50 protein-coding genes, 21 tRNA genes, 3 rRNA genes, 1 riboswitch and 1 other annotated feature (2 of these 76 running past the window's edge) are annotated in these 57542 nt (G+C 42.1%); of the genes, 57 read left to right on the top strand and 17 right to left on the bottom strand.

Annotated elements, in window-relative coordinates:
• The 29 genes from ACZ5AE_RS23645 to ACZ5AE_RS23505 all read left to right on the top strand — a co-directional run.
• Window positions 1-1085: ribosomal RNA gene (locus ACZ5AE_RS23645) — 16S ribosomal RNA — on the top strand; it begins 465 nt to the left of the window's first position.
• Between the two features lie 201 nt (window positions 1086-1286).
• Window positions 1287-4221 (top strand): 23S ribosomal RNA (locus ACZ5AE_RS23640).
• Between the two features lie 380 nt (window positions 4222-4601).
• Window positions 4602-4718: ribosomal RNA gene (gene rrf / locus ACZ5AE_RS23635) — 5S ribosomal RNA — on the top strand.
• The 16S, 23S and 5S rRNA genes sit together here with 21 tRNA genes alongside, the layout of an rRNA operon.
• A gap of 9 nt (window positions 4719-4727) precedes the next feature.
• A tRNA-Val gene (locus tag ACZ5AE_RS23630) sits at window positions 4728-4803 on the top strand.
• Between the two features lie 9 nt (window positions 4804-4812).
• Window positions 4813-4888: transfer RNA gene (locus ACZ5AE_RS23625), tRNA-Thr, on the top strand.
• Between the two features lie 101 nt (window positions 4889-4989).
• A tRNA-Lys gene (locus ACZ5AE_RS23620) sits at window positions 4990-5065 on the top strand.
• A gap of 9 nt (window positions 5066-5074) precedes the next feature.
• Window positions 5075-5159: transfer RNA gene (locus tag ACZ5AE_RS23615), tRNA-Leu, on the top strand.
• A 10-nt stretch (window positions 5160-5169) separates the two neighbouring features.
• Window positions 5170-5244 (top strand) — tRNA-Gly (locus tag ACZ5AE_RS23610).
• A 5-nt stretch (window positions 5245-5249) separates the two neighbouring features.
• Window positions 5250-5338, top strand: a tRNA-Leu gene (locus ACZ5AE_RS23605).
• A 14-nt stretch (window positions 5339-5352) separates the two neighbouring features.
• Window positions 5353-5429, top strand: a tRNA-Arg gene (locus ACZ5AE_RS23600).
• 15 nt (window positions 5430-5444) lie between these two features.
• Window positions 5445-5521 (top strand) — tRNA-Pro (locus ACZ5AE_RS23595).
• 17 nt (window positions 5522-5538) lie between these two features.
• Window positions 5539-5614: transfer RNA gene (locus tag ACZ5AE_RS23590), tRNA-Ala, on the top strand.
• 21 nt (window positions 5615-5635) lie between these two features.
• A tRNA-Met gene (locus ACZ5AE_RS23585) sits at window positions 5636-5712 on the top strand.
• Window positions 5713-5865: 153 nt separating this feature from the next.
• Window positions 5866-5942: transfer RNA gene (locus tag ACZ5AE_RS23580), tRNA-Ile, on the top strand.
• Window positions 5943-5959: 17 nt separating this feature from the next.
• Window positions 5960-6052 (top strand) — tRNA-Ser (locus tag ACZ5AE_RS23575).
• 23 nt (window positions 6053-6075) lie between these two features.
• Window positions 6076-6149: transfer RNA gene (locus ACZ5AE_RS23570), tRNA-Met, on the top strand.
• 3 nt (window positions 6150-6152) lie between these two features.
• Window positions 6153-6229, top strand: a tRNA-Asp gene (locus ACZ5AE_RS23565).
• Window positions 6230-6263: 34 nt separating this feature from the next.
• A tRNA-Phe gene (locus tag ACZ5AE_RS23560) sits at window positions 6264-6336 on the top strand.
• 22 nt (window positions 6337-6358) lie between these two features.
• Window positions 6359-6434: transfer RNA gene (locus tag ACZ5AE_RS23555), tRNA-His, on the top strand.
• A gap of 7 nt (window positions 6435-6441) precedes the next feature.
• A tRNA-Gly gene (locus tag ACZ5AE_RS23550) sits at window positions 6442-6515 on the top strand.
• A gap of 4 nt (window positions 6516-6519) precedes the next feature.
• Window positions 6520-6596 (top strand) — tRNA-Ile (locus tag ACZ5AE_RS23545).
• A gap of 9 nt (window positions 6597-6605) precedes the next feature.
• Window positions 6606-6680 (top strand) — tRNA-Asn (locus ACZ5AE_RS23540).
• A 3-nt stretch (window positions 6681-6683) separates the two neighbouring features.
• Window positions 6684-6774: transfer RNA gene (locus ACZ5AE_RS23535), tRNA-Ser, on the top strand.
• Between the two features lie 3 nt (window positions 6775-6777).
• Window positions 6778-6849 (top strand) — tRNA-Glu (locus ACZ5AE_RS23530).
• A 404-nt stretch (window positions 6850-7253) separates the two neighbouring features.
• On the top strand, window positions 7254-9203 hold the full coding sequence (glgB, locus tag ACZ5AE_RS23525) for a 1,4-alpha-glucan branching protein GlgB (RefSeq protein WP_464566944.1): 1950 nt from the start codon (window positions 7254-7256) through the stop codon (window positions 9201-9203).
• Window positions 9145-10290 carry a glucose-1-phosphate adenylyltransferase gene (locus tag ACZ5AE_RS23520; protein WP_464566943.1) on the top strand — a complete coding sequence of 382 codons (1146 nt, stop codon included), beginning with the start codon at window positions 9145-9147 and terminating at the stop codon, window positions 10288-10290. The genes glgB and ACZ5AE_RS23520 overlap by 59 nt, the downstream gene beginning before the upstream one ends.
• Before the next feature lie 72 nt (window positions 10291-10362).
• Complete coding sequence (locus ACZ5AE_RS23515; RefSeq protein ID WP_464566942.1) at window positions 10363-11394, top strand: GlgC family sugar phosphate nucleotidyltransferase; 1032 nt, start codon at window positions 10363-10365, stop codon at window positions 11392-11394.
• Window positions 11391-12842: a glycogen synthase GlgA gene (gene glgA / locus ACZ5AE_RS23510; RefSeq protein WP_464566941.1), complete on the top strand. Its 1452-nt coding sequence runs from the start codon at window positions 11391-11393 to the stop codon at window positions 12840-12842. Before ACZ5AE_RS23515 ends, glgA begins: the two co-directional genes overlap by 4 nt.
• Complete coding sequence (locus ACZ5AE_RS23505) at window positions 12832-15228, top strand: glycogen/starch/alpha-glucan phosphorylase (RefSeq protein WP_464566940.1); 2397 nt, start codon at window positions 12832-12834, stop codon at window positions 15226-15228. Before glgA ends, ACZ5AE_RS23505 begins: the two co-directional genes overlap by 11 nt.
• A gap of 43 nt (window positions 15229-15271) precedes the next feature.
• Here ACZ5AE_RS23505 and ACZ5AE_RS23500 read toward each other — a convergent pair whose 3' ends face one another.
• Window positions 15272-16210: a 1,4-dihydroxy-2-naphthoate polyprenyltransferase gene (locus tag ACZ5AE_RS23500; RefSeq protein ID WP_464566939.1), complete on the bottom strand. Its 939-nt coding sequence runs from the start codon at window positions 16208-16210 to the stop codon at window positions 15272-15274.
• A gap of 348 nt (window positions 16211-16558) precedes the next feature.
• Here ACZ5AE_RS23500 and ACZ5AE_RS23495 point away from each other — a divergent pair, with 348 nt between their 5' ends.
• The 5 genes from ACZ5AE_RS23495 to ACZ5AE_RS23475 all read left to right on the top strand — a co-directional run bounded on the left by ACZ5AE_RS23495 (window position 16559) and on the right by ACZ5AE_RS23475 (window position 23131).
• Entirely contained in the window at window positions 16559-17959 is a 1401-nt protein-coding gene (locus tag ACZ5AE_RS23495) for an isochorismate synthase (RefSeq protein ID WP_464566938.1), read from the top strand.
• A gap of 1 nt (window position 17960) precedes the next feature.
• Window positions 17961-19712: a 2-succinyl-5-enolpyruvyl-6-hydroxy-3-cyclohexene-1-carboxylic-acid synthase gene (menD, locus tag ACZ5AE_RS23490; RefSeq protein ID WP_464566937.1), complete on the top strand. Its 1752-nt coding sequence runs from the start codon at window positions 17961-17963 to the stop codon at window positions 19710-19712.
• A complete protein-coding gene (menH, locus tag ACZ5AE_RS23485; RefSeq protein WP_464566936.1) occupies window positions 19709-20545 on the top strand; it encodes a 2-succinyl-6-hydroxy-2,4-cyclohexadiene-1-carboxylate synthase in 837 nt (278 codons plus the stop codon). Before menD ends, menH begins: the two co-directional genes overlap by 4 nt.
• Window positions 20535-21353, top strand: coding sequence for a 1,4-dihydroxy-2-naphthoyl-CoA synthase (gene menB / locus ACZ5AE_RS23480; RefSeq protein ID WP_464566935.1), 819 nt, complete (start codon window positions 20535-20537; stop codon window positions 21351-21353). The genes menH and menB overlap by 11 nt, the downstream gene beginning before the upstream one ends.
• A 290-nt stretch (window positions 21354-21643) precedes the next feature.
• Window positions 21644-23131: an o-succinylbenzoate--CoA ligase gene (locus tag ACZ5AE_RS23475; protein WP_464566934.1), complete on the top strand. Its 1488-nt coding sequence runs from the start codon at window positions 21644-21646 to the stop codon at window positions 23129-23131.
• 31 nt (window positions 23132-23162) lie between these two features.
• Here ACZ5AE_RS23475 and ACZ5AE_RS23470 read toward each other — a convergent pair whose 3' ends face one another.
• Window positions 23163-23321: a DUF1540 domain-containing protein gene (locus tag ACZ5AE_RS23470; RefSeq protein ID WP_464566933.1), complete on the bottom strand. Its 159-nt coding sequence runs from the start codon at window positions 23319-23321 to the stop codon at window positions 23163-23165.
• 122 nt (window positions 23322-23443) lie between these two features.
• Window positions 23444-24376 carry a metal ABC transporter solute-binding protein, Zn/Mn family gene (locus tag ACZ5AE_RS23465; RefSeq protein ID WP_464566932.1) on the bottom strand — a complete coding sequence of 311 codons (933 nt, stop codon included), beginning with the start codon at window positions 24374-24376 and terminating at the stop codon, window positions 23444-23446.
• A gap of 196 nt (window positions 24377-24572) precedes the next feature.
• On the opposite strand from ACZ5AE_RS23465, the gene ACZ5AE_RS23460 reads away from it, so the two are divergent.
• Complete coding sequence (locus tag ACZ5AE_RS23460) at window positions 24573-25145, top strand: beta-class carbonic anhydrase (RefSeq protein WP_464566931.1); 573 nt, start codon at window positions 24573-24575, stop codon at window positions 25143-25145.
• On the opposite strand, the gene yidD is transcribed toward ACZ5AE_RS23460, so the two are convergent.
• Entirely contained in the window at window positions 25142-25381 is a 240-nt protein-coding gene (gene yidD, locus ACZ5AE_RS23455) for a membrane protein insertion efficiency factor YidD (protein WP_464566930.1), read from the bottom strand. The two genes, ACZ5AE_RS23460 and yidD, sit on opposite strands and share 4 nt — an antisense overlap.
• A 140-nt stretch (window positions 25382-25521) precedes the next feature.
• Here yidD and ACZ5AE_RS23450 point away from each other — a divergent pair, with 140 nt between their 5' ends.
• Entirely contained in the window at window positions 25522-25995 is a 474-nt protein-coding gene (locus ACZ5AE_RS23450) for an S-ribosylhomocysteine lyase (RefSeq protein WP_464566929.1), read from the top strand.
• 38 nt (window positions 25996-26033) lie between these two features.
• Here the strand turns inward: ACZ5AE_RS23450 and ytzI are convergent, their stop codons facing one another.
• Both ytzI and ACZ5AE_RS23440 read right to left on the bottom strand, forming a co-directional pair.
• Window positions 26034-26201: a YtzI protein gene (ytzI, locus tag ACZ5AE_RS23445; RefSeq protein WP_464566928.1), complete on the bottom strand. Its 168-nt coding sequence runs from the start codon at window positions 26199-26201 to the stop codon at window positions 26034-26036.
• Window positions 26202-26309: 108 nt separating this feature from the next.
• Window positions 26310-26567: a DUF6154 family protein gene (locus ACZ5AE_RS23440; protein WP_464566927.1), complete on the bottom strand. Its 258-nt coding sequence runs from the start codon at window positions 26565-26567 to the stop codon at window positions 26310-26312.
• A 223-nt stretch (window positions 26568-26790) separates the two neighbouring features.
• On the opposite strand from ACZ5AE_RS23440, the gene ACZ5AE_RS23435 reads away from it, so the two are divergent.
• The gene (locus tag ACZ5AE_RS23435) at window positions 26791-27111 is read left to right on the top strand and encodes a hydrolase (protein WP_464566926.1); all 321 of its coding nucleotides are present in this window, start codon (window positions 26791-26793) and stop codon (window positions 27109-27111) included.
• Window positions 27112-27191: 80 nt separating this feature from the next.
• Window positions 27192-27671, top strand: coding sequence for an RNA deprotection pyrophosphohydrolase (gene ytkD, locus ACZ5AE_RS23430; protein WP_464566925.1), 480 nt, complete (start codon window positions 27192-27194; stop codon window positions 27669-27671).
• A 22-nt stretch (window positions 27672-27693) separates the two neighbouring features.
• Here the strand turns inward: ytkD and ACZ5AE_RS23425 are convergent, their stop codons facing one another.
• The 3 genes from ACZ5AE_RS23425 to ACZ5AE_RS23415 are packed head-to-tail and all read right to left on the bottom strand — an operon-like array spanning window position 27694 to window position 30296.
• Window positions 27694-28500: an ABC transporter permease gene (locus ACZ5AE_RS23425; RefSeq protein WP_464566924.1), complete on the bottom strand. Its 807-nt coding sequence runs from the start codon at window positions 28498-28500 to the stop codon at window positions 27694-27696.
• Window positions 28481-29257, bottom strand: coding sequence for an ABC transporter ATP-binding protein (locus ACZ5AE_RS23420; protein ID WP_464566923.1), 777 nt, complete (start codon window positions 29255-29257; stop codon window positions 28481-28483). The genes ACZ5AE_RS23425 and ACZ5AE_RS23420 overlap by 20 nt, the downstream gene beginning before the upstream one ends.
• Before the next feature lie 22 nt (window positions 29258-29279).
• Entirely contained in the window at window positions 29280-30296 is a 1017-nt protein-coding gene (locus ACZ5AE_RS23415; RefSeq protein WP_464566922.1) for an ABC transporter substrate-binding protein, read from the bottom strand.
• 1046 nt (window positions 30297-31342) lie between these two features.
• On the opposite strand from ACZ5AE_RS23415, the gene ACZ5AE_RS23410 reads away from it, so the two are divergent.
• The 4 genes from ACZ5AE_RS23410 to ACZ5AE_RS23395 all read left to right on the top strand — a co-directional run bounded on the left by ACZ5AE_RS23410 (window position 31343) and on the right by ACZ5AE_RS23395 (window position 33981).
• Window positions 31343-32137 (top strand): alpha/beta hydrolase family protein, encoded by a 795-nt coding sequence (locus ACZ5AE_RS23410; RefSeq protein WP_464566921.1) that lies wholly within the window; start codon window positions 31343-31345, stop codon window positions 32135-32137.
• A 35-nt stretch (window positions 32138-32172) separates the two neighbouring features.
• On the top strand, window positions 32173-32415 hold the full coding sequence (locus tag ACZ5AE_RS23405) for a DUF2584 domain-containing protein (RefSeq protein ID WP_464566920.1): 243 nt from the start codon (window positions 32173-32175) through the stop codon (window positions 32413-32415).
• Window positions 32416-32519: 104 nt separating this feature from the next.
• Window positions 32520-33044 carry an RNA polymerase sigma factor gene (locus ACZ5AE_RS23400; protein WP_464566919.1) on the top strand — a complete coding sequence of 175 codons (525 nt, stop codon included), beginning with the start codon at window positions 32520-32522 and terminating at the stop codon, window positions 33042-33044.
• Complete coding sequence (locus ACZ5AE_RS23395) at window positions 33025-33981, top strand: hypothetical protein (protein ID WP_464566918.1); 957 nt, start codon at window positions 33025-33027, stop codon at window positions 33979-33981. The genes ACZ5AE_RS23400 and ACZ5AE_RS23395 overlap by 20 nt, the downstream gene beginning before the upstream one ends.
• A gap of 47 nt (window positions 33982-34028) precedes the next feature.
• On the opposite strand, the gene pckA is transcribed toward ACZ5AE_RS23395, so the two are convergent.
• Window positions 34029-35615, bottom strand: a complete 1587-nt coding sequence (pckA, locus tag ACZ5AE_RS23390; RefSeq protein ID WP_464566917.1) for a phosphoenolpyruvate carboxykinase (ATP) — start codon at window positions 35613-35615, stop codon at window positions 34029-34031.
• Window positions 35616-35875: 260 nt separating this feature from the next.
• Window positions 35876-36009: riboswitch (SAM riboswitch) on the top strand.
• 265 nt (window positions 36010-36274) lie between these two features.
• On the opposite strand from pckA, the gene metK reads away from it, so the two are divergent.
• Window positions 36275-37477 (top strand): methionine adenosyltransferase, encoded by a 1203-nt coding sequence (gene metK, locus ACZ5AE_RS23385; RefSeq protein WP_464566916.1) that lies wholly within the window; start codon window positions 36275-36277, stop codon window positions 37475-37477.
• 234 nt (window positions 37478-37711) lie between these two features.
• On the top strand, window positions 37712-39610 hold the full coding sequence (asnB, locus tag ACZ5AE_RS23380) for an asparagine synthase (glutamine-hydrolyzing) (RefSeq protein WP_464566915.1): 1899 nt from the start codon (window positions 37712-37714) through the stop codon (window positions 39608-39610).
• A gap of 21 nt (window positions 39611-39631) precedes the next feature.
• Here asnB and ACZ5AE_RS23375 read toward each other — a convergent pair whose 3' ends face one another.
• Window positions 39632-40156 carry a gamma carbonic anhydrase gene (locus tag ACZ5AE_RS23375; protein WP_464573721.1) on the bottom strand — a complete coding sequence of 175 codons (525 nt, stop codon included), beginning with the start codon at window positions 40154-40156 and terminating at the stop codon, window positions 39632-39634.
• A gap of 152 nt (window positions 40157-40308) precedes the next feature.
• On the opposite strand from ACZ5AE_RS23375, the gene ACZ5AE_RS23370 reads away from it, so the two are divergent.
• The gene (locus tag ACZ5AE_RS23370; protein ID WP_464566914.1) at window positions 40309-41112 is read left to right on the top strand and encodes an alpha/beta hydrolase; all 804 of its coding nucleotides are present in this window, start codon (window positions 40309-40311) and stop codon (window positions 41110-41112) included.
• 17 nt (window positions 41113-41129) lie between these two features.
• Entirely contained in the window at window positions 41130-42215 is a 1086-nt protein-coding gene (locus ACZ5AE_RS23365; RefSeq protein WP_464566913.1) for a tetraprenyl-beta-curcumene synthase family protein, read from the top strand.
• A 28-nt stretch (window positions 42216-42243) separates the two neighbouring features.
• Here the strand turns inward: ACZ5AE_RS23365 and mnmM are convergent, their stop codons facing one another.
• Complete coding sequence (gene mnmM, locus ACZ5AE_RS23360; RefSeq protein WP_464566912.1) at window positions 42244-42816, bottom strand: tRNA 5-(aminomethyl)-2-thiouridylate-methyltransferase MnmM; 573 nt, start codon at window positions 42814-42816, stop codon at window positions 42244-42246.
• Window positions 42813-43775, bottom strand: a complete 963-nt coding sequence (gene mnmL / locus ACZ5AE_RS23355) for a tRNA modification radical SAM protein MnmL/YtqA (RefSeq protein WP_464566911.1) — start codon at window positions 43773-43775, stop codon at window positions 42813-42815. The genes mnmM and mnmL overlap by 4 nt, the downstream gene beginning before the upstream one ends.
• Before the next feature lie 202 nt (window positions 43776-43977).
• On the opposite strand from mnmL, the gene ACZ5AE_RS23350 reads away from it, so the two are divergent.
• The 5 genes from ACZ5AE_RS23350 (at window position 43978) to ACZ5AE_RS23330 (ending at window position 48978) form a co-directional block, all read left to right on the top strand.
• On the top strand, window positions 43978-44259 hold the full coding sequence (locus tag ACZ5AE_RS23350) for a YtzC family protein (protein WP_464566910.1): 282 nt from the start codon (window positions 43978-43980) through the stop codon (window positions 44257-44259).
• Window positions 44256-44426, top strand: a complete 171-nt coding sequence (locus ACZ5AE_RS23345) for a glycogen biosynthesis protein GlgD (protein WP_464566909.1) — start codon at window positions 44256-44258, stop codon at window positions 44424-44426. Before ACZ5AE_RS23350 ends, ACZ5AE_RS23345 begins: the two co-directional genes overlap by 4 nt.
• 191 nt (window positions 44427-44617) lie before the next feature.
• Window positions 44618-45805 (top strand): MDR family MFS transporter, encoded by a 1188-nt coding sequence (locus ACZ5AE_RS23340; protein ID WP_464566908.1) that lies wholly within the window; start codon window positions 44618-44620, stop codon window positions 45803-45805.
• Window positions 45806-45940: 135 nt separating this feature from the next.
• Window positions 45941-46162 (top strand) — a binding site (T-box leader).
• Between the two features lie 41 nt (window positions 46163-46203).
• The gene (gene leuS, locus ACZ5AE_RS23335) at window positions 46204-48621 is read left to right on the top strand and encodes a leucine--tRNA ligase (RefSeq protein ID WP_464566907.1); all 2418 of its coding nucleotides are present in this window, start codon (window positions 46204-46206) and stop codon (window positions 48619-48621) included.
• A 51-nt stretch (window positions 48622-48672) separates the two neighbouring features.
• Window positions 48673-48978 (top strand): rhodanese-like domain-containing protein, encoded by a 306-nt coding sequence (locus ACZ5AE_RS23330; protein WP_464573720.1) that lies wholly within the window; start codon window positions 48673-48675, stop codon window positions 48976-48978.
• 711 nt (window positions 48979-49689) lie between these two features.
• On the opposite strand, the gene ACZ5AE_RS23325 is transcribed toward ACZ5AE_RS23330, so the two are convergent.
• From ACZ5AE_RS23325 to ACZ5AE_RS23315, 3 genes are read right to left on the bottom strand one after another with little or no spacing between them, the layout of a single operon-like run.
• A complete protein-coding gene (locus ACZ5AE_RS23325; RefSeq protein WP_464566906.1) occupies window positions 49690-50214 on the bottom strand; it encodes a ferric reductase-like transmembrane domain-containing protein in 525 nt (174 codons plus the stop codon).
• A complete protein-coding gene (locus ACZ5AE_RS23320; RefSeq protein WP_464566905.1) occupies window positions 50207-51094 on the bottom strand; it encodes an FAD:protein FMN transferase in 888 nt (295 codons plus the stop codon). Before ACZ5AE_RS23320 ends, ACZ5AE_RS23325 begins: the two co-directional genes overlap by 8 nt.
• A complete protein-coding gene (locus ACZ5AE_RS23315; protein ID WP_464566904.1) occupies window positions 51094-51510 on the bottom strand; it encodes a hypothetical protein in 417 nt (138 codons plus the stop codon). Before ACZ5AE_RS23315 ends, ACZ5AE_RS23320 begins: the two co-directional genes overlap by 1 nt.
• Window positions 51511-51650: 140 nt before the next feature.
• On the opposite strand from ACZ5AE_RS23315, the gene ACZ5AE_RS23310 reads away from it, so the two are divergent.
• Window positions 51651-51836 (top strand): sporulation protein Cse60, encoded by a 186-nt coding sequence (locus ACZ5AE_RS23310; protein WP_213119848.1) that lies wholly within the window; start codon window positions 51651-51653, stop codon window positions 51834-51836.
• 9 nt (window positions 51837-51845) lie between these two features.
• Here the strand turns inward: ACZ5AE_RS23310 and ACZ5AE_RS23305 are convergent, their stop codons facing one another.
• On the bottom strand, window positions 51846-53120 hold the full coding sequence (locus ACZ5AE_RS23305; RefSeq protein WP_464566903.1) for a BaiN/RdsA family NAD(P)/FAD-dependent oxidoreductase: 1275 nt from the start codon (window positions 53118-53120) through the stop codon (window positions 51846-51848).
• 206 nt (window positions 53121-53326) lie between these two features.
• Between ACZ5AE_RS23305 and ACZ5AE_RS23300 the strand changes: the two genes are divergently transcribed.
• The 5 genes from ACZ5AE_RS23300 to ACZ5AE_RS23280 form a co-directional block, all read left to right on the top strand.
• Window positions 53327-54958, top strand: coding sequence for a putative polysaccharide biosynthesis protein (locus ACZ5AE_RS23300; RefSeq protein ID WP_464566902.1), 1632 nt, complete (start codon window positions 53327-53329; stop codon window positions 54956-54958).
• The gene (locus tag ACZ5AE_RS23295) at window positions 54948-55667 is read left to right on the top strand and encodes a pseudouridine synthase (RefSeq protein ID WP_464566900.1); all 720 of its coding nucleotides are present in this window, start codon (window positions 54948-54950) and stop codon (window positions 55665-55667) included. The genes ACZ5AE_RS23300 and ACZ5AE_RS23295 overlap by 11 nt, the downstream gene beginning before the upstream one ends.
• A 114-nt stretch (window positions 55668-55781) precedes the next feature.
• The gene (locus ACZ5AE_RS23290) at window positions 55782-56267 is read left to right on the top strand and encodes a sigma-70 family RNA polymerase sigma factor (RefSeq protein ID WP_464566899.1); all 486 of its coding nucleotides are present in this window, start codon (window positions 55782-55784) and stop codon (window positions 56265-56267) included.
• Window positions 56268-57290, top strand: coding sequence for an anti-sigma factor (locus ACZ5AE_RS23285; RefSeq protein WP_464566898.1), 1023 nt, complete (start codon window positions 56268-56270; stop codon window positions 57288-57290).
• Window positions 57275-57542 carry the 5' portion of a hypothetical protein gene (locus tag ACZ5AE_RS23280; RefSeq protein ID WP_464566897.1) on the top strand. Its footprint extends 41 nt past the window's final position, so 268 of the gene's 309 nt are visible here — the first part of the coding sequence; it begins with the start codon at window positions 57275-57277; its stop codon lies beyond the right edge, outside the window. Before ACZ5AE_RS23285 ends, ACZ5AE_RS23280 begins: the two co-directional genes overlap by 16 nt.

Below are 57542 nucleotides of genomic sequence, written 5' to 3'. Positions count from 1 at the left end.
CGGAGTAACTGCCGGTACCTTGACGGTACCTGACCAGAAAGCCACGGCTAACTACGTGCCAGCAGCCGCGGTAATACGTAGGTGGCAAGCGTTGTCCGGAATTATTGGGCGTAAAGCGCGCGCAGGCGGTCCTTTAAGTCTGATGTGAAAGCCCACGGCTCAACCGTGGAGGGTCATTGGAAACTGGGGGACTTGAGTGCAGAAGAGGAAAGCGGAATTCCACGTGTAGCGGTGAAATGCGTAGAGATGTGGAGGAACACCAGTGGCGAAGGCGGCTTTCTGGTCTGTAACTGACGCTGAGGCGCGAAAGCGTGGGGAGCAAACAGGATTAGATACCCTGGTAGTCCACGCCGTAAACGATGAGTGCTAAGTGTTAGAGGGTTTCCGCCCTTTAGTGCTGCAGCTAACGCATTAAGCACTCCGCCTGGGGAGTACGGCCGCAAGGCTGAAACTCAAAGGAATTGACGGGGGCCCGCACAAGCGGTGGAGCATGTGGTTTAATTCGAAGCAACGCGAAGAACCTTACCAGGTCTTGACATCCTCTGACACTCCTAGAGATAGGAATTTCCCCTTCGGGGGACAGAGTGACAGGTGGTGCATGGTTGTCGTCAGCTCGTGTCGTGAGATGTTGGGTTAAGTCCCGCAACGAGCGCAACCCTTGATCTTAGTTGCCAGCATTCAGTTGGGCACTCTAAGGTGACTGCCGGTGACAAACCGGAGGAAGGTGGGGATGACGTCAAATCATCATGCCCCTTATGACCTGGGCTACACACGTGCTACAATGGATGGTACAAAGGGCAGCGAAGCCGCGAGGTGAAGCCAATCCCATAAAACCATTCTCAGTTCGGATTGCAGGCTGCAACTCGCCTGCATGAAGCCGGAATCGCTAGTAATCGCGGATCAGCATGCCGCGGTGAATACGTTCCCGGGCCTTGTACACACCGCCCGTCACACCACGAGAGTTTGTAACACCCGAAGTCGGTGGGGTAACCGTAAGGAGCCAGCCGCCTAAGGTGGGACAGATGATTGGGGTGAAGTCGTAACAAGGTAGCCGTATCGGAAGGTGCGGCTGGATCACCTCCTTTCTAAGGATATAAGCTGGACCTATGAGCCAGACAATACATGTTTGTTTGATTGTTTCTTGTTTGTTTAGTTTTGAGGGAATTATCTCTCAGAACTTTCGTTCTTTGAAAACTAGATAATCGTATAGAAGAAGTAACCAAGTAAGAACCGAGTAATCGCCATTTTAGTTTTTCTCTCTTATATTTAAGAGTAAAAACCTTTTAGGTTAAGTTAGAAAGGGCGCACGGTGAATGCCTTGGCACTAGGAGCCGATGAAGGACGGGACTAACACCGATATGCTTCGGGGAGCTGTAAGTAAGCGCCGATCCGGAGATTTCCGAATGGGGAAACCCACTGTTCGTAATGGAGCAGTATCTTTACCTGAATACATAGGGTATTGATGGCAGACCCGGGGAACTGAAACATCTAAGTACCCGGAGGAAGAGAAAGCAAACGCGATTCCCTGAGTAGCGGCGAGCGAAACGGGAACAGCCCAAACCGAAAGGCTTGCCTTTCGGGGTTGTAGGACACTCAACATGGAGTTACAAAGGAACGGGGTAGATGAAGCGGTCTGGAAAGGCCGGCCATAGAAGGTAAAAGCCCTGTAGTCGAAACTTCGTTCCCTCCTGAGTGGATCCTGAGTACGGCCGGACACGTGAAATCCGGTCGGAAGCAGGGAGGACCATCTCCCAAGGCTAAATACTCCCTAGTGACCGATAGTGAACCAGTACCGTGAGGGAAAGGTGAAAAGCACCCCGGAAGGGGAGTGAAAGAGAACCTGAAACCGTGTGCCTACAAGTAGTCAGAGCCCGTTCATGGGTGATGGCGTGCCTTTTGTAGAATGAACCGGCGAGTTACGATTGCATGCGAGGTTAAGTCGAAGAGACGGAGCCGCAGCGAAAGCGAGTCTGAATAGGGCGAAATAGTATGTAGTCGTAGACCCGAAACCAGGTGATCTACCCATGTCCAGGGTGAAGTCCAGGTAACACTGGATGGAGGCCCGAACCCACGCACGTTGAAAAGTGCGGGGATGAGGTGTGGGTAGCGGAGAAATTCCAATCGAACTTGGAGATAGCTGGTTCTCTCCGAAATAGCTTTAGGGCTAGCCTCACGTAGTTAGAGTCTTGGAGGTAGAGCACTGTTTGGACTAGGGGCCCTCATCGGGTTACCGAATTCAGACAAACTCCGAATGCCAATGACTTATCCGTGGGAGTCAGACTGCGAGTGATAAGATCCGTAGTCGAAAGGGAAACAGCCCAGACCACCAGCTAAGGTCCCAAAGTATACGTTAAGTGGAAAAGGATGTGGAGTTGCTTAGACAACCAGGATGTTGGCTTAGAAGCAGCCACCATTTAAAGAGTGCGTAATAGCTCACTGGTCGAGTGACTCTGCGCCGAAAATGTACCGGGGCTAAACGTATCACCGAAGCTGTGGGTGGACACCTTGTGGTGTCCGCGGTAGGAGAGCGTTCTAAGGGCGTTGAAGCTGGACCGTAAGGACTGGTGGAGCGCTTAGAAGTGAGAATGCCGGTATGAGTAGCGAAAGATGAGTGAGAATCTCATCCACTGTATGCCTAAGGTTTCCTGAGGAAGGCTCGTCCGCTCAGGGTTAGTCGGGACCTAAGCCGAGGCCGAAAGGCGTAGGCGATGGACAACAGGTTGATATTCCTGTACCACCTCTTTATCGTTTGAGTGATGGGGGGACGCAGGAGGATAGGGTAAGCGCACTGCTGGATATGTGCGTGCAAGCAGTTAGGCTGAGAAGTAGGAAAATCCGCTTCTCATAAAGCTGAGCTGTGATGCCGAGGGAAATATAGTACCGAAGTTCCTGATTCCACACTGCCAAGAAAAGCCTCTAGCGAGATAAATGGTGCCCGTACCGCAAACCGACACAGGTAGGCGAGGAGAGAATCCTAAGGTGAGCGAGAGAACTCTCGTTAAGGAACTCGGCAAAATGACCCCGTAACTTCGGGAGAAGGGGTGCTTTTTGGGGTGAATAGCCTCGAAGAGCCGCAGTGAATAGGCCCAGGCGACTGTTTAGCAAAAACACAGGTCTCTGCAAAGCCGCAAGGCGAAGTATAGGGGCTGACGCCTGCCCGGTGCTGGAAGGTTAAGAGGAGGGGTTAGCTCACGCGAAGCTCTGAATCGAAGCCCCAGTAAACGGCGGCCGTAACTATAACGGTCCTAAGGTAGCGAAATTCCTTGTCGGGTAAGTTCCGACCCGCACGAAAGGCGTAACGATCTGGGCACTGTCTCAACGAGAGACTCGGTGAAATTATAGTACCTGTGAAGATGCAGGTTACCCGCGACAGGACGGAAAGACCCCATGGAGCTTTACTGTAGCCTGATATTGAATTTTGGTACAGCTTGTACAGGATAGGTAGGAGCCTGAGAAACCGGAGCGCCAGCTTCGGTGGAGGCGTCGGTGGGATACTACCCTGGCTGTATTGAAATTCTAACCCGCACCCCTGATCGGGGTGGGAGACAGTGTCAGGTGGGCAGTTTGACTGGGGCGGTCGCCTCCTAAAATGTAACGGAGGCGCCCAAAGGTTCCCTCAGAATGGTTGGAAATCATTCGCAGAGTGTAAAGGCACAAGGGAGCTTGACTGCGAGACCTACAAGTCGAGCAGGGACGAAAGTCGGGCTTAGTGATCCGGTGGTTCCGCATGGAAGGGCCATCGCTCAACGGATAAAAGCTACCCTGGGGATAACAGGCTTATCTCCCCCAAGAGTCCACATCGACGGGGAGGTTTGGCACCTCGATGTCGGCTCATCGCATCCTGGGGCTGTAGTCGGTCCCAAGGGTTGGGCTGTTCGCCCATTAAAGCGGTACGCGAGCTGGGTTCAGAACGTCGTGAGACAGTTCGGTCCCTATCCGTCGTGGGCGCAGGAAATTTGAGAGGAGCTGTCCTTAGTACGAGAGGACCGGGATGGACGCACCGCTGGTGTACCAGTTGTCTTGCCAAAGGCATCGCTGGGTAGCTATGTGCGGACGGGATAAGTGCTGAAAGCATCTAAGCATGAAGCCCCCCTCGAGATGAGATTTCCCATAGCGTCAAGCTAGTAAGATCCCTGAAAGATGATCAGGTTGATAGGTCAGAGGTGGAAGCGCGGTGACGTGTGGAGCTGACTGATACTAATCGATCGAGGACTTAACCAAATCGAAAAGCGGAAGCGGCCGGTTAGCAACGTATGGCCTGGAGGGCTTTGACTGAGATAAGTGTAAACTCGCCGATTGGCAAGCCGTTAGGCGCAGACAGAGGCGTAGTTGAACTTATGCGTTCAGAATTTAGTAATAAATTCTGATTAGCTAAAGGAAACACGATGAGCGCAAGCGAATCGATGTTGACTTATCGTAGGGAAAAGACCGAAGGACACTAGTTGCTGGACGCTGGAGCTAGACACTGAACAATGTAATTTGGTGAACTCGTTCTTATTTACTTCTTCTCCATTATCTAGTTTTGAGGGAATGAAAAAATTTAAATTTCCTCTTGCAAAATATGAAAAAGATACTATAATAAAATAGTGTCTGATAAATGGTCTGGCGGTAATGGCGAGAAGGTCACACCTGTTCCCATCCCGAACACAGAAGTTAAGCTTCTCAGCGCCGATGGTAGTTGGGGCGAAAGCCCCTGTGAGAGTAGGACGCTGCCAGGCTGTTAAAATGGAGGATTAGCTCAGCTGGGAGAGCATCTGCCTTACAAGCAGAGGGTCGGCGGTTCGATCCCGTCATCCTCCACCATATTATTATGCCGGCTTAGCTCAATTGGTAGAGCAACTGACTTGTAATCAGTAGGTTGAGGGTTCAAGTCCTTTAGCCGGCACCACGCTTCTTACTTCCTTAAGTTACATCAGCGGAAGCGTGCGCGAAATCCCGAAGGGATTTTAAGCAGAATAACTATATTCTTTTAGTGAAACTAATTATTTCGAGCCATTAGCTCAGTCGGTAGAGCATCTGACTTTTAATCAGAGGGTCGAAGGTTCGAGTCCTTCATGGCTCACCATTTAAATATGCGGGTGTGGCGGAATTGGCAGACGCACCAGACTTAGGATCTGGCGCCGCAAGGCGTGGGGGTTCGACTCCCTTCACCCGCACCATTTAAGTTTCGCGGAAGTAGTTCAGTGGTAGAACACCACCTTGCCAAGGTGGGGGTCGCGGGTTCGAATCCCGTCTTCCGCTCCATATTTGCCGGGGTGGCGGAACTGGCAGACGCACAGGACTTAAAATCCTGCGGTAGGTGACTACCGTACCGGTTCGATTCCGGTCCTCGGCACCATTTGAAATTAAGATGCGCCCGTAGCTCAATTGGATAGAGCGTCTGACTACGGATCAGAAGGTTATGGGTTCGACTCCTGTCGGGCGCGCCATCAAATTTATTAATACGGGAAATAGCTCAGCTTGGTAGAGCACTTGGTTTGGGACCAAGGGGTCGCAGGTTCGAATCCTGTTTTCCCGACCATTCATACTAAAATCAATGGGGCCTTAGCTCAGCTGGGAGAGCGCCTGCTTTGCACGCAGGAGGTCAGCGGTTCGATCCCGCTAGGCTCCACCATTAAATTTAAATATGTAAATTGGCGGTGTAGCTCAGCTGGCTAGAGCGTACGGTTCATACCCGTAAGGTCGGGGGTTCGATCCCCTCCGCCGCTACCAATTTTATTAGGACCTTTAGCTCAGCTGGTTAGAGCAACGAGCAAAGCTCCGCTGAATATGCTACGAGTTGTACCCATCGAGCTGCTGCTTTAGTAAGCTTTCTGAGATGGGGACAGACGGATTTTAACCATACAGGTTAGAGAACTTTAAATTGGACCTTTAGCTCAGCTGGTTAGAGCAGACGGCTCATAACCGTCCGGTCGTAGGTTCGAGTCCTACAAGGTCCACCATTACTTTTATATTTTATGGAGGAATACCCAAGTCTGGCTGAAGGGATCGGTCTTGAAAACCGACAGGCGGGTTAAACCGCGCGGGGGTTCGAATCCCTCTTCCTCCGCCATAAAAAATTATTAGTCTTATTATCGCGGGGTGGAGCAGTCCGGTAGCTCGTCGGGCTCATAACCCGAAGGTCGCAGGTTCAAATCCTGCCCCCGCAATCCGGTCTGGTAGTTCAGTTGGTTAGAATGCCTGCCTGTCACGCAGGAGGTCGCGGGTTCGAGTCCCGTCCAGACCGCCATTTATATTTGGCTCAATAGAAAGTGAATTAATATGGCTCAGTAGCTCAGTCGGTAGAGCAAAGGACTGAAAATCCTTGTGTCGGCGGTTCGATTCCGTCCTGAGCCACCTTATTTTTAGAAACATCACGGCGGTTGTGGCGAAGTGGTTAACGCATCGGATTGTGGTTCCGACATTCGTGGGTTCGATTCCCATCAGCCGCCCCATTATAATGCGGGTGTAGTTTAGTGGTAAAACCACAGCCTTCCAAGCTGTTGTTGTGGGTTCGATTCCCATCACCCGCTCCATTGTGGGCCTATAGCTCAGCTGGTTAGAGCGCACGCCTGATAAGCGTGAGGTCGATGGTTCAAGTCCATTTAGGCCCACCATAGTATTATTCCGCAGTAGCTCAGTGGTAGAGCTATCGGCTGTTAACCGATCGGTCGTAGGTTCGAATCCTACCTGCGGAGCCATATAGAGAAGTACCCAAGTGGCTCAAGGGGCTCCCCTGCTAAGGGAGTAGGTCGCGTAAGCGGCGCGAGGGTTCGAATCCCTTCTTCTCTGCCATTTGGCCCCTTGGTCAAGCGGTTAAGACACCGCCCTTTCACGGCGGTAACACGGGTTCGAATCCCGTAGGGGTCATACAAAAAAGCTGATGACATATAGTCATCAGCTTTTTTGTTGTTTTTGAACATGAAAATAATTATATTAATATAACCTCTTTTCTATTCCTGCAATGCAATAAAGTGTTGAAATCGCTTGCAATTCTCCTATTTTCCGTAAATAAAGTTATATATTTTTTCAAAAATTGAATAACTTTTCAAACTATTTTCACAAAAAAAACACAAAAAAACTTAATAGATTTCTGTCGAAACATGAGAGATTTTTTGTCATCTTCTGGTGACAGCTGTCGAAAAACATCAAAGAGTGGAGTCATTCCTCGTTTACTGTCAGAAAAGATAAAAAAGTTTTACAAGGAATATTTGTAATTTGCACTTATAATTGGTTTTTGAAATACATATTTTCAGGTGAGGATGAGGAGAGCCATGGCAGTGAACACATTTTTTCCGACTGATTACCAGCTTCACTTATTTCACGAGGGAAATCTTTTTCAAAGTCATCAGCTTTTTGGCGCTCATATCTTTAAGGATTCCGTAGAGACTTATACACGATTCTGCGTTTGGGCTCCAAATGCCCTCCAGGTAAGGCTTGTGGGGGATTTTAATAACTGGAATGGTGATGGATATGAATTACAAAAAGTGAATGGTGAGGGTGTATGGATTATTGTCATCAAGCAAAATTTAGATGGCTGCAATTATAAATATGAAATCACCACAAAATCAAGGAAACGACTATTAAAAGCAGATCCCTATGCTTTTTACTCAGAATTAAGGCCAAATACAGCCTCTGTCGTTTATTCGCCGGGCAGCTATAAATGGCAGGACACTCAATGGATGAATCGCAAACCTCAATCGAATTTCCTGGCAGAACCAGCCGTCATTTATGAGGTTCATGCGGGCTCATGGAAGACCAAGGAGAATGGAGATTTTTTAACATATCGAGAACTGGCGGAAGAACTTATCCCTTATGTAGTGGAGCATGGCTTTACTCATATTGAACTGCTTCCGCTGGTTGAACATCCACTTGATGCTTCTTGGGGGTACCAAGGAACTGGGTATTTTTCCGTAACATCGCGGTACGGGACTCCAGATGATTTCAGCTATTTCGTTGAGCAGTGCCATCTGCATGGCATAGGGGTCATCCTAGACTGGGTACCAGGGCATTTCTGCAAGGACGCTCATGGGTTATACAATTTTGACGGTACCCATATTTATTCTTATTCCCAGCTAAATGATAGGGAAAACCACATTTGGGGCACAGCTAATTTTGACCTTGGAAAAGGAGAGGTGCAAAGTTTCCTCATTTCCAACGCACTATTTTGGATGGAAAATTACCATATCGATGGCTTTAGAATGGATGCTGTTGCTAATATCATTTATTGGCCGAATACCTCAAATAGAAAAAGTGAAAACCCCTTCGGCATTGCTTTCTTAAAAAAACTTAATCAGGCTATTAACGACTACAATCCAGATTTTTTAATGATAGGAGAAGATTCCACCGATTTTTCAAAGGTAACGACCCCAGTCCGTTATGGCGGTCTTGGATTTGATTACAAATGGAATATGGGTTGGATGAATGACATGCTTGAATACATGGAAACGCCGCCGTTTGCAAGGTCACAGGCCCATTCAAAGGTCACTTTTTCACTTTTATATGCGTTTTCAGAAAACTTTATGCTTCCGTTTTCACATGATGAGGTTGTCCACGGGAAAAAATCATTACTGGATAAGATGCCCGGTGCTTATTGGGAAAAATTTGCCCAGCTAAGGCTTCTACTGGGCTATATGTTTGCCCATCCCGGGAAAAAGCTGTTATTTATGGGATTCGAACTGGGGCAGTTTGCGGAATGGAAAGATAAAGAACAGCTAGATTGGCATCTTTTGGACTACGAGCTGCACCGAAAACTGAATGACTATGTGAAAGTCTTAACGAAAGTCTACAAACGCACGAAAGCCCTCTATGAACTCGATCACCTGTGGGATGGATTTGAATGGATTGATGTTAATAATAACGAGCAGTCGATGTTTTCCTTTATTCGAAAGGGGAAGAAGAAAGAGGATGCGATCATCATCATTTGCAATTTTACGGGCATTAGCTATCAGGATTATCAGATAGGTGTGCCAAACTCTGGTGAATACCGGGAAATCCTTAATAATGACGACGTAGAATTTGGTGGTGCCGGTCACATTAATAAGCACACCATTCCGGCTTCAGATGAGCCGTTCCATGGAAGACCGTATTCAATTAAGCTCACAATTGCCCCGTATGGGTTTCAAATGATAAGACAAGTGAAAAAACGGAAGGAGAGAAAAGGCAATGGAAAAGAAAAGGTGCGTAGCCATGCTGCTGGCAGGAGGGAAAGGGAGCAGGCTTAATGCTCTTACAAAGGACCTCGCAAAACCGGCAGTGCCATTCGGAGGGAAGTACCGGATTATAGATTTTACCTTAAGCAATTGCGCAAATTCCGGAATTGATACTGTCGGCGTCTTAACGCAATATCAGCCGCTCTTGTTAAATTCATATATTGGAATAGGCAGTGCATGGGATCTTGACAGTAAAAATGGCGGGGTAACCGTTTTACCCCCTTACAGCGAATCTTCAGAAGTGAAGTGGTACACCGGTACGGCAAGCGCCATCTATCAAAATTTAAATTACTTAAAGCAGTACCAGCCGGACTACGTTTTAATCCTTTCTGGTGACCATATTTACAAAATGAATTACGAATCCATGCTTGAATACCATATTGAAAAACGAGCAGATGTAACGATCTCCCTGATCGAGGTACCTTGGGCGGAAGCCAGCAGGTTTGGGATTATGAATACAAACGATGAACTGAGAATCCTGGAATTTGAGGAAAAGCCAAATGAGCCAAAAAATAATCTTGCCTCGATGGGCATATATATTTTTAGTTGGAATATATTGAAAGAATATTTGGAAATGGATGCCCGCAATCCGGACTCTAGTCATGATTTTGGGAAAGATGTCATTCCAAGGCTTCTTGAAGAAAATAAAAAATTATTTGCCTATCCGTTCAAAGGCTATTGGAAAGACGTTGGCACTGTAAAGAGTCTTTGGGAGGCCAACATGGATTTATTGGAGGAAGATTGCGAATTAGATTTATTTGACCATGACTGGAGAATTTATTCTGTTAATCCTAATCGTCCTCCGCAATATATTTCTCCGGATGCAAGAGTAATGGAATCACTCATTAATGAAGGGTGCACAATTGAAGGGGAAATTGAAAAATCAGTTCTCTTCCAGGGCGTAACAGTAGGGAAGGATACCACTGTTAAGGAGTCTGTGATCATGCCGGATGCAACAATTGGCAGCAATTGTTTTATTGAAAAAGCGATTGTGCCGTGTGACGTGAAAATACCGGACGGAACTGTCATTCGTTCCTTCGATGATGAAATCATCCTAGTCACAGAGGAAATGTTAAAAACATTGTACTCTGCCTATTAAAAATAGAATGAGAGCCCAGTCGGACTGGGTGCTACAAGTATTAGGTGATAAGAAACTGGAGGGGACTTTGGCGTGAAAAGAAAGCTTTTAGGTATTATTGATGCAACGACCTATCATGAGGATTTGGATGATCTATTAACACATCGGTCTTTGGCGGCGCTGCCTTACGCAGGCCGTTATCGTATTATTGACTTTGTCCTTTCAAATATGGTGAATTCCGGCATTCGCAGTGTCGCTATATTTCCAAAAATGCAGTATCGTTCCTTGATGGACCACTTAGGGTCAGGGAAGAATTGGGACCTAAACCGGAAAAAGGATGGCCTTTTCTTTTTTCCTTCTTCAGTTGTAGGGAGCAATCCTAAAGGGATCGGTTCCTTTGATCTTTTCGCGGCAAATATGGATTATTTTTATCGCAGCACTCAGGAATATGCGATTATCTCAAATTGTTACACTATTTTAAATATGAATTTTAAACCTATGCTAGATTGGCATATGCATGCAAACTGCGATATTACCGAAATCCATCATCAGGATGGTCGATCATTAGAAATGTATTTAATCAAAACCTCTCTGTTGATGAAGCTGGTTGAAACTAGATTTGAGACTGGGTACAGCTGTATGAAAGATGTCGTCAGCGATATTCATAATAACTACACCGTTTGCCAATATGATTATGATGGATATGCCGTCAAGATAGATTCAATTGAAAATTATTATTCGACCAGCATGAATTTGCTAAAGCCTAACGTTTGGAAAAATCTTTTTAATACTGATCAGCCTATATTAACAAAGGTTAAGGATGAGCCGCCTGCTAAGTATTTAAAAGGATCATCCGTTAAAAATTCAATGATTGCAAACGGCTGTTTAATTAGCGGTACTGTTGAAAACAGTATTGTCTCGCGCGGAGTAAAAATCGGAAAAGGGGCCGTCATTAAGAACTGTGTCATTATGCAAAAATGCCAAATTGAGGACAATTGTTACCTGGATTCGGTTATTTTGGATAAGGATGTCCGGGTTGAATCAGGGACACATTTAACTGGCACAGCGGGGTCACCGTTTGTAATCAGAAAAGGTACAAAGCAAGGAGCGTTGATGAATTCGTGAAAGTATTATTTGCTGTGTCAGAGTGTGGACCATTTGCAAAGTCGGGGGGCCTTGCCGATGTAGCCGGATCTCTGCCAAAAGAGTTAAGAAGTCAAGGTACGGATGTTCGAGTCATCCTTCCCAAATACGGAACCATTTCAGACGAATATAAAAAAAGAATGAAGAAAATAAAGGAATTTTCCGTTTCTGTTGGCTGGAGAAAGCAGTATTGCGGGATTGAGGAATTAATCCATCATGGAGTAACATTTTATTTTGTGGATAACGAATATTATTTTAAACGTGAAGGATTTTACGGTTATTACGACGATGGCGAAAGATTTGCCTTTTTTAACCATGCTGTACTAGAAGTCATAGCAGAGTTGAACTTTTATCCCGACGTACTGCATTGCCATGATTGGCATACGGCTATGATTCCATACCTGCTTCGAAAAGAATATTACAAGAAGTCAGGTTATGGTCAGATAAAGACTGTATTTACCATTCATAATCTGCAGTTTCAAGGAATTTTTCCAAAAGAGGTCTTGAGAGACCTGTTCAATCTTGATGAACAATCCTTCCATTCTGGACATTTAGAGTTTTTCGGAAATGTCAATTTCATGAAGGGGGCACTTGTTGCAACAGACACTATTACAACAGTGAGTCCAACCTATCGAAATGAAATTCAAACAGTAAACTACGGAGAAAAGCTTGAAGGTTTGTTGAAGGCAAGAGACGAAGATCTTTTGGGAATTTTAAACGGTATTGATGATGACTTTTATAACCCTGAACATGACTCATTTCTCATACAAACCTATTCAAGCCAAGACATTAAGAAGAAATCCGTTAATAAAAGGGAAATTCAAAAGCAATTTGGCCTAAAGCAATCTGCTTCAGCTCCGTTAATGGTGATGATTTCAAGACTAACAAGACAAAAGGGTCTTGATCTCATTAAATGTGTCCTTCGGGAGATTTTACAGGAGGATATACAAGTTATTATCCTTGGAACCGGGGATTATGAATATGAAGAATATTTACGGCAAGCAGCCCGGATTTATCCGGAAAAATTGAAGGTTCATACCGGCTTTGATGAAGGACTTGCGCATCAATTATACGCAGCGGCAGACCTATTCTTGATGCCATCGCTGTTTGAACCGTGCGGCCTTTCCCAGTTGATAGCCATGAAATATGGAGCCATCCCAATTGTTCGGGAAACGGGCGGTTTAAATGATACGGTGAAGGCCTGGAATGAATTTACAAAGGTGGGAAATGGGTTTTCCTTCCGTAACTTCAATGCCCACGATATGCTTTATACGATTCAGCGGGCAATTAACTTCTATCATGATAAAAAAACATGGGGATCAATTGTAAAACAGGCAATGGAAATGGATTATAGCTGGGCTCAATCAGCTTTCCGCTATAATCAGCTGTATGCTGAACTCACTACAAGGAGTGAAACCCATGTTTTCTAATAAAGAACGGTTTAAGGAAGACTTCTTAAAAAGGCTTGAGATGCTCTGCGGGAAAAGCTTTTCAGAAAGTACGCCAAGAGATCATTATCAAACCCTTGGGAATATGATCCGTGAATATGTCAGCAATGATTGGATTTCTACTAATGAACGCTACATGGCAGTTAGAGAGAAACAGGTATATTATTTATCGATTGAATATTTGCTCGGCAAGCTTCTTCGGCAGAATCTGCTTAATCTGGGCGTGGAGGAAATCGTTGCGGAAGGCCTAAGTGACTTAGGAATTGAATTGGCCGACCTTGAAGAACTAGAACCGGATGCAGGCTTAGGAAACGGCGGCTTAGGGAGACTAGCCGCTTGTTTTTTGGACTCACTTGCCTCCACTGACCTGCCGGGACATGGCCATGGAATCCGCTATAAACATGGGTTATTCGAACAGAAGATAGTCGACGGCTATCAGGTCGAATTGCCGGAGCAATGGTTAAGAAGCGGCAATGTTTGGGAAATACGCAAGGCTGATTTGGCGGTTAGTATCCCGTTTTGGGGGAAAGTTGAAACCCGGCAAGAAAATGGCAGGCTTGTTTTTCAACATATAAACACGGAAGTAGTTACTGCTGTTCCGTACGATATGCCAGTTGTCGGCTTTCAAACAAAGACAATTAATACCTTAAGGCTTTGGAGCTCAGAGCCCGCCCAGTTTCCAGTTCATAAGGATATTTTACAATATAAGCGGAGGACAGAAGCCATTTCTGAATTTCTTTATCCGGACGATACCCATGATGAAGGCAAGACGCTAAGGCTGAAGCAGCAATACTTTTTAGTGTCGGCAAGCATCCAGTCAATTTTAAGGTCATATAAAAAACAGCATGGCAGCCTTGAAGCGCTGAATCATCATGTTTGTATTCATATTAATGATACCCATCCTGTTCTAGCCATTCCGGAACTGCTAAGGATTCTGATGGACGAGGAAGGCTTTTCTTGGGATCAAGCATGGGAGATTACAACTAATACGATCTCTTATACTAATCATACCACCTTATCAGAAGCCTTGGAGAAATGGCCGATTCATATCTTTCAGCCGCTCCTGCCAAGAATTTATATGATTGTTGAGGAAATAAATGAAAGATTTTGCAAGGAACGTTGGGAAGAGACCCCAGGCGATTGGGAGCGAATTGCGGGACTAGCAATAATAGCAGATGGCTATGTCAAAATGGCCCATTTAGCGATTGTTGGCAGCTTTAGTGTAAACGGTGTGGCAAGATTACATACCGAAATCTTAAAGGAACGTGAGATGCGGCCATTCTTTCAGCTATTCCCTGAGAAGTTCAACAATAAGACGAACGGAATTGCCCATCGCCGCTGGCTGTTAAAAGCAAACCCAAAATTGTCCTCGCTCCTATTCGAAACAATAGGGGATGGGTGGACTCACTCCGCACACGAGCTGATGCAGTTCCTTAATTATCAAGACGATCACTCGATTTTAGGGGAATTAGCGGCAATCAAGCAGGAGAATAAGCAAAATTTGGCTGAGGTGATTTATAAGCACAACGGTATTTCCGTTAATCCCGATGCCATTTTTGATGTCCAGGTGAAGAGGCTGCACGCTTATAAAAGACAGCTTCTAAATGTCCTGCATATCATGCACCTATATAATCGAATTTTGGAAGATTCCAGTTTTTCTATGGCGCCGAGGGTATTTATTTTTGGAGCAAAAGCATCTCCAGGATATTATTACGCGAAGAAGATTATTAAATTAATCAATACGGTAGCTGAGAAAGTTAATCATGATCCAAAAGTCGGTGATAAAATGAAGGTCGTGTTTTTGGAGAATTACCGCGTTTCATTGGCGGAGAAAATATTTCCTGCTGCAGATATAAGCGAGCAGATTTCAACCGCCAGCAAGGAAGCATCAGGTACGGGGAATATGAAGTTCATGATTAATGGGGCATTGACGTTAGGGACCTTGGACGGGGCAAATGTAGAAATTCATGAAAGGGTAGGGGACGATAATATTTTTATCTTCGGTCTAACAGCCGAGGAGGTCCTCCATTATTATCGGCACGGCGGATATGAATCCGTTGAATATTATCATCATGACAACCGGATTCAGCAGGCTGTCAATCAGCTGGTAAACAGATTTTTCCCGGGCGTTCAAAACGAATTTGAACCAATCTTTGACTCATTGCTTGAAGAAAACGATCAATATTTTGTCTTAAAGGATTTCGCTTCTTATGCAGATACCCAGCGGATGGTAGGAGAAGCCTATTCAGATTCATTAAAATGGCAGAAAAAGTGCCTGATTAACATCGCCCATGCAGGCTACTTCTCAAGCGACCGAACAATAAAGGAATACGCCAAAGATATATGGGGCATCCATCCAGTTAAATAAATGTAAAAAGCTTCTGCCCACGGCAGAAGCTTTTTACATTTATTTAAGAAAAGAAGTAACCGGCGAAAATGCCAATGGCCAATAAGAAACCAAAGATGGTATTCGTTTGAGCAGTTGCTTTCATAGCTGGTGCCATTTGAATTGGCACTGTACCCTTAATAAAGCCTTTAACTGATTTTATCGGCTTCGGAGTGCTTATCAATACGAGTGCCGTCCAAATTGGGGCGATATTAGCAATAATAAGCCCTAAAATCCAGACATACGAAAAGGCAAACATCCCTGCCAATAGGTAGATGGCCTTTTCTTTGCCAAGAAGAATGGCCAATGTTTTTCTGCCGAATTCTTTGTCGCCGTCAAGATCGCGGATATTATTTGACAAAAGAATTCCGCCGACTAAAATAAAACTTGGCACTGATACAAGAATACTTGTGCTGTCCACTGTCCCTGTTTGGATAAAGAATGAGATTAAAATAATCATCATCCCCATAAAGAAACCTGCAAACAATTCTCCGAATGGTGTGTAAGCGATTGGAAGCGGCCCGCCTGTATATAAATATCCAATCAACATACATACCAAGCCCACTAAGGCTAACCACCAACTGCTGTTTGCACATATATAAACTCCCAATAATAAAGCAATTCCATAGAGTCCTAATGCCAGCTGCATCACTGTCTTTGGCTTAATTCCGTCCCGGACAATGCTGCCGCCAATCCCGACAGAGTCCTCTGTATCGAGACCTCGTTTAAAATCATAATATTCATTAAACATATTTGTGGCTGCCTGGATTAATAGGCTTGCAATTAGCATGGCGAAGAAAAGACCGAAATGAATTTTCCCGTGCCGAAGTGCCAGTGCAGTGCCTAGCAATACAGGTACAAACGCTGCGGTTAAAGTATGGGGGCGGGTCATTTGCCACCAAACCTGGAAGCCGCGGTTTGAACCAACAACAGGTTTAGAACCTTCCCGTAAATTTGGCTGCATATTTTTTCTCCTCCCTTTTAAATGCATGATCTATCTGTACAAAACGTATTTATAAAGAATGGTTATTACCCAACCCTAAGTGTAGGAAATATCAAGTAGAGTGTCAATTAAATTTTACTTTCAAAACTAGAAGATAATCCCTTCTCGAGTAATATCAATATTTAGTGGGAAAATGAGTGTATCGAAGCCTTTTGCAACCGATTTTCGGAAATTTGACATATAATAAGGAAATGAATCAGCAGAAGTAGTGACAACCATTATTGACTTCTTTACAATGGGAGTAGTATCTTTAAAAAGGTTTAAAATGAATGGAGACAGCCCTAATTTGGCTGTTTTGGAGGGATTTGCTTGATTACCATTCAGGAAATCGAAACGAAGGAAAGAAGTCTTTTGGCGATGAAGCGCGCAAAAGAACTTGGCCGTCCCATTTTAATGAGTGAAGTTAAAAAAATGAATCATATCGACCCCTTTTTATTCTTTTCTATTGGGAATGAACACTATTCAGGCGAACGGATTTTTTGGAAGGATCCAAAAGACGAATTTATATTAGCAGGACTGGGAATTTCTAAGCAATTTCAATTTGATCAGTCAGATGACCGTTTTGGCCGTATAGAAGAAGAATGGAAGGAATTTTTAAAAGACAGCCTTATTTCTAATCCATTCTCCCAAATTGGAATAGGCCCGCTGATATTTGGAGGATTTTCTTTTGATCCATACAAAGAAAAGACAGTGCTTTGGTCGAAATTTGATGATTCATTATTTTATCTGCCAAAATATCTTTTGAGTGTTATTAAGGGACAAGTCTTTTTTACAACTAATATTATCTTTACACCGAACGATGATGAATTGTTATATAAGCATATAATCGATGAACGGAATAAACTTTTTCAGTCTCTTCAGAACCACCACCACACAGCTCTGCCTGCCCTTCTGGAAACAAAGGAAATTTCACCTGAGAAGTGGAAAAATACTGTTGATGCTATGGTAAAGGAATTAAACAGAGGCCCGCTAAAAAAAGTAGTTCTTGCCAGGGAACTTCGGTTGAATTTTAATGACATTGTTGCTTCAGAGGCAGTCTTGCAACATTTAAATGAACAACAGCATGAAAGCTTTATCTTTGCTCTTGAATCGAATGGTGATTGTTTCCTTGGAGCATCTCCAGAGAGACTGGTGAAAAAGAATGGCACCGAACTTTTCTCTACCTGTCTTGCTGGCTCCATCTCACGGGGACATAACCCGGAGGAGGATCGATTACTGGGAGAAAAATTGCTTGCTGACCAAAAAAACTTGCTTGAGCATCAATATGTTGTGGAAATGATAAAGGAAGCACTAGAGGAATCTTGTGAAGAAATCATCCTTCCTGATAAACCGCAGCTAATGAAAATCAGGGACATACAGCATTTGTATACACCGGTCATCGGAAAGTGCAGTGGTGACAGTTCTCTATTGCATCTGGTTGAAAGATTGCATCCAACTCCTGCTCTTGGCGGACTTCCGAAGAAAGAAGCGGTTGAAAAAATCCGTCAAGTTGAGGAACTTGACCGCGGCTTTTATGCAGCCCCCGTAGGTTGGCTGGATTATGTAGGAAATGGGGAATTTGCAGTAGCCATTCGCTCGGGCCTCTTACAAGGCAAGGAAGCATCTTTATTTGCCGGATGCGGGGTTGTCGCAGATTCTCATTCCGAAAGTGAATATTTAGAGACAAGCTTGAAGTTTAGGCCAATGCTTCGGGCGCTTGGGGGAAAATAATATGAATCATCAAGAATCATTAACTGCTTATATAGCGGCATTTGTCGGGGAGTTGGTTCTTTCCGGGATTACCGATGTGGTGGTCAGTCCCGGGTCAAGATCTACCCCGATGGCATTGGTAATGGCAGAACATCCGGATTTAAACGTACATATCCACGTGGATGAGCGCTCTGCCGCCTTTTTTGCATTGGGAATCGCAAAGGCGACAAATCGAACCGTTGCTATTCTTTGCACATCAGGTACAGCCGCTGCTAATTACTTTCCGGCTATTGTCGAAGCGCGTTATTCACGAGTCCCATTGCTGGTTTTGACAGCAGACCGTCCGCACGAGTTGCGAGAGGTTGGGGCACCGCAGGCGATTGACCAAATTCATCTGTACGGAAATCACGTCAAGTGGTTTGCAGAAATGGCACTGCCTGAGAAAAATGATGAGATGATCCGCTACGCGCGGACAGTCTGCTCCCGTGCTGCCTCATATGCAGCCAACGCTCCAGCTGGTCCGGTTCATTTGAACTTTCCTTTTAGAGAACCACTTATTCCTAAATTGGATGAGAAACTCTTTTCAGTAAGTGAGCGTCCAAAAGGATATGTGCAGGTACATAATGGTGAACTAAACATAAACGAAATGGAGTATCAAGAAATCGCCGAGCGGTTGGCTGGCAAAGCGAAGGGGATCATTGTATGCGGAAATATAGCCGATGGACGTATCGCAAAAGCTGTAACAATGCTCGCTAATCAATTAAAGTATCCAATCTTAGCAGACCCGCTATCACAGCTTAGAAGTGGGCAGCATGTAAATGATCAAATTATTGATACTTACGACACATTCTTAAGAAATGAAGATGCGCAATCTTTCCTTAAACCGGACGTGATTATCCGTATTGGTTCGATGCCGGTGTCTAAAGCGTTAACCATATTTATCAAAGGAAATCCGAATGCAGACCAATTTGTAATCGATGGCGGTGGCGGCTGGCGGGATCCTGCTATTTTGTCGACAGATATGATTTTCTGTAATGAAGCGATTTTTTGTGAAAAAATTTCAGCATATTCCAAACCTCGTGTGGAGACGGGATACTTAGACGCTTGGAAAAAAGTAAATGATCTTACAAAAGAAAATATGTCTTCAATACGGGATATTACAGAATTAAGTGAAGGAAAGCTATTTTATCAGCTTGCTGAGATGCTTCCAGACGGTGCGAACCTTTTTGTTGGGAACAGTATGCCAATTCGTGATTTGGACAGTTTTTTCTTAACAAATGGCAAGTCAATTAAGATTATGGCTAACAGGGGTGCAAACGGCATCGACGGGACTGTATCCACAGCCTTGGGTGCGGCGATGTACTCAAAGCCATTATATTTGGTTCTTGGAGACTTAACCTTTTTTCATGATTTAAATGGACTTTGGGCAGCAATGAAGCATCAAATTAATATAAACATTATTCTTATTAACAATAATGGAGGCGGGATTTTTTCCTTCCTTCCGCAAAATGAACATCCGAAGCATTTCGAACTTCTTTTCGGCACACCATTAAACATCGAATTTGAACATGCCGTGAAAATGTTTAACGGACAATTTACGAAAATTAAGGATTGGGATCATTTCCAAATTATAATGGAAAGGTCAAGAGATACTTCAGGCATAAATGTCTATGAAATTGTCACAAACAGAGACATAAATCGAGACGAGCACCGCGAATTTTGGCGTGGGGTTTCCCAGGAAATATCAAATTTTGTCAAAGGTGAGCAAAAATGAGGATAGTTGCTGGCGGAATACGCTATCATGTCGAGATTTGCGGGAATGGATTCCCCCTCGTTATGCTTCATGGATTTACGGGAGATTCATCAACATGGACTACTTTTTGCGAACGACTGGGAAAACACTCACGGTTGATTATTCCTGACATCATCGGTCATGGAAAAACGGAAGCTCCTGAGGATGCGGGCAGATACCGGATGGAGGAGGCCGCTCAAGATTTAATTTCCATTCTTGATAAACTTCAGATTGAGCAAATTGATTTATTAGGCTATTCAATGGGGGGCAGGCTTGCCCTGTCATTTGCCTGTCTATATCCCAAAAGGGTTCGAAAATTGATTTTGGAAAGCGCTTCTCCTGGTCTTGAATCAAAGGACGAAAGAAAACAGCGCTGTATGAAAGATGCCGAATTAGCTCATTTTATTAAGGATAAAGCTATAAAGGAGTTTGTTGAATACTGGGAGAATATCCCCTTATTTTCAACTATGAAGAGGCTTCCGGAAAAAGTACAAGGAAAAGTAAGGGAACAGCGTTTAAGCAATTCTCCTATTGGTCTTGCCAATAGCTTGCTAGGTATGGGAACAGGTTCTCAGCCATCTTGGTGGGGGCAATTAGATAAGCTGGCCTGTGAAGTTTTGCTCCTCACCGGTGAGGAAGATTTGAAGTTCTGCAGGATTGCTGAAAAAATGAACAAGGAGCTGAAAAATAGCTCTTTGGTAACGATTTCAAGATGCGGTCATGCAATTCATGTGGAAGAACCCGAAAAGTTTGGTACAATAGTAAGTGACTTTTTGTCAAATAAAAACAAAGGAGGAATTTATAGTGGCAGTTGAATGGATTCCAGGTCGTAAATACGATGAAATTATCTATGAAACATATAACGGAATAGCCAAAATCACGATTAACCGTCCCCATGTACATAATGCTTTTACACCAAAAACAGTGATGGAATTAATTGATGCTTTTGCCTATGCCCGAGATGATTCCGAAGTCGGCGTCATTGTATTAACAGGTGCAGGAGACAAGGCATTCTGTTCCGGCGGCGACCAAAGCGTCCGCGGACATGGTGGATATGTTGGTGAGGACCAAATTCCGCGCCTTAACGTACTTGATCTTCAGCGTCTGATTCGTGTTATTCCAAAACCGGTTGTGGCAATGGTTAAAGGCTATGCAATTGGCGGAGGTCATGTTCTGCATGTAGTCTGTGATTTAACGATTGCAGCTGACAATGCTGTTTTTGGACAAACAGGTCCTAAGGTCGGCAGCTTTGATGCCGGTTACGGTTCAGGTTATCTTGCCCGTATTATTGGTCATAAAAAGGCACGTGAAATCTGGTATTTATGCCGCCAATACAATGCCCAAGAGGCGCTTGATATGGGCTTAGTCAATACAGTTGTTCCGCTTGAACAGGTAGAAGAAGAAACAATCAAATGGTGCCAGGAAATGCTTGAAAAGAGCCCAACCGCACTTCGTTTCATCAAGGCGGCCATGAATGCTGATACCGATGGATTAGCCGGACTTCAGCAATTTGCCGGTGACGCAACGCTGTTATACTATACAACCGACGAAGCGAAAGAAGGACGCGATGCCTTCAAAGAAAAGCGCAAGCCGGACTTCGGTCAATTCCCGCGTTTCCCTTGATGAAAAGACGTTACAACAGCAACAGCTTGATGGTCCCCATCAGGCTGTTTTTATTAAATACATACCTTTAAGCAATCTTTAAAGGATTTAATGACAAAAAGAGAAAGAAAATCCATGGAAGTGTTCTCGTAAAGGGGCCGTGTGGGGACAAAACGAGAAGGAAATTTAGTGGAGGTGTTCTCATAAAGGACCCTGAGGACGAGAACTAGAAAAAAATCCAATTCTAATAAACACGAATTCGGATATTCGGATTAAGAGGAAATTACATTGAAGATAAAGGGTGGTGTAATGTGCATAACGAAACAATGCCAAATTTTTTGATAAAAAGAGCCTTTCTAACTCCGGATCGGACTGCTGTTTATTTTCATGATCAAGCTATAACGTTTCAGGAACTGTATGAACGGTCTTTAATAGCAGCAGGTCAAATTCAGCAGCTTGGAGTTCAAAAGAATGACTTTGTCGGCGTTTTATTAAAAAATCATCTTGATACCGTCGTAATTTTGTTTGCCCTTCAACTTCTTGGCGTCAGGATGGTCATTTTGAACAATCGCTTAACATCGTCTGAACTCATATGGCAGCTAGAGGACTCAAAATCCTCTTTATTGATTTTGGAAGATAGTTTTTCAGAACTCGAGAATGTTATCAAACAACAACTTCCAGCGCTTAACACTGTGACAAAAAGCTGCTTGTTTGCAAGAGAACAGGGAGCTGCTGTGGTACAAGAAGAAATCAGTTTATCAGATATCTGCACGATCATGTATACCTCAGGAACTACCGGTCATCCCAAGGGTGTCTTGCAAACCTATGGCAACCACTGGTGGAGCGCAACAGGATCGGCGTTAAATTTAGGTTTCGTAGAAAGTGACTGTTGGGTTTGTACAGTGCCGCTGTTCCATATCAGCGGATTCTCCATTTTAATGCGAAGCGTCATTTACGGAATGCCGATTGTCCTTCATGAAAAATTTGATGCGCAGAAAGTAATCGAAGATATTAGTGATAAAAAGGCCACAATTATGTCAGTTGTTGGGACGATGCTTGCAAGTATTGTTGAAGCTTTGACAGTTAACGGATTGCCGAACCATTTTCGCTGTTTTCTGTTAGGCGGCGGCCCAGCCCCTTTACCATTGCTAGAGGCTTGTGTAAAAAAGAATTTACCTGTGTTTCAAAGCTATGGAATGACGGAAACTTCGTCGCAAATTGTTACCCTCTCTCCGGAATATAGTCTAAACAAGCTTGGTTCGGCAGGAAAACCATTATTTCCATCCCAGCTTAAAATCGAACTGGATGAGCACAAGACGGCATCGCCACACGAGGCAGGGGAAATAGTCGTCAAGGGCCCGAATGTAACTGCTGGATATCTTAACAGACCTGATTCAACCAAAGAAAAAATCCGTGAAGGCTGGCTCCACACAGGTGATATCGGGTATTTAGATGAAGAAGGCTTTTTATATGTATTGGACCGGCGCTCCGATTTAATAATTTCAGGCGGTGAAAATATTTATCCCGCAGAAATTGAATCTGTGTTGCTATCGCACCCGGAGGTAGTGGAAGCAGGGGTTACTGGTACAGATGATGCCAAATGGGGACAAGTGCCGATTGCTTTTATAGTGAAAAGGGAAGGCGCCACATTGACGCTTGAGGAGATCCATCAATTTTGCCAAACACGGCTGGCAAAATATAAAGTCCCTAAACAATTCTATTTTGCAGAACAACTGCCAAGGAACGCAGCGAAGAAACTTTTAAGAAGAAATCTTCGTGAACTGATAAATGAAAAATAAAGAACCAGTCATCATTGACTGGTTCTTATTATTAAAGTCCGGCCGGTTCAAATGTTTTACAATCAGTTTCTTTGCTTGTATCAGCCTTTTTGCCAGTATGGCTGACAACGTAAATTTGGTCAGCGCTGCATTTGTTTCCTTTTGCCCAATATGAACAGTTATTGACTTCGCATAAAACATCCTGAGCCATGTGCATCACTCCTTAACGTATTTGGTAATACAGGTATAGCATTTGATGATTGTGTGATATGCATGTCAGTAAGTGATTGGGTGAAAACGTGAATCATTGGCCAGAAATCCAAATTGTTTCAATTAATTATTTAAAGCTGTTTCCAATGTTTTTAAGTTTTTATTCATTAATGTAAAGTAAGTTTCCTTATTTGTAATGTCGTTCTTTGTCAAAATCGCCAAATTATGAATTGGCAGCGCACGTGCACCAATTTCTTTTTGCACGACCTTGCCAAGCTTGGATTTAACATTTTGTTCAAACAGCATATAGTGCAGGCCTTCATGGTCAGCCATGGAAATGATTTTCTCTAATTCCTTTTGGCTTGGTTCGTTGGTTGTGGATAGGCCAGAAATGCTGATCTGTTCAATTCCATAGCGGGTTTCCCAATAGCTGAAGGCCGCATGGGTGACAATGATTTTTTTGTGCTTCGCCTGAGAAATCGTATTAGTGAAATTTGCATTTAATTCGTCCAACTCGTCAGCAAGCTTTTGGTAATTTTCATCAAAGTAAGCCTTTTGCTGTGGGAGCTTTTTCGCTAATTGGTGGTTGATTACCGCTGCCATTTCCTTCGAATAAACAGGGTCAAGCCAGACGTGAGGATTAACGCCGGCATGATCTTCCTGATCTTCCTCATCAGATGAATGGTCTTTTGGCAGTTCCAGCCCTTCCGCAGCAGGTACTATGGTAACATTCTCATCTTTTAAGGTGTCTTTGGCTTTTTCTACAAAACCCTCAAGCCCAAGACCGATATAGAAAAATAAGTCTGAATCAGCCAAATTCATCATATCCTTTTGCGAAGGCTCAAAGGTATGTTCATCAGCGCCTGGTGGGTAGATTGTAGCCACTTTTACATATTTTCCGCCAATCCGTTCCGTAAAATATTGCAGTGGAAAAACGGTCGTATATATCGTCAATTGATTTTTCTTTTTTGTAGTTTGTTCGGTATTATTTCCACATGCAGATAAAACCAAGCTTAACGGCAACAGAAAAGAAAGAAAAAAAATTAGTTTTTTCATAAAAGCTCCTTTTTAAATCGTATTTATTCCGATTTAACAACGAAAAAATTTTAAATATTATGAATCTAATACGTAACAATTCCGATTTACTTATGTATCTTACAAAAAATTTGCATTTTATGCAAGTGAAAAAATTGTATATTCGGATGAATTTTATGTATCCTTAAAAAAGAGAAGCATTAAGGAGAGTGAATAAATGGAAAATTCATCATTATTAAATGATATTCTTGCCTTCAATAAAAAATTTGTGGAAGAACGCGAGTATGAAAAGTATGAGACAACTAAATATCCGAATAAAAAAGCAGTAATCCTAACTTGTATGGATACCAGGCTTCTGGAACTATTGCCAAAGGCCTTGAATTTAGGGAATGGGGATGTAAAACTGATTAAAAATGCCGGGGCGATTGTGACCCATCCGTTTGGAAGTATAATGCGGAGCATTTTAATTGCCCTTTATCAACTCCAGGCAAAAGAGGTTTTTGTGATTGCGCATCATGATTGCGGGATGAGCGGATTGAAAGCAGAACCAGTCGTGGCAGAGATGAAGGAGCGGGGTGTCAGTCAGGAAACCCTTGATACACTAGCCTATTCTGGAGTTGATTTTAATCAATGGCTGCATGGCTTTGATAATGTAACCGAGAGTGTAAAATATAGCGTCGAGATGATCAAAAAGCATCCGCTTATGCCGAAGGGTGTACCTGTTCACGGACTCGTTATTGATCCAAGGACAGGAAAGCTCGACCTAGTGGTTGACGGTAATCAGGATTAATGATTTTTGCGATCCTGCCATTTTTCAGGAACCGGATCGACTCCACCCGGATGAAAGGGATGGCATTTCAAAATTCTTTTAATTGCCAGATATCCGCCTTTAATGGCCCCGAAACGCTGAACAGCCTCAAGCCCATAATGAGAGCAGGTGGGATAAAAGCGGCAGGAAGGCGGTTTTAAAGGTGAAATGGCTATTTGATAAAACCTGATAAGGGCGATTGATAATTTCTTTAACATATAATGCTGCTCCTTTAATATAATTTCCTTCAAGATAACACAAATCCAATAAAACGTCTAAATTGGTAATTAATACGTTGCAGAAAAAAAACGGAATTTATAGTATGATAGAGTATAGATTTCTAGAGGAGATGATTGGGATGCCTTCAGTTGAGAGCTTTGATTTAGATCATAATGCCGTGAAAGCTCCTTATGTCAGACACTGTGGTGTGCATAAGGTAGGTTCCGACGGTGTAGTTAATAAATATGATATCCGCTTTTGCCAGCCAAATAAACAGGCGATGAAGCCGGATGCTATTCATAGTCTTGAGCACATGCTTGCCTACACTATTCGCAAGCATGCAGAGAAGTATGACCATTTTGATATTATTGATATTTCGCCTATGGGCTGTCAAACGGGTTTTTATCTAGTCGTCAGCGGTGAGCCGACAGTGGAGGAAGTCATTGACCTTCTTGAGGATACCATGAAGGATGCTTTGGAACTTACCGATGTTCCTGCGGGAAATGAAAGGCAGTGCGGCCAGGCAAAGATGCATACTCTAGAAGGGGCAAAGCGTCTAATGCGCTACTGGCTTGAGCAGGACAAGGAAGAATTAAAGCAGATATTTGCATAAAAGGAAAAAATTCCTATTCGGCAAGAATAGGAATTTTTTTATACTTTTTTTGGCTCATCATCTTTTTCATTGACATTATTTAGATTTGGATTGTTTTCCAACGGGTCAACCGTATGCTTATAGGTATAAGCTTTTGATGTGGTAATGACTGCTAAGAAAAGAACGACAAAAACAATAATGATTGATACGATCATCACAATAGACAATGATTTCTCCCCCTTTTTCCCCTCTATTGTAACATGTTTTTTGGTTTTTTAGCTGTAAATAAAAAGGAAACTGATGAATTCAGCTTCCTTTTCGTCATTATGTAGATATCAGTGAATATTTCGAGGATAGTAAGTATGAGTCCGCTGTTGGCCATATTGCTCTTGAGCAAACTTCCCCTTTAGGCTTTCAATGAGGTAAAGCCCCATCAAATCATATAATTCCTGCTTATCCATGTCATGAATTAAAGCTATCAAGTCCTCGTGTGACATTTCTTCTAAGAAAGCAAAGGCAAGCATATCAATGTCCTCTTCATCGCCGGTCAGTTTGTTCCGGTACATTTCATACAATTCATCGACAAGTTTCATTTCCAGCACCTCCTATGTGCATTTAAAAATTTTCTTCTTACTTAATCCATTCCCATTCAAAACAAAAAAAATCCATATTTCCGATTGCTTGAATTAGCAGAAAACTCTGTCATTTTTATTACGAGTATTATACCGTATTCATTTACAAAAAATAAATCGAATTTTGTAATAGAATAAATTTTTTATTTTTGTGGATTACTAAAGATTAAAAGGGGATGAAATCATGAGTGAACAGAAGAAAACCTATTATATAGATATTGGAACAGGTCAGATTTCACAAAGTGCCACTTCGTCTACTTGGAACTTTCAAATTCAAGCGAATGATGAGGAAATCACTCAGCTGCGTGAGTTATTCGATCAAAATTATTCGACAGAGTGGAAAAACTTTTTTCGAGCACATACACCATATGTTCAATATCATTATGACCGTGAGAATGATGATTATGACAACACTATGCAGCAAATTTACGGAATGATTCATAAGCTCGGTGACGAGGAAGCAAAAAAGCATATTGAAAGCATGAATATCTTACCTAACTCATAAACAAAGAAAGGAAAATCCCTGCCTTTAGGATTTTCCTTTTTTCATTTATACTTAAATTAAAAATAAAGCGGGGAAAAGGTATGATTCGATTTTTAGATGATCATGGAAATACCGTGGAAATGGCTTTTAACAAAGATGCCTTTTCCGATGAAGTAAAACATGTTCTTGTCATAAGTCAGTTCGGTGACGAGTGGATTTTAACAAACCATAAAAAAAGAGGACTCGAATTTCCAGGTGGCAAAAGGGAACCGGGGGAAACTTTGGAGGAAGCGGCAAAACGTGAGGCATATGAAGAAGCAGGCATATTTTTTTCGGATTTAATGTATCTGGCCGAGTATAAGGTGTATGACGAAAATGGTTCATTTGTTAAAGCTGTATTTTGGGGAAAAGTCAAAAGGATGGAGGAGACAGGCTGCTATCACGAGACAAACGGACCTGTCAGGATCAAAGGAGACCTCCTTAAAAAACGGTATGGTGAGGAATACAGCTTTATCATGAAGGACCGTGTTGTAGAGGAATGCCTGAAATTGGTTGAGGCATATAGAAACGAAAAAGAATAGAGGAATGCCCTCATGCAATCCCCTATTCTTTGATAAGTTTTTTTTCAAGAAAATCAACAAGCTGATACATAATCGTGGCGAACACAGCGATAACCAATAGTGATAAAAAGACAAGGGTGAAATTAAAGACCTGGAAACCGTAAATAATCATATAGCCAAGCCCTTTAGAGGAAACGAGAAATTCCCCTACAATGACACCAACCCATGAGAGTCCCACATTGACCTTTAAGGTAGAAATGATGGTTGGAAAACTGGCGGGAATAATGGCTTCCTTAAAGCATTGAAATCTGCTCGCTCCAAAGGTTTGCAACACCTTTAAATAATTGGGATCTACCTCTTTAAAGGCTGTATATACAACGATGGTTGTGATAATGACAGAAATAATTGCACCCATCGCAATGATAGACGGGTACCCCGGGCTCAAAGCAACGATCAAAACAGGGCCTAGCGCCACTTTTGGCATCGCATTAAGGATAACAAGATAGGGGTCAAGGATTTTGGAAATCATCGGTGACCACCATAGGATTGCTGCCAGCAGCACACCTAGAAAGGTTCCCAAGACAAAACCAAATACTGTTTCAGTTAGAGTCACACCCAAATTTGTTAATAGTGATCCATCCTGTAATTTATTTATAAACAGACTCCAAATTTTCGATGGGGAGCTAAAAATGAGAGGGTCAATCCATTGTTTTGCGCTGAAAAGCTCCCAGCTTGAGAAAAAGACCAGAAAAATAATGGCCTGGTAAAACCGCACCCACCTTTTTTCAACCTTTAATGAGCGAATATAATTTTTATGGAGGAGTTTAACCTTATCCGTTTCCTTGTTCAAGAGACTCCAACTCCTTCCATATGGTTTGAAATAAACTTTGATATGCTTCATGGTTTCTGGCATTAAATGGAGATAATGTTTTCAGTTCTTCAGGCATTTCAAACGTTTTGTGAATTCTTCCTGGGCGAGATGACAGTAAGTAAACACGATCACTCATGGCAATAGCTTCCCCGATATCATGTGTGACCAAAATGGCTGTCTTTCCAAATTTATCCAATGTTTGTGAAACAAGATCTTCAAGCTTAAGCTTCGTTTGATAATCGAGTGCGGAAAAAGGCTCATCAAGCATCAAAAGCTTGGGCTCAGTTGCAAGCGTCCTTACAAGGGCAACTCGCTGCCTCATGCCGCCGGACAGTTGTTTTGGCAATTGTTTTTCAACATCGCCCAAGCCCATTTGCTGAAGCAGGCTTAAGGCAGCTGACTTGTTTTTTTCTGTCAGCTGTTTTGATAATTTAAGGCCTAAAAGGATATTTTCTTCGATTGTTTTCCAAGGAAACAGATAATCTTGTTGAAGCATGTAGCCAATATCGTTATTTGTGGTTGATACCGGCTTGTTTTCTAGCAAAACTGTCCCCTGAGTTGGTTTAATCAAGCTTGAAATTATGGAGAGCAGAGTCGTCTTTCCACAGCCGCTAGGGCCGAGGATGGAGACAAATTCTCCCTCCTCTACCGTAAGCGAAATATCGGAGAGGGCCGTGGTTCTAGAGTCTTTGGTAAAATACGTGTGTTGTATATTTTGAACCTTTAAGAAGCTCAATGTTCCGGCCTCCCTTTCGGAGTTATTTTTTCATGACTTTTTCGGCAATCTCTGTATTGACCAGCGTGTCATGTTTTACTTCTTTTGGAAGCTCCCCGGCTTCCTTCATAATGTTTTGCAGATTATTCCATTCTTCCTCATCAAGAATTGGATTTGTGGCAAAAGACCCCTGACTCTTATAACGATCGACAACAGTTTTCATGATTTCAGGATCGGTATCAGGAAAGAAGGATTCAACCGCTTTGGCAATTTCTTCGGCACTATGGGAATCGACCCATTGTTGAGCCTTATAGACTGCTCTTGTGAATTTTTCGATAACGTCCCTGTTATCTTTCATATAGCTCTGTTTAGCCATGAAAGTTGTATACGGAACATGCCCTGATTCCTTTCCGAAGGAGGCAACAATATAACCTTTACCTTCTTTTTCAAAAATGCTGGCAGTTGGTTCAAATAATTGAACAAATTCTCCACTTCCGGAGGCAAAAGCATTGGCGATGTTTGCGAAGTCAATATTTTGGATTAGGTTTAAATCATTATGCGGGTCAATTCCATGCTTCTTTAATACAAATTCGCCAACCATTTGCGGCATGCCGCCTTTACGCTGGCCAAGGAAGGTCGTACCTTTTAATTGATCCCATGAGAAATTGTCAATTTTTTCTCTTGAAACAAGGAAGGTGCCATCAGTCTGGGTGAGCTGCGCAAAATTGATGACCGGATCGTTTGCCCCTTGAGCATATACGTAAATTGAGGTTTCCGAGCCGACCAGAGCCACATCCGCGCCGCCCGAGATGAGGGCAGTCATTGTCTTGTCACCGCCAGGTGTTGTCGTTAATGTGACATCAAGACCTTCATCCTTGAAGAATCCCTTTGATAAAGCAACATATTGAGGAGCATAAAAGATTGACCTGGTAACTTCTGCAATACGGACTTTTTCCAGTTTCTTCGGTTCCTTAGCGGTATCTTTATTACAAGCGATTAGGGAAAACATAAGTATACTAATGAGGAGAAAGGAGAAACTGACTTTTGACCATTTTTTCATAAAATAACCTCCTTATCTGGGCTGCTTGCCTAGAATATCGTATGAAAAAGAAAAAAATGTGTGAATGCCCAGTTCCGGAATTTTTTATTAAATGATTAGGACTTTAATCAGGTAGTGGTTCCGGTATATTGCCCGAACGAGTTAGGGAAACTAGGCTCTTGTAGTTATAAAATGTTTAAAACACCTGGACAGTAAAGGTAAATCGAGATTGGGTAGTTATGAAAGGTTTATAACGCCCAAAGGATAAGGGTAAATCGAATTTCGGTAGTTATGAAAGGGTCTATAACGCCAGAACAATGAAGGTAAATCGAGATTGGGTAGTTATGAAAGGTTTATAACGCCCGAACGGTAACGGTAAATCGAGATTGGGTAGTTATAAAAGGTTCATAACACCCGAACGGTAAAGGTAAATCGAGATTGGGTAGTTATAAAAGGTTTATAACGCCCGAACGATAAAGGTAAATCGAATTTCGGTAGTTATGAAAGGGTCTATAACGCCCGAACGGTAAAGATCGAATTTCGGTAGTTATGAAAGGTTCATAACGCCTGAACGGTAAAGGTAAATCGAGTTTCGGTAGTTATGAGAGGGTCTATAACGCCCGAACGGTAAAGGTAAATCGAGATTGGGTAGTTATGAAAGGTTTATAACACTCGAACGGTAAAGGTAAATTGAGTTTCGGTAGTTATAAAAGGTTTATAACGCCCGAACAATGAAGGTAAATCGAGAGTTGGGTAGTTATGAAAGGTTTATAACGCTCGAACGGTAAAGGTAAATTGAGTTTCGGTAGTTATGAAAGGTTCATAACACCCGAACGGTAAAGGTAAATCGAGACTGGGTAGTTATAAAAGGTTTATAACGCCCGAACGGTAAAGGTAAATCGAGATTGGGTAGTTATAAAAAGTTTATAACGCCCGAACGGTAAAGGTAAATCGAATTTCGGTAGTTAACTCCTGACTGAGTCAGATAAAACGCATAAACTTTGACTATTAGACAGTTAAACCAGGGTGAAAAAAGTACTCTTATTATAAAAAAGGATTATACACATATGAACCCATTCAACAGTAAAATAATCGATATTAAACGCTTTCCATCGCCAAACCCTAATGTAGAGATAAGCGAAGTCACTTATCTTTCAAACGGACTAAAAGTAAAGGGGATGCTGGCAGAACCCATAAATGAACAGGTACATGACGGTTTTCTTTATTTGCGGGGAGGAATCAAGAGCGTCGGAAAAGTTCGGCCGGCAAGGATTGCCCAGTTTGCTCAAGAAGGTTTTATCGTTTTCGCTCCTTACTATCGTGGAAACCAAGGCGGGGAAGGAAATGAAGATTTTGCAGGAGCGGACCGGGAAGATGCTTACTCAGCTTATCAATTGTTAAAATCATTGCCCCAAGTGAAACAAATACATATTTTTGGTTTTTCGCGAGGAGGTGTAATGGCGCTTTTGACGGGGATTGAATTCCCAGATGCCGCATCTTTAGTCACCTGGGGCGGTGTTAGTGATATGACCTTAACCTACTATGAGCGGCAAGATTTACGAAGGATGATGAAACGGGTCATCGGCGGGACTCCGGAGAAATTCCCAGACCGATATCGAGAAAGAACCCCTTTATTCGAGCTTGAAAGGCTGGCTGCCCCCGTCCTGATCATACATGGGGTAAACGACCATAATGTATCTGTCGAACATGCCTACCGTCTCGAAAGAAGACTTAGAGCCCAGGACAAACCAGTCGAATGTTGGTATTTTGATCACTTTACACATTATTTTCCGCCGGCAATTAACCGAAAAGTAGTGGAAGATTTGACGAAGTGGATGAAAATGCAAAACAAAAAATGGTAATATAAAGATATAAATAGCAGAGGAGCGGATATGTTATGGGTATGCCTCTTGAATTAAATACATTAATCGTCACAAAAGGGAATGAAAAAAGGATTGGAGAGAATCTGTTTGTCCTTGTAAAAGAAGGATACAGATTATATCCGATTGAAATCCCTGTCGATGTAAGAAAAACACTGGACTCAAACTCAAACGGTACAGCATTAATAAAAAAAGTCGAATGGGAAAACAGCAGCACCACGCTAACATATCAACTAATATCCTTAAATTCTACAAACTAACAAGCAGGTTTTTAACACCTGCTTTTTTCTTTTGGAAAAAGTGTAAGATTTACCAACCATTGGCGTCTTATTTATAGATAATCAAATAGAGAGGGGGGCTAAGGTTGGAAGGGATTCAACAAATAGAGAAATGGTTTATTCAATATGAGAGGGATGTCACCAATTATCTTGTTTACTATACCGGAACGACAGATGTTGAGGATTTGGTACAAGAAACGTTTCTTCGTGCACTTCAAGCCTTTTCCCGGTTTAAAAATGAAGCAAATCCCAAAACCTGGTTAATATCCATAGCAAGAAATACAGCGATAGATTTATATCGAAAAAAATCAGTTTGGCAAAAGCTGAAGGAACGATTAAATCAAGAATCTTCTGATCAACAAGAGCTGCAAATGGAAGAGAGAATTTTAAAAAAGCAAGAGTATGCCCGTTTATATGAAGCGATTAATGAATTAAGGCCAAATTATCGGGATGTTATTTTGCTTAAGGGCATTGCTGAACTTACATCTCAGGAAACTGGCCAAGTTCTGGGCTGGTCGGACAATAAAGTGAATGTTACCTTTTTTCGAGCCGTGAAAAAACTAAATGAGCACTTAAAGGAGGGAGAATATTTTGAGCAATTTATCGGATAAAGAGCTGTTGAAAATGATGAGCGATTTTACGAAGCATGAGCTTTCGACGAAACAAAGAACGGACATGTTAAAAAGGATTGGCGAGGCAGGCACAATCAGGACCAAAAAGAAGTTCAACTTCCCAAGGCTGGGTGCTTTGGCGGCAGTGCTGGTACTTGCTCTTATCACGCCGCTTTTTTATTTTACACATACGGCAGAGGAAAAGAATCCCCGCAGCGGCAGTTCCATTATATCCAAAGCCCAAGAGGGTGATTATTTTGCGCTCAAGGATGAAAATGGACAAGCAATTTATGTGGAAAGTAATTTTGGCATTCCGAACAAGGTGAGTTTGCTTGCGCCTCAGAACTGGGTCGCAAAAGATAAACGTTCAGTAGCCAAGATGATGATTTTTTTATGGGGAAAATATAGCAATTTTTCCAATAAACCTTTGAATGTGGATGCGGTCCATGTAAAAACAGGGGTGATAGAACACTTGGCGACTACTCAAGTGTCTGGAGGAATAAATGGCGCTGATGCTCATGCCCTGACAAGTTTTGAACAATTTCCTTTTGCTGGTGTATGGAATCTTCAATTTAGGATTGGAGAAAGAATGGTCGGCGAATTTTCCATTTACGTTAAAGAGCCATATATCACGATTGGCAATTCAACACTGATGATTTCTGCTGAGGACCTTTACGCCGGCTTTTATGAGAACGAGATTATAGAAGTGGAAGGCAACAATCTTCCCGATGAAATACAATTCGAGGTATTCCAACTAGAAACTGCTGAGCCAACGTCATTTACTTTTAAGAAGGTTTCCGATTATACAACTACGCACGGAAAGCATATAACGGAGTATGGCGGCGGGTTCACCATCAAAAAAAGCGGCAAGTATCGATTTACCGTCCTTCAGCACTCACAGGCTGTAGAAGTGAGAAAACCAACCGATGGAAAATAAAGAAAGAGGCTGACCAATTTCGGTTCAGCCTCTTTTTCCTCAAATATTTAAACGATTGGTCCGCCTTTTTCTTCAATTTCTGCAGCAACGTTAGCAAACTTTTTAAAATTCTCATGGAATTGCCTTGCTAATTCTTTTGCCTTCATTTCATAGGCCTTAGGATCCGCCCATGTTTTAATTGGCTGAAGCACTTCATCAGGGACTCCCGCAATATGGAGCGGGATATTTAGGCCAAAGAATGTATCCTTAACGGTTTCTACGTGATTTAGTTCGCCTTCAAGGGCTGCCTGCACCATTGCTCTTGTATATGAAAGTTTCATACGTTTACCGACGCCGTATTCACCGCCAGTCCAGCCTGTATTAACCAAGAACACATTAACATTATGTTCAAGGATCTTTTCCCCTAGCATTTCGGCATAGCGTGTAGCCGGCAGCGGCAGGAATGGTGCTCCGAAACAGGTTGAGAAGGTTGCTTGCGGTGAAGTAATGCCTCGCTCTGTGCCAGCAAGCTTTGATGTAAATCCGCTTAAGAAATGGTACATTGCTTGTTCCCTAGTTAATTTCGAGATTGGCGGAAGAACACCAAATGCATCTGCAGTTAAAAACACAATAGTATTCGGGTGGCCGGCAATGCTAGGCTGGACAATATTATCAATTGCTTCCATTGGGTATGCGGCCCGAGTGTTTTCTGTTAAAGTTCCATCATCGTAATCCGGAATTCTTGATTCCTGGTTGATTACAACATTTTCAAGAACGGTTCCAAAGTGAATGGCATCAAAAATCTGCGGTTCCTTTTCACGTGAAAGATTAATACATTTTGCATAGCAGCCGCCTTCAATATTAAAGACACCGTTAGATGACCAGCCGTGCTCATCATCACCAATTAGACGTCGGTTTGGGTCAGCGGAAAGAGTTGTTTTTCCGGTTCCTGATAAACCAAAGAATAAGGCAACATCTCCTTCAACGCCAACGTTTGCTGAACAGTGCATGGAGAAAATATTGTTTTCAGGCAGTAAATAATTCATGACTGAGAAAATCGATTTTTTCATTTCTCCCGCATATTCAGTACCTCCAATTAGAACTACGCGGCGTTCAAATGATATAATAATGAAGGTTTCAGAATTCGTACCGTCGACTGCAGGGTCAGCTTTGAAATTAGGGGCTGAAATCACTGTAAATTCAGCTTTGTGAGTCAGAAGTTCATCTTCCGAAGGCCGAATGAACAACTGGTGGGCAAATAGATTATGCCAAGCAAATTCATTTATGACTTGAATCGGAAGTTGTGATTTCTTATCAGCTCCAGCAAAGCCTTTAAATACAAAAACTTCTTCCTGCTGTTTTAAGTATTCTAATACCTTATTATAAAGATTATCGAAAGTCTCTTGTGAGATTGGCTGATTTAAAGAACCCCACGCAATTTTATCTTTAGTTGACTCTTCTAAAACAGTGAATTTATCCCCTGGTGACCGCCCGGTATATTTTCCTGTTGAAACACGAACCGCACCGGTGGAAGTAAGTGTCCCTTCATTTCTGCAGAGGATTTTTTCAACTAGCTGCGGCACTGATAATTGGACTTGGACATTACTTTCATTAAGTAATTCCTTTAATTCATTTGGGATATGAACAGAATTCATTTAATGAACCTTCCTTTTTTTGTTTTTATTTTGGTATTTTAATAATGAATAGTATAACACATTTAAAATAATAGTCTATACTAATTAATGAAATTATGCTGTATTTTATAACTTATTCTAAAGGTGATTAAAAAGTCATGAAAAAAACAGTTTAGGCATATTTTGTATCATACTCCACTGTATTTTTTGGTTAATGTTGCTAAAAAATACATTGACATTCTTAAAGTAACTGGGGTATGATTTAACCTTGAACGGATACTCTCTTATCCCGAGCTGGTGGAGGGACAGGCCCTATGAAACCCAGCAACCTGCAACTAGGAAAATGCCTATTTTAAGTCATTTTTCGGGCAAAGGTGCTAAACCTGATGCAAGGCTAGTCCTTGAACGATAAGAGTGAAAGGCACGCAAATGTTTGCATTCAACCTTTCCTCATGGAAAGGTTTTTTTGTGTATTCGGCAAATGCACGTGCTGTTTGAATCGCTTTACTAATCTTCTAAAGAATTTCGTTTGGGTTTTTTCGGTAGTATTTCATAAAAACCTGATTTTTATTTCATACTATTAGGGATGAGTTCCGTATCAAAATGGAGGTTATTTTTGAAAGGGTGTTAACCTTTGAAAAAAGCAGCCTCATTATTTCATTATTATAGGAGGAATTCAGATGTCACCGAAACGCCATTTGTTCACTTCTGAATCAGTAACTGAAGGTCATCCTGATAAGATTTGCGACCAGATTTCTGATTCAATTTTAGACGCCATTCTAGCAAAGGATGCAAATGCCCGCGTAGCTGCTGAAACATCAGTAACGACCGGCTTAGTTCTTGTTGCCGGCGAAATCACTACCACTACATATGTAGATATCCCAAAAATTGTTCGTGAGACGATCAAAGAAATAGGCTATGTTCGTGCGAAATATGGTTTTGATTCGGAAACATGTGCCGTGTTAACCTCTATTGATGAACAGTCTCCTGACATTGCCATGGGTGTCAATCAAGCACTTGAAGCCCGTGAAGGTCAAATGTCAGATAAAGAAATTGAAGCAATTGGTGCAGGTGACCAAGGCTTAATGTTCGGCTTCGCCTGTAACGAAACGAAAGAGCTGATGCCTCTTCCAATATCTTTAGCCCATAAGCTTTCCCGCCGGTTGACTGAGGTTCGCAAAGAGGATATCCTTCCATACCTTCGTCCGGACGGAAAAACACAAGTAACGGTCGAATACGATGAGAACAACAAACCGGTTCGGATTGATACAATCGTTATTTCCACCCAACACCATCCGGAAATTGGACTAGAGCAAATCCAGCGAAATGTTAAGGAACATGTCATTAATCCTGTTGTTCCAAAAGAATTAATCGATGAAAATACAAAATATTTTATTAACCCAACCGGCCGCTTCGTAATCGGCGGACCGCAGGGGGATGCAGGACTGACCGGCCGCAAAATTATCGTAGATACTTACGGAGGCTATGCCCGTCACGGCGGCGGCGCTTTTTCCGGTAAGGACCCGACAAAGGTTGACCGATCAGCTGCTTATGCTGCACGGTATGTTGCAAAAAATATTGTCGCAGCAGGTTTAGCCGAAAAATGTGAAGTACAGCTTGCTTATGCGATTGGTGTAGCAAGACCGGTATCGATTTCTATTGATACTTTTGGCACAGGTAAAGTCAGCGAAGAGGTTTTGGTTGATTTAGTAAGTAAAAACTTCGACCTGCGCCCTGCTGGAATCATTAAAATGCTGGATTTACGCCGTCCCATCTATAAGCAAACAGCAGCTTACGGACATTTTGGTCGTACGGATGTTGATCTTCCTTGGGAACGCACTGATAAGGCAGATGCATTACGTGAGCAGGCGGAAGGAAAATAATATGGAGTGGGAGTTGCATTAAGGTGTAACTCCCATTTTTCTTTAAATCGTAAATTTTCTTGTTCAGTGTTTTAAAAACTGGAATAAAATGTTTAAGTAGGACTATTGCAGTGAAAAATGATGATACATGATTTTCCTTTTGTTTCACAGTGCCATTTTTGAAAAAAAAGTGGTAGTATTAGAGAGTATGTTTTTACAAAAGGATATTTTGAAATAGAGTAGGTGAGGTACATAATGTGCGGTTTTATCGGTTGTGTACATGACAAAACGCAAAATTATCGTGACGAAGAAAAGCAGCTTTTTAAAAATATGAACGATATTATTACCCATCGCGGACCAGATGATGATGGTTATTATTATGATGATCATATTCAATTTGGTTTCCGCCGGTTAAGTATCATTGATATTGAATCCGGGCATCAGCCGCTAACGTATGAAAACGAAAGATACTGGATTATTTTTAACGGTGAAATTTATAACTATGTTGAGCTTCGTGAAGAGTTGCTCAAAGAAGGACTAACTTTTTCCACAAGCTCGGATACAGAAGTTATCATTGCCCTCTACAGCCATCTAAAGGAAAAAGCAGTTGAGCGCTTACGGGGGATGTTCGCTTTTGTAATCTGGGATAAGCAGGAACAAACACTTTATGGGGCACGAGATCCGTTTGGCATTAAACCATTCTTTTATATGGAGGATGGTGACAGAACTTTCTTTGCCTCTGAGAAAAAAAGCATTTTGCTGGCTATTGAAAATGATGTGCTGGATTATGATTCCTTGCAGCATTATTTAACCTATCAGTTCGTTCCAGAGCCTGATACCCTGTCAGAAGGGATTAAAAAGCTTGAACCAGGCCATTATTTCACTAAAAAAATTGGCTCGAAGATGGAAATGAACCGCTACTGGAAAGCACATTTTCATCCAGTACTTAAATCGGAAGATGATTTCGTAAAGGAAATCCGAGATATTCTGTTTGATTCAGTAGAAAAACACATGCGCAGTGATGTTCCGGTTGGTTCCTTCTTGTCAGGCGGGATTGACTCTTCTATCATTGCCTCTATTGCAAAGCAATTCCATCCGGCCATTAAAACGTTTTCCGTCGGATTTGAGCACAATGGCTTCAGCGAAATTGATGTCGCCAAGGAAACGGCTGAAAAGCTGGGTGTTGAAAATATCAGTTATGTGATCACCCCTGAGGAATATATGAAAGAAGTTCCGAAAATTATTTGGCATATGGATGACCCGCTTGCCGATCCAGCCTGTGTGCCGTTATATTTTGTTGCCCGTGAAGCGCGAAAACATGTTACGGTTGTTCTTTCCGGCGAAGGCGCTGATGAATTATTTGGCGGTTATAATATTTACCGCGAGCCTGGCGATTTGGAGATTTTTAATAAAATACCTAGAGTCGGAAAGGTCCTCCTAAAAGGAATTGCTGATATGCTTCCAGAAGGGATGAAAGGAAAGAGCTTTATTGAACGCGGCGTGACACCAATGGAGCAGCGCTACATTGGTAATGCCAAGATGTTTGAAGAAGAGGAAAAACGCGAGCTATTAAGTGTCTATCGTGAAGGCTTGAACTATACCGATATTACGAAGCCTCTTTATGAGGAATCAAGAGGCTACGATCCGGTTGACAGGATGCAATTTATCGATATCCATACTTGGATGCGCGGCGATATTTTGCTAAAGGCTGATAAAATGACGATGGCTCATTCATTGGAGCTGCGTGTGCCGTTCTTAGATAAGGCAGTGTTTGAAGTGGCTTCGAAAATCCCAACTAGCTTGAAAACAGCTAACGGCACCACCAAATATGTTTTGCGGAAGGCCGCCGAGGGGGTCGTTCCTGACCATGTTCTAAACCGGAGAAAGCTTGGTTTCCCTGTTCCGATCCGCCACTGGCTAAAGGCTGAGATGAATGATTGGGCAAAAAATATCATTCGTGAAAGCCAGACAGATCATTTAATCAATAAGTCATACCTGTTAAAGCTTCTTGATGACCATTGTCAGGATAAAGCCGATAACAGCCGGAAAATTTGGACCGTTCTTATGTTTATGGTTTGGCATCAGGTGTATGTTGAAGGAGTATACTCCTTTCAAAGCGAGTATAAAAAAGAGACAGTATTAGCAAGCAGCTAAATGATAAAAGGCACCCATCGTTTAAGATTGGGTGCCTTTTTGCAGGGATTTATAAAATTGTCCTTTTTCTGCATATTCTCTTGTGATTCTTTCCATTTCTTTAATGTCTTCAGGAGTTATTTCCCTAATAACTTTAGCGGGTCTTCCAAATGCTAATGTATTAGGAGGGATTTTCTTGCCTTGCGGAACGAGACTGCCCGCACCAATAAAGGCGCCTTCGCCAATTTCCGCCTGGTCCAAAATGATTGAACCCATTCCAATAAGTGCCCTTTTTCGGATGATGCAGCTATGTAATATGACCTGATGGCCAACGGTCACTTCATCCTCTAAAATAAGTGGATTATTTGGGCTTTGATGTAGGACGGAATTGTCCTGGATGTTTACTTTGTTGCCGATTCTTGTCGGCGCTACATCGCCTCTGATAACGGAATTAAACCAGACGCTGGATTCGTCGCCGATTTCAACATCCCCTGTAATGGTTACATAATCTGCAATAAAAGCAGTGTCGGCAACTACAGGGTATTTATCTTTAAAAGGGTAAATCATCATGCTCGCTCCTTTTAGAATGATAATTCTATTTTAGCGAATCAAGACAAGGAATTACAAAAATATCGCAATAAAAAAATTCATTTAGATTCTTATTCATCTTTCCTATATGGTAAAATACAAAAAATGATAACGTTTTAGGGGGATCAGTTATGTGGAAGTGGGAAGCAGAAGGGGATGCGAAGGCTGTTATTGTCATAGTACACGGCGCCATGGAGCACCATCGCCGCTACGGATGGCTGATTGAGATGTGGCGTACGTCCGGCTTTCATGTCATTATGGCCGACCTTCCCGGGCAGGGAATGACAACACGATCGCGCCGCGGACATATCGATTCCTTTGATGAATACATATTTGAAGTAAAGGATTGGGTTCAAGCTGCTTACCGTTATGAATTGCCTGTTTTTCTACTGGGGCATAGTATGGGCGGATTGATTTGTCTTCGGCTCCTTCAGGAAGAGAAAGTAAACATTGCTGGCGTGATTTTGTCCTCACCATGTTTAGGCTTGGTCAAGCCGCCATCCAAATTATTAAACTTGCTTTCCTATGCCTTAAATGTAGTTTTTCCGTCCTTTAGAATGAATTCAGGGCTGACCGTACAAATGGCAACGAGGAATGAGGATGTCAGGGAAGCCGATTCGAATGATACTCTTTACGTGACAAAGGTTTCGGTAAGATGGTATCGTGAACTTGCAGATGCTATTAAACAAGCGTTCCTTAACCTTGCGAAAACACGGGATGTACCCATGCTGGTAATGCAGGCAGGGGATGACAAAATTGTCAATAAATTAAACGTGAAAGAATGGTTTAATCATGCGCCATTATCGGAAAAAAGATTTAAAGAATGGCCAAAATGTTACCACGAAATTTTTAATGAACCTGAACGCGAAGAAGTATTTGAATATGCTAAGGATTTTGTTTACAGCCAGCTAAAAGCTATCGGTTATATCGTATAAAAGGGGGGACTTTTTCCATGAAGCCAATCACACTTATGTCGAGGGTCTATCGCAAAATCATTCCGACTGTCCATCAAGAATTGGCGTATTGGAAAAATCGCGCCGGAGAAATTCCTAATCCAGAACTCAGAAAGCAGGCACTTGCCAGCATCGAGCACAAGACATTTCATTGTGAAGGCGGCGCCATAATGGCTTTGACTGCAAATGAGCACTATAAACAAGCGGTCAAGTTTATCGTCGCATATCAAACAATCAGCGATTACTTAGACAATCTTTGTGACCGGAGCACATCGCTTGATCCAAATGATTTTGCGGCTCTTCATGAATCGATGTCGGATTCCCTTGTATTACATGCGGATCGGAAAAACTATTACCGCCTCCGCGACGACCAGGATGACGGCGGTTATTTAAATGATTTGTCGGAGACATGCCGCAGTGTTTTAAGGGAATTGCAGCATTATGAATTTATAAAGAAATATATGCTTGAACTTTGTGAATACTATTGTGATTTGCAAATTCACAAGCATGTAAAAAAGGAAGAACGGGTGCCCAGGCTTGAGAATTGGTTTCAACGCCATCAAAGCCACTTGCCGAAAATGGAGTGGTACGAGTTTTCAGCCTGCTCAGGTTCGACATTAGGGATATTTTGTCTAGTATCCTACGCGATGCGGGATGATTTTACAGCCAGCGATGCTAAAAATATCCGCAATGGCTATTTTCCGTATATACAAGGCCTCCATATTCTTTTGGATTATTTTATTGATCAAGAGGAGGATATGGCTGGCGGCGACCTAAATTTCTGTTTTTATTACGAAAACCAGGAGACACTTTTTAATCGTTTAAAGCATTTTGTTGTGGAAGCGGACAAGCATACCGAGTTTCTTCCTCACAAAGGATTTCATCAGCTTATTAATCGCGGCTTACTTGGCATCTATTTATCCGATTCGAAGGTCCGCAGGCAAAAGGCTGTCAGGAAGCTTGCCAAAAAAGTCATCAAAGCAGGTGGCTGGACTAGCTATTTCTTTTATTTTAATGGACTAATGTACCGTTCTTTGCAAAAAGCGTTGCCATCATTTGTGACTCGGCTGCTTTTGAAAATGTAATAACAAAAAAACCAGGCACAGGCCTGGTTTATTTTTTTTCAATCGCCACAATAAATGGAGGATTGTTTTTTTGATTGATGAATTGATATTGAAGGACATGGGCTAAATTTTGGTCCAGGCTGCGGCAGTATTCTAAAAGGGCATCGCGCTCAATCGCGCCTCCTTCATGACCATGGTAAATAACAACAACGATGATTCCTTCAGGAGCCATCAATTCAAGCAATTGTTCAATTGCAGTGATGGTTGTCTCAGGCTGAGTGACAATCGTTTTGTCGCTGCCAGGTAAATAGCCAAGGTTAAAAACGGCACCCGTAATCTTACCGTGATAAGCCGCTGATATAAGCTCGGCGGTTTTTTCATGACCAGCGTGAAAAAGAGAGGCCCTTTCTGACAGCCCATGTTGTTTAAGACGTTCTTGAGCAGCCTGTACTGCTTGTTCCTGAATATCAAAACCAAAAACATGGCCGCTTTCTCCAACCAGGTCAGCGAGAAATACAGTATCATGCCCATTCCCTAATGTGGCATCCACAACTATATCACCTGGGCTAACCGCTTTTTGAAGTAGCTTTCTGGCATAGGGAAGAATTCTTTCCAGTTTCATCGGTCAACAAACTCCTCTTGAAAAAACTTACCTTGCCAACTGTCCCGTCTTTTTAATTCTGCATCAATACTGTTTAAGACTTCCCACTTATTAACGCTCCACATCGGTCCAACCATTAAATTAATCGGTCCATCACCGGTAATTCGGTGAACAATCATTTCCGGCGGTAAAATTTCCAATTGGTCACATACTAAGTTTACATAGTCTTCCTTTGATAAAAATTCGAGCATTCCTTTTTCGTATTGCTTTATCATTGGTGTTCCTTTTAACAGATGCAGAAGGTGGATCTTAATTCCCTGCACATCCAGCTTCGCGGCTTCACGCGCAGTTTCCATCATCATATCATAGGTTTCAAGCGGGAGTCCGTTAATAATATGGGTGCAAATATTAATACCGTGCTTTCTTAATTTCATCACACCATCGACATAACACTGAAAATCATGGGCACGATTGATTAGCCCAGCAGTTCGTTCATGAACTGTTTGCAGTCCAAGCTCAACCCATAGATATGTTCTTTCATTTAGTTCGGCCAAATATTCCACAACATCATCAGGAAGGCAATCAGGCCGGGTGGCAATCGACAAACCTACCACTCCTTCCTGCTTAAGGACAGTTTCGTATTTTTCACGAAGGACCTCGACGGGAGCATGGGTGTTGGTGAATGCTTGGAAATAGGCCATATATTTGCCGTCTTTCCATTTCGTGTGCATTTTTGTTTTTATATCGTTGAATTGTTTCTCCAAGCTTTCGATCCGGTTTCCGGCAAAATCGCCAGATCCTGCGGCACTGCAAAACGTACAGCCGCCATGGGCAACAGTACCGTCACGATTCGGGCAGTCAAAGCCACCGTCTAAGGCTACTTTAAACACCTTATGACCAAATTGCTGACGCAGGTGGTAATTCCATGTATGGTAACGCTTATCATCAATTGCATATGGAAAAGGTTTTGTCTGAAACATTCAGGAAAAACTCCTTTATTATTAATTGCATAAATTCAATTTTATCATGAAGGAATTCCTTATCCAACAGTATTTATCACTGCCAGGATTTATCAATTCAATCGTGTAATAGGAAAAAGAATGGGGAACAAAATAAGAAATGAAGCTGTGTGCTTCAATTGAATGATTTTAGGTCGGGCCATATCAAGAAGGGGGTTCTTACATGGCTACTCGCGAATCAATGGAAAACCTAACGCAGCAGGTGGAGGATTGTCTTCGCTTCGCCGAGCAGCAGTATAAGCAAAGCGGTCTTCAAGAGCATTACAATGATAATGATTATACCACGGCGCTGCAAAATCTTGAGCAGACGTATCAGGATATCTGCACGATGGCTCATAGCGCTAATGGGCAACAGCGGGAACAGCTGCACAGAATGAGACTGCAGGTTCAGCAGCTGCAAAATAGTTTGATTTTACAAGGGACCCGAGGAGGAGAACAGTTTTGAAAAAACGTTCAAAACAGCAAAACCCTGAACAAAAAACGCGGAATGGAATTAATAATCAGGACATTGAGTTTGGACAAGATGCAGACATCATTAAACAAGCTAAAAAGAAGTATGAACAAACGGGCGGCCAACCTGTAAAATCGAAATTCCACCAGGAAAAAAGTTAATCTTATTTCTAATAAAATCTCTCAACGTTTTGTTGAGGGATTTTTTCCATTTACAAAACCCTCAACGAATCAGATTTTTCATAATCTCTTCCATGCGAAAAATGGTAATCAAAAATGATTGCGCTTCTTCTGAAAAAGGGCTAAAATTACCAAGGATATTTTAAATATTTTTTATCAAAGGAGCGTTTTTCATGCCACGTGCCTTATGGCTTTTAATCATTGGGATGGCAGTGAATGTAATAGGCTCTTCTTTTTTATGGCCTTTAAATACAATTTATATTCACGATTATTTAGGTAAGTCCCTTTCGGTTGCAGGAATCGTCCTGATGTTAAATGCAGGCGCCACCGTAATTGGAAATTTGTTTGGTGGAAATTTATATGATAAATTAGGCGGCTACAAATCGATTCTTTTGGGAATCGGAATTTCACTTCTAGCCTTGGTGGCACTAACCATCTGGCATAGCTGGCCATACTACGTTGTCTTTTTAACTATTGTTGGATTTGGAACAGGCATTATTTTTCCTTCTATGTATGCTATGGCAGGTTTGGTTTGGAGAGAGGGCGGACGAAAATCGTTTAATGCGCTTTATGTTGCTCAAAACCTCGGGGTTGCTGTCGGTACTGCTCTAGGTGGGATTGTTGCCGATTATTCTTTTCAACTTATCTTCCTGGCAAATACCGTTATGTATGTAATATTTTTGCTGATTGCCTTATTCGGCTATAAAGGAATGGTGATTGACAGAGCCAAGCGAGAAACAAACATCAAAACTGCTCCAACCGAAAATAGCAAAGCTAATCTGCAAGCTTTACTTATAATTAGTGCGGGATATTTACTATGCTGGGTTGCATATGTCCAGTGGACCACAACAATTGCTTCCTATACGCAGGAAATCAACATTTCCCTCACACAATATAGCTTGTTATGGACAATAAACGGGGCATTAATTGTATTGGGGCAGCCTGTTTTAAATGGTATTTTAAAACATCTAACTGCATCACTTAAAGTACAAATCCTGATCGGAATTACTATTTTTATCGTTTCTTTTATAGTAGCTGGAAATGCGGGGGCATTCACCGGGTTTCTGACTGCGATGATTATATTAACAATTGGGGAAATGTTCGTCTGGCCGGCAGTGCCAACCTTGGCGTTCGCTTTGGCTCCTAAGGGCCGGGAAGGATTTTATCAAGGTATTGTGAACAGCACGGCGACCGGCGGGAGAATGATTGGCCCGCTCCTTGGCGGCATCATTGTCGATTTGTACAGCATGTCTGCTTTATTCACAATCTTAATCGGATTATTTTTCATTGCAATCATTACAACGCTGGTATATGACCGCCATTTGAAAGCTCGAGAACAGGTAACGGCAAAAGCTCTATAATTACTATCCTCAACCACAGCCGATTGACTGTGGTTTTAATGTTTAAAATAAGGTTTCCCTGTCAACCATGAAAATAGGCTCAAGTTTACTTGCATACTGTTAGAAAATTTAATACAATTACGTTATGTTTATATTGTAATAACAGTGATCAGGAGTAGTAGTGATTTTAGACCCGAAGAATAGAGAGTTGACGGCAGGTGCAAGTCAACCGGGAGGATCATGAACTCGCCTGGGAGTTGCAGGCATGAACAAAAAGTAATGTTTGCCGTATTCCGCGTTAAGGATTAATGAAGCGAGTGCATGGCACTAATGTGGGTGGTACCGCGGGAAGATACATACAATCCTCTCGTCCCTGTTGGGGATGAGAGTTTTTTTATTTTTTAAGGAGGATTACTGATATGAGTTTCGATCATCAACAAATCGAAAAGAAATGGCAAAAGAAGTGGGAAGAAGAAAAAACATTTAAAACAAGCGAAGATCCGGGCAAACGGAAATTCTACGCTTTAGATATGTTCCCGTATCCTTCAGGGGCAGGACTGCATGTGGGGCACCCTGAAGGATATACTGCAACAGATATTCTTTCGCGTCTGAAGCGGATGCAGGGTTACAATGTGCTTCACCCAATGGGCTGGGATGCATTCGGGCTGCCTGCTGAGCAATACGCTCTAGATACAGGCAATGACCCGGCTGAATTTACCGCGAAAAACATTGACACATTCCGCAGACAAATTAAGTCGCTTGGTTTCTCATACGACTGGGACCGTGAAGTCAACACAACAGACCCTGAGTATTATAAATGGACACAATGGATTTTCTTAAAGCTATGGGAAAAAGGCCTTGCCTATGTTGATGAAGTACCGGTCAACTGGTGTCCAGCGCTTGGAACGGTTTTAGCTAACGAAGAAGTGATTGATGGAAAAAGTGAACGCGGCGGGCATCCGGTTGAACGCCGTCCAATGAGACAGTGGATTTTAAAAATTACAGCCTATGCCGATCGTCTCCTTGAAGATCTTGAAGAACTAGACTGGCCGGAAAGCTTAAAAGAAATGCAACGAAACTGGATTGGCCGTTCCGAGGGTGCGGAAGTGACTTTCCAAATCGATGGACACAATGAAACCTTTACTGTATTTACGACCCGCCCTGATACACTATTTGGTGCCACATATGCTGTGCTTGCCCCTGAGCATCCTTTGGTAGATGAAATTACAACAGCGGAGCAGCGGGCTACAGTTGACGCTTATTTAGATAAAGTAAAATCAAAAAGCGACCTAGAACGTACGGACCTTGCAAAGGAAAAGACTGGGGTATTCACTGGAGCCTATGCCATTAATCCTACTAATGGTGAGAAAATGCCAATCTGGATTGCCGACTATGTATTAGTCAGCTATGGTACTGGAGCAATTATGGCCGTTCCTGCTCACGACGAGCGCGACTATGAATTTGCGAAAAAATTCGAGCTGACAATTAAAGAGGTTGTTGCAGGTGGCGATGTTGAAAAAGAAGCATATACAGGAGATGGCGAACACGTTAATTCCGACTTCTTGAATGGTTTGAACAAAGCAGATGCGATTAATAAAATGATTTCTTGGCTTGAAGATAAAGGCATTGGCACGAAAAAGGTTACCTTCCGTCTTCGCGACTGGTTGTTTAGCCGTCAGCGTTATTGGGGTGAACCAATTCCAATTATCCAATGGGAAGACGGCACCATGACAGCCGTACCTGAAGAGGAACTGCCATTAATGCTGCCAAAAACAACCGAGATCAGACCGTCCGGAACAGGTGAATCACCGCTTGCCAATATTGAGGATTGGGTAAATGTAGTTGACCCTGTCACAGGCAAAAAGGGCCGCCGTGAAACCAACACCATGCCGCAATGGGCTGGAAGCTGCTGGTACTTCTTGCGCTATATCGATCCAAACAATAAGGAAGCATTAGCTTCACCGGAAAAATTAAAGCGATGGCTTCCAGTTGACATTTATGTTGGCGGTGCTGAGCATGCCGTGCTTCACTTGCTGTATGCCCGCTTTTGGCATAAATTCTTGTATGATATCGGTGTAGTACCAACAAAAGAGCCGTTCCAAAAGTTGTTTAACCAAGGAATGATTCTTGGCGAAAACAATGAAAAAATGAGTAAATCAAAAGGCAACGTCGTCAATCCGGACGATATCGTGAATACTCACGGTGCAGATACGCTTCGCCTATACGAAATGTTCATGGGACCGCTTGATGCTTCAATCGCTTGGTCTACAAATGGCTTGGATGGTTCCAGACGATTCCTAGACCGGATCTGGCGTTTGCTGGTGGAGGAAAACGGTGAATTGAATCCAAAAATTCAGCCTAACGAAGAAGCTTCCAATCTGGAAAAAGTCTACCATCAAACTGTCAAGAAAGTGACTGAAGATTACGAAGGAATGCGCTTCAATACTGCCATTTCTCAGATGATGGTATTCATTAATGAAGCTTATAAAGCAACTGTTCTTCCAAAGCATTTCATCGAAGGCTTCGTTAAGCTTCTTTCACCGGTGGCACCGCATATTGCTGAGGAGCTTTGGGAAAAATTAGGCCATTCTGATACAATTTCCTATGAAGCTTGGCCTGCATATGATGAAGCGAAGCTAGTGGATAACGAAGTTGAAATTGTGATTCAGGTCAACGGCAAAGTAAAAGCGAAGCTATTGGTTCCGACCGATGCAAGCAAAGAAGCACTTGAAGGAATTGCAATGGATGATGACCGAGTTAAGGAACAAATCGAAGGGAAAACTGTTCGCAAAGTGATTACTGTTCCAGGAAAACTTGTAAACATTGTCGCTAACTAATATTATAGGAGGCTGTCCTTGGGGCAGCCTCTTTTGAAGGGAATGGATAAAATGGAAGAAATCAAAACCATTACAACTGAAGAATTAAAAAAGAAGCTTGAAGCAGGAGAAAAGCCTGAAATGGTCGATGTCAGGGAAGATCATGAGGTGGCGATGGGCATGATTCCAGGAGCCAAGCATATCAAAATGAGCGATATCCCGGCACATCTTGATTATTTTGACAAAGACAAAGAATATATTTTCATCTGCCGATCCAGCGGCCGCAGCGGAAATGTCTGCCATTACCTGCAGGAGCAAGGTTACAAGGTCCGCAACATGGTGGGCGGTATGCTTGAGTGGACTGGTGAAACAGAATAACTGATTCCAATTTTAACAAGTTTACTTGTGAGGTGCAAAACGGTAAATCACAACCCTAACCACATAGCAAATCACATAACCTTTCACAACACAAATCACAGTATATTGCACAGTCCATAAGGTTTTGAGATGAAAATATCTCTAAGCCTTTTTTCAAATTTTCTTTGTCTGACTAAAGCAACCGCAAGTTGTATAAGTTCATCAGACACTAAAGAGAGTTTGATAAGCGGAGAAAATTCCCTTATTTAGTAAATAAGATTAAGAATAACTTAAATAGGCGAAGAAATTTCCCCTATTAACTCAAAAAACTTCAATATTGGGGATTTTGCTTTGTTTAAGCGAAGAACCTTCCCTTATTTACGTTGGAATGAGTCCTATTCTCCATTTAGCGGAAAAATCTTCGCTTATTTTATTATCACTAGTTACTCAATTAAGGATAAGACTTCTAAAGTTTCAAAAAAATCAAGTGAACCCCATTTAGATGCATTGAGGGTAGTTTAAAATTCACACACCCTCTAATAATTATTTTATACCCTGTGATTTACTATGTGAATTAGAAAATGATAATCAATTAAAACTCTCTAAAATGGTGATAAATCAATAAAAATCGCACTGTGAATCATATTGTGAATTTAAGTGTGTTTTGCCGTGTGGTTTAAAATGATTGCACCTCTAAAGTAAACCCGTTATTCCAATTCGGAATTGTTTTTTTTATAAGTTTGATGCACCCAATTCCTTATCACCCTTTAATAGCAATATCCCAAAAACCATAAATGGAAGAAGGTTTATAGCTGCTACAATAACCCCTTGAAAATCTGAACCCATCATAAGTCCATGTATGGTTGTAAAAATATAAAGAATCGGGTTTAAAGCATGTACTTTCCGGAAAGCCTGATAGCCGATGGCTTTTCGGGCCTTTGATGTTACTATGGTTAAAATCAAGAAGTAGAGGGCAAGTATGCCTAGTGCCATTGGGATTGGCTGATAGTCTGTTTGAAATGGAATCAGCACTTCGAACCACTGAAATGACATATACTTATCAATAAGTGTAATGACGACATGTCCTAAAGTAAGGATAAAAGACCAGTTCGATAATGACTCATGCCAGATTAAAGGCACAGCAATTTTTTGCTTTCGTTTTTTCTGTACTTGTGTATAAAGACCAATCATGACAGACAAATAAAGCAAAACATAGGCAATAGTTCCTGTCGTACGTATTAGGTACCACTCAACCATTTCCAGTTAAATTTCCTCCTTTCCAAATGCCCCAGTTTTGATTGATTAAAACGGCTCCAAGTTTTTTTTCCAAAACCTTTCCCGGTCCGTCCTTTTCTCCAATTAAAAGAATGATTTTAGCCCAAACATCCGCTTCTGTAGCAGTCGGGGCAGTAACAGTGACGGAAATAATGGAACTCTCGGATGAATGACCTGTTCTTGTATCAATTAAATGGTGCTTTAATTCTCCATTTACAAACCACTTTCGCTTTGCCGAAGTAGAAGTAGCGAGGGCCCCTTCTTGAACCTGAATAGATGAAATCATATTGGATGGATTCATTGGATGTTCAATCCCGATGTTCAGCGGGCGGGGCATTGTTCCAAAAATTCGCATGTCGCCGCCAACATTAATGAATCCATAGCCATACTTACCGAGCATTTCAATGGCACGGTCAATCACCCACCCCTTCGCAATGCCGCCAAGGTCGATTCTCGTGCGGAGCGTAACCGCCTGCCGGTCCCGGTTTAACTCAAATGGCTGGGATGTTACCCCGACAGCATCTAGAAGCAGGTCCATATTTTGACCTTTGACAAATTCAATAGATTGATTATATCCATTTGTTTCAAGAGCAGATAAAATTCCTGGATTGAAGATACCGTTTGACTCCCAGAAAAATTTATCCGCTTCTGTTAAAATCGAATACATTTCAGATGAGACAATGACCTCCTTTTCAAGTTGCCTGTTTAAAAGAGACAACTCACTGTCGTTTCTAAAGCGGCTGCAGGTTTTATCAATTAATTCAAATAGCTGATAGACTAAGCTTAAATCATGGTCAGAAAGCTCATAGCTAATGGCAATTTTTACAGTAGTACTCATAGAGTTAAATTGATAGTTTAACATCAGGTACCACCTGTCGTCGTATCAAAGCCGCCATGATGCCCGAATCCAGAGTCGCTATTTGAAAATTGATTTTGCCTGCTGTCATCTTGAGAGAACCCACTGTTTGAGTCAGAGGAGTCATTATCTCCGTTTGTTTGTCCAGAATAATCCCCGCCAAAACGGTCTTGGTCATGACGGATTCCAAAGCTTCCTTGCCCATCCTGGGATTGGGAGCCAAAGCTGTTCTCTCCTTGCCCAGAGTGGGTTCCAAATTGCTGTGGCTGGTTTCCAGACCCATCCTGCTGCTGCGCGGCTGTCCCCTGATTCGTGGTAAATTGTTTACTGCCGTTTGATAATCCTAGATATGACATCATTCCTGCTACTAATGCTAAACTCCCAAAGCTAACTCCCCAGGAGATCTTTTGTTTTTTATCCAAGTGAATCTCTCCTTACTTAACTGACCTACAAAAAAGTGTATAGGCTTAACCTTAACTTCATCTTAATTTTTGATGGAAATTAATTTTTAAAATTCTGAAAAAATGGCTATAATGATAGAAAAAAAGAAAGGGAGAGTCCAATGATTCAGGTAAAGCTGTTTGACCGTGAACATGAGAAGGATTTGGAGAAGGAAATGAATCGCTTTTTAAGGGGATTGGATGAAAAAAGTCTCTTGGATATTAAATATAATGTCGCCGCTTTCCAGGAAGAGGAAGAAGAGGATCAAATTTATTGTTTTTCAGCGATGATTATTTACCGGGCCTGACATGTAGAATCAGGCCCATTGTTTTTTGGCGGAAAGGGCTGCGTTGGTCCCGGCCAGTCTTCCAGTAACAAGTGCAGAGGTAATATTGTATCCACCCGTATATCCGTGGATATCAAGGATTTCCCCACAAAAATATAAACCATTCATAAGCTTGGAACCCATCGTTTTTGGGTCTATTTCTTTAACGGAGACACCGCCGCCCGTAACGAATGCCTTTTCGATTGAGAGCGTTCCATTCACTTTAAATTCGAACTGCTTGCAGCTTTTTGCGAAACTGCGGATTTTTTCATGAGCAATCATTCCGCCCTGCACCGAAGCATCAATCTCGTTTTGTTCGAGCAGAAATAACAGGTACCGTTCGGGTAATAATCCTTTAAACGTATTTTTGATGCTTTTTTTCGGTTCTTCTTTTACAAGCTTCATCATCTCTTGAAAAATCTCTTCCTCGTTGCGGTCAGGGAGAGCATCAATACTCATTGTTACCTGTGTTAAATTCCACTTTTTCATCGCCTTGACAATAAACTGGCTGCAGCGAAGAACGGCCGGCCCACTGATACCAAAATGGGTGAAAATCATGTCCATCCGGTGTGAAATCAGCGGTTTTCCTTTTGGATTCAAAACACTTAGTTCAATATCACGCAACGATAAACCTTGGAGGGTTTTATTTTTAATAAAAGGCTCAGCGGAAGTTACAGGCACTTCGGTCGGGAACAAATCTGTAATGGTATGGCCAGCTTTCTCTGCCCAGGCATAGCCATCCCCTGTTGACCCTGTATGCGGAACCGATTTGCCTCCGACTGCAATTACAACCGATTTCGCGGCAATCCTTTGTCCATCCCTTAACAGGACTCCTGCGGTTTGGCCGTTTTCAAATAGGACCTCGGCGACAGCGCAATTTTTGAAAATTTTGACCTGTAATTTTTCTAATTGAGTTAACAGTGCATCGACGACCGACTGAGCTTTGTCTGTAACTGGAAACATTCGCCCATGGTCTTCTTCCTTTAAGGTAATTCCCAACCCTTCAAAGAAACGAATAATATCTTCATTATTAAATATCGAAAAAGCGCTGTATAAAAACTTGCCGTTTCCCGGGATATGCTTGATAATTTCTTCTACAGGCAGGCGGTTCGTGACATTGCAGCGCCCGCCGCCGGAAATGGCCAGCTTCCTGCCAAGCTTGTCCCCTTTGTCAATTAACAGCACTTTTGCGCCATTTTCACCTGCGGCGATGGCTGCCATTAGTCCTGATGGCCCGCCGCCTATGACAATTACATCAAAATTCATATTTACACCAACTTCAACTATATTCACCTCATTATAAACATATCATAAGGGAAATAAACGATTTTTCACAAATTTGCTTTGGTTGTGAGTAGCATCGAGGGAGAAGAAGTTGTAAACTATCAATAGTGTGCAAAAAACGTCGAATTTTTTGCCTGCATTTTTTAAAAAAATATGTGCTCGTATTTCTGCAAGCAGGAAGGGATTCTATGCAATCTAAGCTACTAAGAGGAACGTTTATATTAACGTTTGGAACGATTCTTTCAAAAATTCTTGGACTTATTTATGTTATACCATTCTTTCAGATTGTTGGACGTGAAGGGACTGTCCTCTATCAATTTTCTTATGTCCCATATACAATTTTTATCAGTATTGCAACGGCAGGAGTTCCGCTTGCCGTTTCCAAATTTATTTCCAAATATAATGCACTGGAAGAATATGCTGTTGGCAGGAAGCTGTTTAAATCCGGCTTAGTGATTATGCTGGCAACGGGTTTCGCTGCCTTTTTGATAATGTATATTGCTGCCCCCGTTTTAGCGGAAATGAGTATAGGGGATGAAAAAGCGAATATTGGAAATGTTACCACGGTCATGCGTGCGGTAAGCTTTGCTTTAATAGTCGTTCCCTTTATGAGTCTCATCAGAGGCTATTTTCAAGGCCATCAATCGATGGGGCCTTCAGCTCTTTCTCAGGTAATTGAACAAATCGTCAGGATTACCTTTACACTTTTGGGAGCCTATATCGTTTTACACATGTTTCATGGCAAAATGGTAACCGCTGTTAGTGTAGCTACCTTTGCAGCATTTATTGGAGCGATCGGCGGCTTACTTGTGTTATTTTGGTATTGGTATAAACGAAAACCGCATTTGGACGAACTTCTAACCCATGATAAAGGCACGATGGATATCTCACTAAAGGAAATTTACAAGGAAATCTTCATTTCCGCATTTCCGTTTGTGCTTGTCGGGATTGCTAATCCCTTATTTCAATCGATTGACCAATTTACCTTTACAAAGGCCATGGCTGCCATCGGGAAGGCCAAGGTGGCGGATGATTACTTTTCCATTTTGAATTTCGAATCGCATAAAATTGTCATTATCCCGGTTTCACTGGCAACCGGCTTTTCTTTAGCACTCGTTCCTAGTATCACGAAGGCATTTATTGAAGGGAACCGGAAAAACTTAAACCACCAGCTAAACCAAACCTTTCAAGTGCTGCTGTTCTTAACGCTGCCTGCTGCAGTCGGGTTATCCTTGCTGGCTGAGCCTGTTTATACAGCTTTCTATCAGCATGATTTACTTGGTGCTGGTGTATTGGGTGCATATGCTCCAGTCGCAATCTTGTTTTCCTTGTATTCTGTCACAGCTGCTATCCTCCAAGGAATTAATGAACAACGCTTTACGATTTTAAGTTTGCTTGTCGGATTATTAATCAAATTAACCTTAAATATTCCGCTGATTGAAATGATGGAAATAAAAGGGGCGGTTTTGGCGACAACTCTTGGATATACTGCTTCGATTATTATCAATATAATTGTAATTAAAAAGTTCGCTCAATATCCATTCAGGCTTGTTTGGCGGAGGAGTTTGTTAATTGTGATTTGTGCTGGGCTTATGTGGGCAGGCACTGAGGTGGTTTACCGCCTATTATTGTTATTCTTAAGTCCGGAATCAAAGGTCCAATCTGTAATCATCATTATTATATGTGCTATTGCAGGTGCTGGTATTTATTTTTACCTTGGATTAAAATCGGGTCTGGCACGACGCTTATTTGGAAATAGAGTAGACCGTTTACTATCCAAATTAAAATTATTTGGAAGGAGAAAAGCTGTTGAGAATTGATAAAATGCTCGCTAATCTTGGCTTTGGCAGCCGTAAGGAAGTCAAACAGCTTCTAAAAAGCGGCGCTGTTAAAATAGATGATGTTGTTATCAAGGATGCAAAGCAGCATGTGGATCCAAATACACAAATCGTGACATTAAACGGTGAAGTGATTGAATACAAAGAGTTTATCTATTTGATGATGAACAAGCCTCCTGGAGTTATTTCAGCAACGGAGGATAACGTCGAAGAAACCGTCATTGATTTACTTGAGATGGAAGATCAGGTGTATGAGCCGTTTCCTGTCGGCCGCCTTGATAAGGACACGGAGGGATTGCTGCTGATTACCAATGATGGTCAATTGGCACACAGACTTTTGTCCCCAAAGAAACATGTCCCGAAAACCTATTTTGCAGTTATTGATCGTGAGGTAACTGAGGACGATGTGAAGGCTTTTGGAAAAGGTGTGGTGCTGGATGATGGGTATCATACTAAACCGGGAGAATTGAAAATTATAAAATCCGGTATCCATTCAGACATCGAGCTCACGATTACCGAAGGGAAGTTTCATCAAGTGAAAAGAATGTTCGAAGCTGTAGGCAAAAGAGTCGTTTATTTACAGCGGATTACAATGGGACCCTTGCAGCTTGATGAAACTCTTGAACTCGGGGAATATCGGGAATTGACGGATGAAGAAATAGAGTTATTAAAAAATTATCAGTTGACGTGAATAAGCAGCCTAATTGCGGGCTGCTTTTATATTTAGTTTTAAGATAAAAATATTTTCCAAAATTGCAACCTTTTGCTATCGTTAAACGTGGTTATCGTGAAAGGGGGAACAAGAGTGGAGTTAGATCAAGTATACCGTGACAATGTAAATGATTTATACCGATACCTGTACTCCCTTTCAAAGGATCATTTTGTCGCTGAGGATTTGGTTCAGGAATCCTTTTACCGAGCCTATTTGCATCTAGAGGACTATGAAATCTCGAATATCCGCGCGTGGCTGTTTAAGGTCGCCTACCACGCTTTCATTGATTTGCAAAGGAAAAATAAACGGTTCGTCATTCAGGAACCTAAGGAGGAGCGGCATTCATCTAAAGAAACACCGGAAAAAAGATTGCTGGAAAAAGAGAGTTTTCAATTATTGATAAATGATATCCACTCGTTAAAGGAACAGGAAAAGCATGTTCTTCTGCTATGTGATTTACACCAGCTTTCTTACAGTGAAGCAGCAGAAATTTTGGAAATAAACTTAAATACACTGAAAAGCCATTTACACAGGGGACGGAAAAAAGTTATGGAAAAAGTGAAGGGAAGGAGTAGTTAGATGAGCGAGGATAAGAATCAATTTGAAGATGATTATCAAAAACTTCTAAACGAAACACTGAATGAAGTAAGTGAAATACAACCTTATTCTAAAAAAAGTCAAACTGAAATCGTTACGATTGGTAAAAATATGGCTCGAAGAACGAACATCATGATTAGCCTTGCAATCCTGTTACTGATTGTTCCCGTTATGACTTTAACGACTAATTTGTATTACAGTATCGGCGGGCGCGCCGACCATCTGATAGACGTAGTCACAAAAACAATCTATGTAACGGAACCCAATATGGGCTTGGAAAAAATAAAGCTGGAAGATGACATTGGCTTTTTTTCTATGAATATCAGCTTTGATGTTTTAAAAAGAATCGGGAAAGAGGATTATCGGGCGGGAAGCTATGAAATCGATTTTTTTCTAGACCATCCTAATTTTCCAAAGAAGAATATGCTTTTAGACCGTCCACTGCCTGAAATTCCTGACAAGGAAACCGAAGTGTTGTTCCATCCGAAGGCCTCCATCCCATTTAATAAAACAGATCAATGGGACATTTTAAATAAGCTGCCGGACGGGACGGTTGCTGAAGTGTATGTCTCGTTAAATGAAGTAATGAAGCCGGAAGTGTTACAAAAGCAATTGCCAAATAATATGGAGCTTCGTTGGCTGGCTGTTGATACGGGAATGGAGGCTGCCCAGGTGGATAAAGAAGGTGTTCCCATTACGCCTCTCGGTTACCCTGCACAATATGATCCAACGATATGGTCTCCATTTAGATCCTATGACCAAACAAATGAAGAAGTGTTCTTGGACATCTTATCATTGCTCGAGAAAAATGAACCGGTTGCTGAAAAGGTGGCTCGTGCAAAATCATTAGCCCTAAATAGCCGGCTGTCCTATATTAAAAAACATGGTATAAATGTTTATGGAGCCGTTATCACTGGCCCGACAGAAGAATTAAGAAAGCTGCAAAACATGAAGGAAATTCGTGCAGTGAAAGTGGGGGAAGTGAAACTATGGAACTGGGAGTAAAGAAAAAAAAGGGGGATAGACGCCTCCCCACCATATCAGGATTTCTATCTTTTTTGGTTGCACTAATCTCATTGGCCGGTTTAAATGTGGCTCTGTTAATAAAAGAAAAAGTTTTCCCTGGAGTCTTTATTATCCAGCTGCCGATTGTGGGATTTTTTCTTGGAATCATTGGTCTATTTACATTAAAAAGATCGAGACTATACGCCATCTGGGGACTTTCCCTTAACATTTTTCTGCTCATTTTTACATTAT

Source organism: Neobacillus sp. S1227 (genome assembly GCF_055385255.1).
Note: the sequence above shows the minus strand (reverse complement) of the source record. Positions and strands in the feature narration are given on the sequence as shown.

Coding starts and splice junctions, on each gene's coding strand:
- glgB (WP_464566944.1), top strand. CDS start 7,254: ATGGCAGTGAACACATTTTTTCCGACTGATTACCAGCTTCACTTATTT.
- ACZ5AE_RS23520 (WP_464566943.1), top strand. CDS start 9,145: ATGGAAAAGAAAAGGTGCGTAGCCATGCTGCTGGCAGGAGGGAAAGGG.
- ACZ5AE_RS23505 (WP_464566940.1), top strand. CDS start 12,832: ATGTTTTCTAATAAAGAACGGTTTAAGGAAGACTTCTTAAAAAGGCTT.
- ACZ5AE_RS23500 (WP_464566939.1), bottom strand. CDS start 16,210: ATGCAGCCAAATTTACGGGAAGGTTCTAAACCTGTTGTTGGTTCAAAC.
- menD (WP_464566937.1), top strand. CDS start 17,961: ATGAATCATCAAGAATCATTAACTGCTTATATAGCGGCATTTGTCGGG.
- menH (WP_464566936.1), top strand. CDS start 19,709: ATGAGGATAGTTGCTGGCGGAATACGCTATCATGTCGAGATTTGCGGG.
- ACZ5AE_RS23470 (WP_464566933.1), bottom strand. CDS start 23,321: ATGGCTCAGGATGTTTTATGCGAAGTCAATAACTGTTCATATTGGGCA.
- ACZ5AE_RS23465 (WP_464566932.1), bottom strand. CDS start 24,376: ATGAAAAAACTAATTTTTTTTCTTTCTTTTCTGTTGCCGTTAAGCTTG.
- ACZ5AE_RS23460 (WP_464566931.1), top strand. CDS start 24,573: ATGGAAAATTCATCATTATTAAATGATATTCTTGCCTTCAATAAAAAA.
- yidD (WP_464566930.1), bottom strand. CDS start 25,381: ATGTTAAAGAAATTATCAATCGCCCTTATCAGGTTTTATCAAATAGCC.
- ACZ5AE_RS23450 (WP_464566929.1), top strand. CDS start 25,522: ATGCCTTCAGTTGAGAGCTTTGATTTAGATCATAATGCCGTGAAAGCT.
- ACZ5AE_RS23440 (WP_464566927.1), bottom strand. CDS start 26,567: ATGAAACTTGTCGATGAATTGTATGAAATGTACCGGAACAAACTGACC.
- ACZ5AE_RS23435 (WP_464566926.1), top strand. CDS start 26,791: ATGAGTGAACAGAAGAAAACCTATTATATAGATATTGGAACAGGTCAG.
- ytkD (WP_464566925.1), top strand. CDS start 27,192: ATGATTCGATTTTTAGATGATCATGGAAATACCGTGGAAATGGCTTTT.
- ACZ5AE_RS23415 (WP_464566922.1), bottom strand. CDS start 30,296: ATGAAAAAATGGTCAAAAGTCAGTTTCTCCTTTCTCCTCATTAGTATA.
- ACZ5AE_RS23410 (WP_464566921.1), top strand. CDS start 31,343: ATGAACCCATTCAACAGTAAAATAATCGATATTAAACGCTTTCCATCG.
- ACZ5AE_RS23405 (WP_464566920.1), top strand. CDS start 32,173: ATGGGTATGCCTCTTGAATTAAATACATTAATCGTCACAAAAGGGAAT.
- pckA (WP_464566917.1), bottom strand. CDS start 35,615: ATGAATTCTGTTCATATCCCAAATGAATTAAAGGAATTACTTAATGAA.
- metK (WP_464566916.1), top strand. CDS start 36,275: ATGTCACCGAAACGCCATTTGTTCACTTCTGAATCAGTAACTGAAGGT.
- asnB (WP_464566915.1), top strand. CDS start 37,712: ATGTGCGGTTTTATCGGTTGTGTACATGACAAAACGCAAAATTATCGT.
- ACZ5AE_RS23375 (WP_464573721.1), bottom strand. CDS start 40,156: ATGATTTACCCTTTTAAAGATAAATACCCTGTAGTTGCCGACACTGCT.
- ACZ5AE_RS23370 (WP_464566914.1), top strand. CDS start 40,309: ATGTGGAAGTGGGAAGCAGAAGGGGATGCGAAGGCTGTTATTGTCATA.
- ACZ5AE_RS23365 (WP_464566913.1), top strand. CDS start 41,130: ATGAAGCCAATCACACTTATGTCGAGGGTCTATCGCAAAATCATTCCG.
- mnmM (WP_464566912.1), bottom strand. CDS start 42,816: ATGAAACTGGAAAGAATTCTTCCCTATGCCAGAAAGCTACTTCAAAAA.
- mnmL (WP_464566911.1), bottom strand. CDS start 43,775: ATGTTTCAGACAAAACCTTTTCCATATGCAATTGATGATAAGCGTTAC.
- ACZ5AE_RS23350 (WP_464566910.1), top strand. CDS start 43,978: ATGGCTACTCGCGAATCAATGGAAAACCTAACGCAGCAGGTGGAGGAT.
- ACZ5AE_RS23340 (WP_464566908.1), top strand. CDS start 44,618: ATGCCACGTGCCTTATGGCTTTTAATCATTGGGATGGCAGTGAATGTA.
- leuS (WP_464566907.1), top strand. CDS start 46,204: ATGAGTTTCGATCATCAACAAATCGAAAAGAAATGGCAAAAGAAGTGG.
- ACZ5AE_RS23330 (WP_464573720.1), top strand. CDS start 48,673: ATGGAAGAAATCAAAACCATTACAACTGAAGAATTAAAAAAGAAGCTT.
- ACZ5AE_RS23325 (WP_464566906.1), bottom strand. CDS start 50,214: ATGGTTGAGTGGTACCTAATACGTACGACAGGAACTATTGCCTATGTT.
- ACZ5AE_RS23320 (WP_464566905.1), bottom strand. CDS start 51,094: ATGTTAAACTATCAATTTAACTCTATGAGTACTACTGTAAAAATTGCC.
- ACZ5AE_RS23310 (WP_213119848.1), top strand. CDS start 51,651: ATGATTCAGGTAAAGCTGTTTGACCGTGAACATGAGAAGGATTTGGAG.
- ACZ5AE_RS23305 (WP_464566903.1), bottom strand. CDS start 53,120: ATGAATTTTGATGTAATTGTCATAGGCGGCGGGCCATCAGGACTAATG.
- ACZ5AE_RS23300 (WP_464566902.1), top strand. CDS start 53,327: ATGCAATCTAAGCTACTAAGAGGAACGTTTATATTAACGTTTGGAACG.
- ACZ5AE_RS23285 (WP_464566898.1), top strand. CDS start 56,268: ATGAGCGAGGATAAGAATCAATTTGAAGATGATTATCAAAAACTTCTA.